Origin of the sequence: Acidovorax sp. (genome assembly GCF_046314175.1) — a bacterium.
In the GTDB taxonomy this organism is placed as follows: Bacteria; Pseudomonadota; Gammaproteobacteria; order Burkholderiales; family Burkholderiaceae_C; genus Acidovorax.
Genome location: NZ_JBKBXG010000035.1, coordinates 1 through 50212 on the forward strand (window position 1 = coordinate 1; position 50212 = coordinate 50212).

Sequence of the window (50212 nt, forward strand, 5' to 3'; positions counted from 1 at the left end):
GGTACCACTCCTTCCCATCCCGAACAGGACAGTGAAACGACTTTGCGCCGATGATAGTGCGGGTTCCCGTGTGAAAGTAGGTCATCGTCAGGCTCTTATAGCCCCAAACCCCCTCAGTCTCTAAAGGACTGGGGGGTTTTGCGTTGGGGAGCCGAAAAGTCAATGCGATGCTTCGTATCGCGCCTCGTGACAATGGCGGCGTTGCCTGAGCAGGTTCTTACATCTGCGGTTTCTCTCGAATTTGCGCTGGACCTGGGTCGATGCCGGTCCTAAAGCTGAAGTCTTCTGCCCTGCGAGAACACCAGCAGTTCTCCGCGTCCAAAGGCTGTCCACTGCTCGTTGTTCGTCAGTGGACTCGTCACAATCACCGCCACCTGGTCTTTCTCGCCCGCCTCCCGCGAGAAATCCAGCGCCAGGTCTTCGTCACTCAGCTGCGCCGAGCCAAACGGGTGCCGACGCTCTATGTAGTACAGACTCGTCGACGCGTGCGACCACAGCGCCTCTCCGTTTGATAACAAAAAATTAAACGCGCCGAGAGGTGCTACCCAAAGTCGACAACTCAAACCTGTGAATGTGCGAGGCATCAAGCACCCTGTGTAGGCGCCCCTCAAACCACAAAAGATGCAAATGCGCCAGCGCCTCACCCATGGCAAAAGTCATCTGGTGTGCATCCAGCGTGCGCTTGAACATGATCGGTAAGACGTCCGCAGCGGATAGGGGCCTTTGCTCCGCAGCGCTGAGTATTTCCGCAAGCCGGTCGCGGTGATGGTCCTGTAGCTGGTCGATGCGTGCGTGCAGGCCGGTGAACGGTTTGCCGTGGGACGGTAGCACCAGTGTTACCGAGGGCAATTCCCGATATCGAAGCAGCGATTTCAGGAATAGCCACAGCGGATTGGCTTCTGGTTCCGTCGCATGGACACTTACGTTGGTTGAAATACTTGGCAACGCCATGTCGCCACTGATCAAAATGGACAATTCCGGGCAATACAGAGCAATGTGCTCCGGAGCATGTCCATAACCGCTGACTCCCTGCCAGCTCCGTCCACCAATCTCAATCACATCGCCATCCATGAGCCTGCGATAGCTAGTGGGCAGTGCCGGAACCAACGTCGGGAAGTACGAGCTCCTCCCGCGAACATGCTGCAGAAACGCCTCGTCTTGCATGCCGTGCAGGGCGTAGAAACCCGAATTGGCTTCCCCTGAAAAACTGCTGCGATCGTAGACTGCAGTTTTCGCCACGTTGTAGTCGGTAGCGCTGACCCACAGACGAACATTCCACCTGTCGCACAGCCAATGTGCCAGTCCGATGTGGTCCGGATGCATATGGGTCACGATGACACGGAGAACCGGCAGCCCGTCGAGACTGGTGGCGAAAATTTGTTCCCATTGGGCACGCGTAGCCTCACTGTCGATGCAGCAGTCCACCACCGTCCAACCATCGGTCATGGTGCCGGCAGCGTTTGGTTGCCGGTCTCGCAAGAGCCAAAGATTGATGTGGTCCAGTGCAAACGGCAGGCCCATGCGAATCCACCTCACCCCCGCTGCGACCTCAATGGCCTCTCCCATTGGAGGCAAGCGGTCCCCAAGCGGGTAGTGCATCTGATGTTCAAGGTGGTTCATGAAGGTCGTGTGATGGGGTAGCATTGACGTTTACGTTAACGTCATGCAATTCACGCATTGTAGGGAGGCTTCGCCCGCGCGCTGTCTCCTGTGCGAATCTGCTCTTGCTCCGCTCAGCAAACACCATGGCCAATACTTACACCATCAGCGACCTTGCAAAAGAGTTTGATCTGACGACCCGGGCGATCCGCTTTTATGAAGACATGGGTTTGCTAGAGCCAGAACGCACAGGCCCGGGGGGCCGGAACCGTGTTTACAGCGCACGCGACCGAACGCGGCTCCGATTGACGCTGAGGGCCAAGCGCCTGGGCCTTTCGCTGACGGAGGCGAAAGAGATCATTGATCTGTACGACAGTCCGCGGGATACGGGCGTGCAACTGCGCAAATTCCTCGATGTACTCGTGGTTCATCGCAAGCAATTGGAAGAGCAGATGGCGGACCTTGAGGCGAACCTGGAGGAGGTTCGGGAGCACGAAAAAGAGGCGAGGGCACTGCTGCTCAAAGTCGAGAAGCAAAAATGATTAATAATTGACGTTTACGTAAACGTAAGCCAGGAGACGGAGTGAGCACTGCCCCTTTTGAGCCCCGCTGCGCCAAGTTCGCCGCCCGTGTGCGTGACAGCTTTTCGCGCCAGGGCGCGATGCAGACCCTTGGCGCTCGGCTTGGGTTTGTGAGTGCGGGCGCTGTCGACATTGAACTTGACTGGGCGCAAGGCCTGACCCAGCAGCACGGCTTTCTGCATGCAGGCATGGTGGCCACGGCGCTGGATTCCGCGTGTGGATATGCCGGTTTCACGCTGATGGGCAACGATGCCGCTGTGTTGACCATCGAGTTCAAGATCAACCTCCTGGCCCCTGCGCGCGGTCAGCGGTTCCGCATGGAGGGGCGTGTTCTTAAACCCGGCCGAACCATCACTGTGTGCGAAGGCCGTGCATTTGCGATCACCGACAACGAAGAAAAACTGGTCGCCACCATGGGCTGCACTCTCATGGCAGTGACTGGACGAGACCACATCCAGGGCTGAACCAGCCGATCCACATTTCACCTTGAGGAGACATCCATGAGCAATCCCAACAATCTTCCCGGCCTGAACTTTCAACTGGGCGAAGACATTGACGCCCTGCGTGACGCAGTGCGCGACTTTGCGCAGGCCGAGATCGCTCCCCGCGCTGCCGAGATCGACCGCAACGACCAGTTTCCCATGGACCTGTGGCGCAAGATGGGCGACCTGGGTGTGCTGGGCATCACGGTGCCCGAGCAGCACGGCGGCGCTGGCATGGGTTACCTGGCGCACATGGTGGCGATGGAAGAAATCTCGCGCGCCAGCGCATCCGTGGGCCTCTCCTACGGCGCCCACAGCAACCTGTGCGTGAACCAGATCAACCGCAACGGCAGCGACGAACAAAAGGCCAAGTACCTGTCCAAGCTGATCAGCGGCGAGCATGTGGGCGCGCTGGCCATGAGCGAGCCCGGTGCAGGCTCTGACGTGATCAGCATGAAACTCAAGGCCGAGGACAAAGGCGGTTACTACCTGCTCAACGGCAGCAAGATGTGGATCACCAACGGCCCCGACGCGGACACGCTGGTGGTGTATGCCAAAACAGAACCCGAAATGGGTGCGCGCGGAGTCACGGCATTCCTGATTGAAAAGGGCATGCCAGGTTTCAGCGTGGCGCAAAAGCTCGACAAGCTCGGCATGCGCGGCAGCCACACCGGGGAACTCGTTTTCAACAACGTAGAGGTGCCCGCATCGCATATCCTGGGCGGCCTGAACCAGGGCGCCAAGGTGCTGATGAGCGGCCTGGACTATGAGCGCGCGGTGCTCACCGGCGGGCCGCTGGGCATCATGCAGTCCGTCATGGACAACGTGATCCCCTACATTCACGACCGCAAGCAGTTTGGCCAGAGCATCGGCGAATTCCAGCTCATCCAGGGCAAAGTGGCCGACATGTACACCGTGCTGCAGGCCGGGCGCTCGTTTGCCTACACCGTGGCCAAGAATCTCGACATGCTCGGCACCGACCACGTGCGCCAGGTGCGCAAGGACTGCGCGTCAGTGATCCTGTGGACCGCTGAGAAAGCCACCTGGATGGCCGGCGAGGGTGTGCAGATTTTCGGTGGCAATGGCTACATCAACGAATACCCGCTGGGCCGCCTGTGGCGCGACGCCAAGCTCTACGAGATCGGTGCGGGCACCAGCGAAATCCGCCGGATGCTGATTGGCCGCGAGCTGTTTGCTGAAACCTGCTGAGCTTCTTTCTAGTCATTGAGACCCAAGGACAACATGCCCTCCTCCATCGAAGACCTGTTTGTTCACAACCGCGCCTGGGCGGCCCAGATGGAGCAGGAGCGGCCCGGCTTCTTCACTGGCCTGCTCGCGCAGCAAAAGCCCAAGTACATGTGGATCGGATGTTCCGATAGCCGCGTGCCCGCCAATCAGATCACGGGCCTGGAGCCGGGCGAAGTCTTTGTGCACCGCAATGTGGCCAACGTGGTGGTGCCCACCGATCTGAACTGCCTGTCCACCATCCAGTACGCGGTGGACCAGTTGCACGTCGAGCACTTGATGGTCGTGGGCCACTACGGCTGCGGCGGTGTGCTGGCCGCGCTCGAGGGGATCCGTGTTGGCCTGGCCGATAACTGGATTCGCCACGTCAAGGATGTGCGCGACCGCCACCGCGACCTGATTGCGTCGATAGCGCCTGAGTGGCGGCACGATGCTCTTTGCGAACTCAATGCCATCGAACAGGTGGTCAACATTGCGCAGACCACCGTCATGCTGGACGCATGGGGCCGGGGCGAGAAGGTCACGCTGCATGGCTGGTGCTATGGGCTCAAGGACGGGCTGATCAATAACCTGCACATGACCGTGGACAGCACCGAAGGCCTGGACGCCATCTACAAGGCGGCCATTGCTGGCGTGGCGTCCGCCAAGCGGCAGTAAACGCCAACACGCGCTCATTGCAGCGGTTGAAAGCCCGGCATGTTCCCGCAACGGCTAGACGCTCCCCAGGCCTACGGCATTGCCAAGGCCATGATGGACGGCTTCAACCGCCACTACCGGCTGTTCCGTACCGAATCGGCACGCGCCAAGCACCGTTTTGAAACCGCCGACTGGCACGGGCAGCAGCGGGCGCAGCGAGAGCGCATCGAGTTTTATGACCTGCGCGTGAAAGAGTGTGTGCGCAGGTTAGAGAAGGAATTCGCGGCAGGCGCGCAGCCCATGGACGTGTGGCACCAGGTCAAGCTGCACTACATCGGCCTGCTGGTCAACCACCACCAGCCCGAGCTGGCCGAGACCTTCTTCAACTCGGTCACCACCAAGATCCTGCACCGCACGCACTTCCACAACGACTTCATCTTTGTGCGCCCGGCGGTCAGCACTGAGTACATCGAAAACGACGAGCCCGCAGCGCGCCCCACATACCGGGCCTACTACCCGTCCCGCGACACGCTGGGCGAGACTTTTCAGAACATCATCGAGAACTTCCAGCTGCAGCGCGAGTTTGCCGACCTGGCGGGGGACACCGCGTGCGTGGTGGCCGCCATGCGGGGCCGACTCGACAAGGTGCGGCTGCGCGCCAACTTTCAGATTCAGGTGCTCACCAGCCTGTTCTTTCGCAACAAGGGCGCCTATGTGGTGGGCAAGATCATCAACGGCTTCAACGAAGTGCCGTTTGCTCTGCCCCTCCTGCACGACGACAGCGGCAAACTGGTCATCGATGCCGCATTGTTTGGCGAAGACGACATGCAGATGCTGTTCAGCTTTGCACGCGCCTACTTCATGGTGGACATGGAGGTGCCCAGCGCCTACGTGCAGTTTTTGCGCAGCCTCATGCCGAAGAAGCCGCGCGCCGAGATCTACAACGCGCTGGGCCTGGCCAAGCAGGGCAAGACGCTGTTCTACCGAGACTTCCTGTACCACCTCAAACACTCCAGCGACAAGTTTCGCATCGCACCCGGCATCAAGGGCATGGTCATGCTGGTGTTCGACCTGCCGAGCTTTCCGTTCGTGTTCAAGCTCATCAAGGACTACTTCCCGCACCAGAAGGAAACCACACGCGAGCAGGTCAAGGCCAAGTACCTGCTGGTCAAGCACCACGACCGCGTGGGCCGTATGGCCGACACGCTCGAATACAGCGAAGTCGCCTTCCCGCGCGACCGCTTCGACGATGCCCTGATTGCAGAGATCGAGAAGTTCGCGCCCAGCCAGCTCGAAATCAGCGACCGCGATGGTGATGGCCAGACCGAAGTCATCATCAAGCACCTGTACATTGAGCGACGCATGATTCCGCTCAACATCTACCTGCAGGAAGCTTTTGATACGGGCCTGTCGGACCCGCGTGCGCACCAGCAGATGGAGCGCAGCGTGATCGAATACGGCAACGCCATCAAGGACCTGGTGGCCGCCAACATCTTCCCGGGCGACATGCTCTGGAAGAACTTCGGAATCACGCGCAACGGCAAGGTCGTGTTTTACGACTACGACGAGATCGAATACCTCACCGACTGCAACTTCCGCCGAGTGCCCACGCCACGCAATGAGGAAGAAGAGATGAGTGGTGAGGTCTGGTACAGCGTGGGCCCGCGCGACGTGTTCCCCGAAACCTTCGGCCCCTTTCTGCTCGGCAACGATGCCGTGCGCGCGGTGTTCATGCAGCACCACGCGGACTTGCTGGATGCCGCCTTCTGGCAGTCGCACAAAGAACGCATCCAGGCCGGCCACATGTTTGACGTGTTTCCCTACGACACGGATCGGCGCTTTGCGCATGGCACTGCGGCCTGCTGACCATCGTTTTCACCCCCACCTTTTGTCTGAACCACTTTGAGGAGACCTTCACCATGTCCGCATCCACCCAAGACCCCATCGTCATCGTCGGTGCTGCACGCACCCCCATGGGCTCGCTGCAAGGCGACTTCTCCAGTTTGGCTGCCCACGACTTGGGCGGCGCAGCCATCAAGGCTGCCATGGAGCGTGCGGGCGTGTCGCCCGACGCTGTGGGCGAAGTGCTGTTCGGTAACTGCCTGATGGCCGGCCAGGGCCAGGCGCCCGCGCGCCAGGCGGCGTTCAAGGGCGGCTTGCCCAAGGGCGCGGGCGCTGTCACGCTCAGCAAAATGTGTGGCTCGGGCATGAAGGCCGCGATGATGGCGCACGACATGCTGCTGGCTGGTACGCACGACGTGATGGTGGCCGGTGGCATGGAGAGCATGACCAACGCCCCCTACCTGTTGCAAAAGGGCCGAGGCGGCTACCGCCTGGGCCACGACCGCATCTTCGACCACATGATGCTCGACGGCCTGGAAGACGCCTACGAAGCGGGTCGCAGCATGGGCACGTTTGGTGAAGACTGCGCCGCCAAGTACAGCTTCACGCGCGAGCAGCAGGATGCCTTTGCCACCGCCAGCGTGCAGCGCGCCAAGGCCGCCACCGAGTCCGGCGCCTTCGCTGCCGAGATCGTGCCCGTCACCGTCAAGACCCGTGCGGGCGAGACCGTGGTGTCAGTGGACGAAGGCCCCGGCAAGGTCAAGCTCGAAAAAATCGCTGGTCTGAAGCCCGCATTCAAGAAGGACGGCACCATCACCGCCGCCTCCAGCTCCAGCATCAACGACGGCGCCGCCGCGCTGGTCATGATGCGCGAATCCACCGCCATGAAGCTTGGCTGCAAGCCCCTGGCCCGCATCGTGAGCCACGCCACGCATGCGCAAGAGCCCGAGTGGTTTGCCACCGCCCCGCTGGGCGCCACGCAAAAAGCGCTGGCCAAGGCGGGCTGGCAGGTGGGCGATGTGCAGCTGTGGGAGATCAACGAAGCCTTCGCCGTCGTGCCCATGGCGCTGATGAAAGAACTCGACCTGCCCCACGACAAGGTCAACGTGAACGGCGGCGCCTGCGCCCTAGGCCACCCCATCGGTGCCAGCGGCGCGCGCATCATGGTCACGCTGATGTATGCACTCAAAGCGCGGGGTCTGACCAAGGGCCTGGCCACGCTGTGCATCGGCGGCGGCGAGGCCACAGCCGTGGCGCTGGAACTGGTCTGACGATAGAGCGAGATGGGATGATTCCCGTCTCTTCACAAGGACCGCGATGACTTCACCCGCTCCCGAGATCACCGCCTTTTGGCGCGAATTTGTCGATGCCCAGGCGTCGCTCCAGGCCCAGCCCCTGCGCGAACGGGTCGAGTCGGCCAATGCGCTCATCGAGCGCCACCTCAGCGGCCTGGCGCTGGAGATGTCTGGCGGCGACAGCGATGCAGTGGTGGACCTCATCGTTACCGCCCATGGCAGCACCGACAACTTTCCACTGTTGATGCAGACCGCCGCCGCGGCACCTGCACTGCCGCACTACCGCGTCCGCGCTTTTCGCGAGCGCACCACGCAGCCAGACTTTCCCATCGGCATGGATGGCTTTGAGTTGGCGACGTCTGATGTGCTGGTCGCCTGCGGGCAGGACGACGGGCAGGCCGCGCTGGAGATCCGCTTTGGCCGCGAGATTCCCGAAGACTATTGGGACCACGCACGCAACATGGCGTTCATCATGCTCGACCACGTGCTGGGCGAGTACGACTTTGCGGTCAAGGTGGGTGCGGTGGACTTTGTCGAAGAGGCCTCCGACCCGCTGGCCCCTTGGACACCCCTGAGCCAGTTTGCCCCCGTGTTTGACCGCTATTGGGTGGATACGCTGGGCCGCACCAGCGACTTCCCCAATGGCGAACACGACTGGTCGGGCATGACCGTGGCGTTTGGCGCGCCAGGCCATGGGGGCAGCAATGGTGATGAGACCGAGGACACCGCCATCGTCATGGTCAACCGCAGCGCCAACCCGGTGGCCATGCGCGCGGACCTGGCCTATGCGCTGACCCTGGACCTGGCGGTGGGCAACCGCGATCAGCTGGCTGCCGTACAAGACCTGCAGGACCAGGCGGCCACGCTGCTCGCGCTGCCGCAGCTGGGCATCATGGCCTACACACTGACCCGCGCCGGTCGCCGCAAGGCGGTGTATTACGTGGGTGACAAGCAACTGGCCATGCAGACACTCGCGCCTTTGCTGCTGCGCGACGAGGCTGAGTCGCTGGAGCTGACCTTTGTGTTTGACCCCGCGTGGTCAGGCTATTTCGAATTTGCGGTGCATTGCCCATGAATGCGTTCAACCCTTCGCTCAACCGCTGACAGGCCCCACCATGATCGAAACCGCCGAACAACTGCGCACCCTGTACGCCGCGCCTGGCGAGCGGGCCCTGCGCAAGCAGCAAGCGCAACTGGATGCGCACTGCCAACGCTTCATTGCCCTGTCCCCTTTCTGCGTGGTGGCCAGTGGTGGAGGCGATGGTGCACTGCTCGACGCCTCGCCGCGCGGTGGCGCCCCGGGTTTTGTGAAGTCGCCCGACCCGCACACCCTGCTGCTGCCCGATGGCAGCGGCAACAACCGGCTCGACACCTTGAGCAACCTGCTCGAAGACCCGCGCATCGGCCTGCTGTTCATGATCCCGGGAGTGGATGAAACCCTGCGGGTGAATGGCACCGCACGCCTGCGCGACGAAGCGCTGTACACCGACTTCTTCACGGCCGAGCGCCAGCGCCCAAAGATCGTGATCGAAGTGCTGGTCGCCGAGGCGTATCTGCACTGCTCCAAGGCCTTCATGCGCTCGCGCCTGTGGTCTGCCGATGCGCAGGTGGACCGCGCTGCACTGCCCACCATGGGACAGATGATCCACGACCAGATGGGCCTGGCCACCGAGCCCGAGTCCCAAGTCGCGATGCTGCAGCGCTACCGCGCTCAGCTGGCGCAGGAGCAGCAGCTCGGTGATGCATGAAATGAAGCTCCCCCTGAGTCGCCTTCGGCGCCTTCCCCCTCTCCTGCGGGAGGGGGACGACGCCCTCGCTGCGGGGCGGCCCTTGCTCGGCGTCCCGCGCCTGGGCCGCGCCAGTGGCTGCGGCCGTGGGCAGCATTCACTCCTGCCAGGAGGGAGATTCTTGGTAACTCCTAAATTTATAGCTGCTAGCGCTTGATGGATAAGCGCTAGAGGCCAATTTCATTCAAATTTTCACCCATGAAATCCATACTCGTCATCGGCGCATCGCGCGGAATTGGGCTGGAGCTGGTGCGCCAGTACACCGACGCGGGCCGCCGCGTGATTGCCACCGTGCGCGACGACGAAGGCCGCGAGCGGGTGCAAGCCTTGGGCGCCGACGTGCTGACCGTGGACGTGGCCAACCCTGCCAGCGTCAGCGGCCTGGCCTGGCAACTGGACGGCGAAAAGATCGAAACCGCTTGGTATGTGGCGGGTGTCATTCGCCGCCCCAACGCGCTCACGCCACCCACGCAGCAGGACTTTGATGCGGTGATGCACACCAACGTGCTAGGCGCCATGCAGACACTGCCGCAGGTCGCGCCCATGGTGTCCGACGCGCAGGGCGTCTTCGCCTTTCTGTCCTCGTCCATGTCGCAGATCGGCAGCGTGCCCAACAGCGGCTCGTGGCTGTACCGCACCAGCAAGGCGGCACTGAACATGGCCGTGGCGGCCGCCCAGCACGACTACCCGAACGCCACGCTCATCACCATCGACCCCGGCTGGGTGCAGACCGACATGGGCGGCGAGGGCGCTGCACTGACCGTGCAGGACAGCGTGCGCGGCCTGCGCGCCACCGTGGCGAGTGTCACCGCCGCCGACAAGGGTCGCCTGCTCCACTACGACGGCCGCCGTGCTGCCCATTGGTAGCCCCCCGAATTTCTGAACAACAAACGACTCTGGAGACACTCCCCATGCTGCTGACCCAAGACCAGGAAATGATCCGCGACGCGGTGCGCGACTTTGCGCAACAAGAGCTGTGGCCGCACGCCGCACGCTGGGACAAGGAACACCACTTCCCTAAAGAGGCGCACCAGGGCCTGGCTGCACTGGGCGCGTATGGCATTTGCGTGCCCGAGGAGTTTGGCGGTGCCAACCTGGACTACGTGACGTTGGCGCTGGTGCTCGAAGAAATCGCCGCCGGTGATGGTGGCACCAGCACCGCCATCAGCGTGACCAACTGCCCCGTCAACGCCATCCTCATGCGCTATGGCAACGCGCAGCAAAAGCGCGATTGGCTTACACCGCTGGCCCAGGGCCAGATGCTGGGCGCGTTCTGCCTGACCGAGCCGCATGTGGGTTCGGACGCCTCCGCCCTGCGCACCACGGCCGTCAAGCAGGGTAATGAATACGTCATCAACGGCGTCAAACAGTTCATCACCAGCGGCAAGAACGGACAGGTGGCCATTGTCATTGCCGTCACCGACAAGGGCGCGGGCAAGAAGGGCATGAGCGCCTTCCTCGTACCCACCGACAACCCCGGCTACGTGGTCGCGCGATTGGAAGACAAACTCGGCCAGCACAGCAGCGACACGGCGCAGATCAACTTCGACAACTGCCGCATCCCTGCCGAGAATCTGATCGGCGCGGAAGGCGAGGGCTACAAGATTGCGCTCGGCGCGCTCGAAGGCGGGCGCATCGGCATCGCAGCGCAAAGCGTGGGCATGGCGCGCAGCGCGTTTGATGCGGCGCTGGCTTATTCGAAAGAGCGCGAGAGTTTTGGCACCGCCATCTTCAACCACCAAGCCGTGGGCTTTCGCCTGGCCGACTGCGCCACGCAGATCGAAGCCGCGCGCCAGCTCATCTGGCACGCCGCCGCGCTGCGCGACGCGGGCCGCCCGTGCCTCAAGGAGGCAGCCATGGCCAAACTGTTTGCCAGCGAGATGGCCGAGCAGGTGTGCAGCGCCGCCATCCAGACGCTGGGCGGCTATGGCGTGGTGAGTGACTTCCCGGTGGAGCGCATCTACCGCGACGTGCGCGTGTGTCAGATTTACGAAGGCACGAGCGACGTGCAGAAGATCATCATCCAGCGCGCGCTGGCGTAGTTGACCTGGTCAAGGCACGGCGTCTGCGGGCCGCAGTGGTGCGAACATCGGGCGCATGAACACGAACCCGGGCATGACCCCGGAGCGCCCTCTCTCTTGGTCGGCATTGCCGCAGGCCGCGCGGCTGCAGTTGCTGGGCAACAGCTTTCTGCGGGTGCGCGACGGGTGCACCGTCATGCCCCTTTTGGGCCTGACCGGCTCGGCGTGGCTGCATGCGCTGGGCCAGTGGCCGCTGGCGGTCTCGCTGTGGTGGGTGGCGTCCCTGTCGCTGGTCGGCATTGCCTGGGGCGCCTGGGCGCTGTGGCGGCGCGACCTGCGGCAGATGGCCGCCGGCAGCGTCGACCCGGCCACGTTGCTATCGATCTGGCTGCGCCGTGTGCAGCCCCTGGCGGCCCTGTATGGCGCGCTGCTGATGAGCCTGGCCGCCTGCGCCGGACCCGAGGCGCCGTTCGAGCTGCGGGTGGTGCTGGTCTGCGGCGGCACGCTGGTGATGGCCGCGCGTGCGGACCACCAGTCTGCGGCGCTGGTCGTGTATCTGCATTTCTTCTTTGCCAGCCTGGCGGTCGGCCTGCTGTCGCTGCCCTACGTGTTCCCGCAGCACTGGCCCTACCTGCTGCCCCTGTACCTGCTGTTTGGCGTGTTTTTGCGCAACGCGCGCATCAGCCACCAGTTCTTCCTCAGCAACATTGACCTGAGCGAACGCTTTCGCGCCGCCAAGAGCGAGGCCGAGCAGGCGCTCGCCGTCAAGAACCAGTTCCTGGCCACCGCCAGCCACGACCTGCGCCAGCCGGTGCATGCGGTGGGGCTGCTGGCCGAATCGGTTGCGCTGCGTAACCGCGACCCGGCGCTGGCCGGCACGCTGCAGGACCTGCGCCAGGGTGTGCAGTCGCTGCAGTGGATGTGCAATGCGCTGCTGGACCTGTCGCGCATCGAGGCGGGGGCCGTGCAGGCGCGGACGCAGGCCGTGGCGCTGGCGCCGCTGCTGCACGAGGTGGTCACGCTGCTGGGCGAATCCGCGCGTGCGCGCGGCCTGGTGCTGCGCCTGCGCCCGCCGCCGCCCGGCACGCGGGTGCAGGCCGACCCCATGCTGCTGCGCCAGTGTGTGGTCAACCTGGTGCACAACGCGCTGCGCTATACGCCGCATGGCGGCGTGCTGCTGGCCGTGCGCCGTCGCGGCGGGCACTGGCAGGTGGAGGTCTGGGACACGGGCCCGGGCGTGGCCGCCGAGGAGCGCGAGCGCATCTTCTCGCCGTTTACCCAAAGCGCAGCCACGCGCGCGGCGGACGACGCGGGCTACGGCCTGGGCCTGGCCGTGGTGGCGCGCTGCGCCGAGTTGATGGATGCGCCCCTGGGCCTGGTGTCGCGCCTGGGGAGGGGTTCGCGCTTTTGGCTGCGGCTGCGGGGCGCTGCGACGGTCGAAGCGCCTGGCGCCGTCGCCCCTGCCCTGGCGCCGCAGGGCAGCCTGCAGGGCCGCTGCCTTGTGGTGGAGGACGACCCCCAGGCCGCCGCGGGCTGGATGCAACTGCTGCACGACTGGGGTGTGCAGGCGCGCTGCGCGGCCGACGGTGCCGAGGCGCTGGACCTGCTGGCGCAGGGCTTTGCACCCCAGGCCATTCTGTGCGACCAGCGGCTGCGCTCGGGCGAAAGCGGGTTCGCGCTGCTCCGGCGCCTGCAGGCGCTGTGCCCCGACGCCGCGCTGGCCATGGTCAGCGGCGAATGGGATTCGCCCGCGCTGCGCCAGGCGGAGGATGAGGGCTACCTGGTGCTGCGCAAGCCGGTGGCGCCGGAGCTGCTCCACACCCTGCTACGGCAGTGGATGACTCAGGCATCCAGGTAGCTATTAAAAATATAGCTGTTAGCGCTCACTGGTAAAGCGCTAGATGCTGTTTTCATTGTTTATTCCCGGCCCGAGCCACTGTGAAAGCACCGCGTGAAGTTCGTCCACATCCACCGGCTTGCGCAGCACCAGGTAGCCCTCGTCCTGAGCGGTCTGCAGTTCGGGCGAGGCGTACTCGCCGCTCACCATCGCGCCACGCGCGTCGGGGCAGCGTTCCAGCAGCGCACGCAGCACGTCAAACCCGCTCTCGCCCGAGCGCAGCCGCTGGTCGCACAGGATGGCCTCTGGCGCAAAGCCGGTGTCCAGGTGCGCAAAGGCCTCTGCCGCGTTGGAGGCCGGGCGGGCGTCTATGCCCCAGGTGCCCAGCAGCGTAGACCAGGCGCTGAGCACATGCGGGTCGTCGTCCAGCACCAGGCAGGTCCCTTGCAAACGGGGGCTGGTGCCGGGGGCAGCGGCGGGCGCGCTGTGCAGCAGCGGGGCCGCCAGCTGCGTGGCGGGCAGCTCCAGCCAGAAACACGACCCCTTGCCCAGGCGGGACACCAGCCCCTGTCGCGCCTGCATCAACGCCACGCAGCGCGCCACCACGGCAAGCCCCAAACCATGCCCGCTGCGGTTGACGTGCCAGGCGTGTTCGGGGCGGTAAAACGCTTCGTAGATCTGCGCCTGCTCATGCAGGGCAACGCCCACCCCGGTGTCCCACACCTCGATGCGCCATTGCGCGCCCCGGCGCCTTGCGCCCACCAGCACACCGCCCTGCGGCGTGTAGCGCAGCGCGTTGTGCACCAGGTTGGCCAGCGACTGTCGCGCAAGCGCCGGGTCGGCCAGCACGGCGGCGCCGGGCGGTGGTGCGTGAAAACGCAGCGCCAGGCCGCTTGCGCTGGCATCGGTGGCGAACTGCAGGCGCACGTCGTCGAACAGCGCTGCCAGCAACACCGGGGCGGGGCGCAGCTCCACCTTGCCGGACTCGATGCGCGACAGGTCAAGCAGCGCATCAAACATGTGGTTCACCGACCGCATGCTCAGGCGCCACTGGGCCAGCAGGTCTTCGATGTGGGTTTGGCCGCGCGTTTGCACGGCAATCGCCTCGGCCAGCAGCGCCATGGCGTGCACAGGCTGGCGCAGGTCGTGCGCGGCGGTGGTCAGAAAGTGGTTTTTTTCGGCCAGCGCCGCTTCGGCTGTGTTGCTGGCCTCGCGGTAGCGCTCGGCCAGGTCGCGGCTGCGCTCCTCCAGCACCACCTGGCGCACAAAGAACCCGTGCGAGTTCATAGCACTGCGGTAGATCACGGTGGCCATGACGATCGTCATGGGCAGCACCATCGGCCATTGACCGGGGAACGTCCACGGGATCAACACCAGCCCACTGACAGAACCCATGAAATACATGCGGTACACAGCGAGCGTGGCGCTCATCTGCGCCGCGTTGGCGGCCAGAATGCCCGCCAGCGTGATGTGCAGCAACAGCATGAACTCATAGTTGCCGTGGCCCAATGACAGTGGTACCGACAGTGCCACGCCCATCCCATGCGTCAGGGCCAGCCAGCGCACGCGGCGGGTCCAGATGGGCAGCAGCACTTGCGGTGACTGCAGGGCACGTTCGCGAAGGTACCGCCGATGGCCCCACCAAACGAACAGCAGCACGGGCAGATACATGCAGCCCCACACCAGCAGTGGCGCTACCGGCCCACCCTCCCAGGCCAGTAGCAGGCCAAACAGCAGCCCCATGCTGGGCATCACCGTCATGCCCAGCCGCAGTCGCGCAAACGAGGCTTCGAGCAGCAGCAGCCAGCCTTGTGTGCTGGGCGTTTCCTGCACGCTGGAAGTGGCGGCGTTGCGCGCAGTCATGCGGGTGCGGGCGGTGCGGACACGCGATCCATGGAGTGGAGGACGGAGGCTCGGATCACGGCGGCGGCTGCAGCGGCTGCGGCAGCACCAGCAGTCGCCCCCGCAGCCGCGTGATGGCCTCCACCCGGGTGCGGGCGCCCAGGCGCTGCAGGATGGCCGTCATGTGCTCCTTGACCGTGCTTTCGGACAGCGCATATTGCTGGGCAATGCGCTTGTTGGGTAGCCCCTGCAGCACGAGGGCCAAGATCTCGCCCTGGCGTGCCGACAGGCCCAGCTCGGCCGGGGTGACGGGCAGTTCGCGGCTGCGCGCGGGGCGCTGCGCATGGGTGCCGGGCGTGAACCAGGCCAGCCCCCCCATCAGGGCCTCGATGGCCTGGGCGAAGGTCTCGGGGGGCTCTTGTTTGTGGATGAAGCCATGGGCGCCTGCTGCACGCACCTGGTCGATCACGGCGGGGTCGTCGTCGCCGCTCATCACGGCCACGGCGGTGGCGGGGCACCGGGTGCGAAGGTTGGCTATAAGCTGCAGCGTCGCACCATCGGCCAGCCAGAAGTCGACGAGCGCAATCGCCGGAGCGCCGCGCGCTTCGATCAGCGGCGCAAGCTCGTCCGCATGCGCTGCCACGGCCACCTCCATGTGTGGCCGCCGTGAGCGCAGGAACTCGGCAACGCCGCGCGCCACCAGCGGGTGGTCGTCCAGGATGAGTGCGTAGGCAGGCATGGCCAAGTAGGCGGGGGCGCCGGTGTTTGTGAAGAAGCGGGAGGCCAGCGCTGGGCGAAATTCTGCCAAGTGTTCCGCAACCGTGGTGGCGCGGAAACCCTACCAGCGTAGGGTTCCGCACGGCGCCGAGCGGCGCACAGAATCCGCGCTCCATTCACGACACGGAGTTTCTGCTCATGACCACAGCAAGCGCGCAGCGCACCTGGCAACACGCACGGCCCGCAGTCCGTTGGGCTCCCCTTGGATTGGCCGCCGTTCTGCTGGTGGGCTGCGGCGGTGGTGACGACGGCAACTCGCTGCCACCAACATTCGGTGTAGGCATCGGCGGTACGCTGAGCGGCCTCACAGAAGGCCGGACGCTGACGCTGCAGAACAATGGAGGTGATGACATGCCCCTAAGTAGGAACGGGGAATTCGTCTTCATCACTAGGCTGAACGCGGGAGATGCCTATGGGGTGACTGTCAAAACGCAGCCTGTTGGACAGCTGTGCGTAGTAACGAATGGGTCCGGTACCGTGCCGAGCAACTACGTTGGCTCAGTGGCAGTGCGCTGCGAGAACCTGGCGGCCGCCACGTTCACGGTGGGGGGCTCGGTGTCGGGGCTGGCAGGCGCGGTGGTGCTGCAGAACAATGGGGGCGACGATTTGTCGGTGGCCAGCAACGGCGGGTTTACCTTTGGGTCGGCACTGGCAGGCGGCGCAGCGTATGCGGTCACGGTGCGATCACAGCCTGCGGGGCAGAGCTGCACGGTACGCAATGGCACGGGCACCGTGGCGTCTGCCAATGTGGGCTCGGTCGAAGTGAGCTGCGGCACTGTGGTGGCCCTGCCCGAGGGCGACTGGAAGCAGGAGCTGTGCGTGACGGTGCGACCCGGTCAGTGGGGCCGATCCCTCTGGCGCATCACGCGACAGGGAGACAACCGCGTGACCGCCCAGATCGGGGTGGCGACGTATGGAGATGCCAACTGCACCGGCGCGGGCTCGGTGGCGGGGCCGCTGTCGGATGTGGGCAACGTTGTGTTCGATCGCACTGCGAGCACGGCCACGCTGACGGCGTTCTGGGGCTTGTGGAACCAGCCGTCGGGCTTGAACTCCCGCGCCGTCTGGGCCCGAAAGGACGCCCGCCTGTGCATCTTTAGCGACCAGACGCCCACCGTGTTCCCCACCGCTGCCAGCGTGGAGAGCTACGTCAATACCATCGCTCCCAACAAGTTCTGCTACACGCAGAACTGAGGCCCGGGCGTAGTAGGAGCCGCCTCGAATAAAAGGCCCCCGCAGCGATGACGCTGCGGGGGCCTTTTATTGTGTCGAAGCACTCTGCGGTCGCGTTTAGCGCGCCAGTTCCGCAGCAGTGGCCGCGTCAAGGCGACCTGAAACGGGCAGGCCCTTGTCCTTTTGAAAAGCGCGCAGCGCCGCTGTAGTTTTGCCGCCGATGGCGCCATCGGGCGTGCCCGCGTTGTAGCCCAGTTCATTGAGCTTGGCCTGCGCATCGCGCACCGAGATGCCGACGCTGGAGGGTGCGGCACCGCGCAGTGCCGAGGTCTGTGATGGAGGTGCAGCGCCGTCAACCGACAGGCGCCCACCGCCACCCAGGCCCTGGCCACGCACGGTTTGGGCCTTGTAGTTGCGCAGAGACTGCACCATCTGGTTGAACGCATCCATGAAGGCGGCGGCAATCACCTTGCCTTCTGCCGTGTTGGAGTAGCCCCCCATGCGGGCGCCGCCCGATCCGCCCAGCAGTTGCCCCATGGCGCCGAAGTCCGTCTTGGCGGCGCTGCCTTCCGATGCCGCCACCTGCACGCCGGAGCGGTTGTCGATGAGCGTGAGCAGTGCGCTGGCTTCCTTGGTGTTCATGCTGCCGCCGATGGCCGCGAGCAAGCCGCCAGCGCGCCCGCCCACCAGGCCGCCCAATGATGCAGATGCACCGCCCGCGTTGTTGTTCTGGAACACGATTTCGGGCGACAGGCCGTAGTCCGACGCCACCATCTGACCCTGGCCGAACTGGCTGCCCTGCCGCATTTCGCCGGACTGCATCAGCGAGCGCTCGCGCGTCATCGCGTTCATGCCGGCCGCGCCGCGTTCCACCACCACAAAGCAGTTGGACTGCTGCACCAGCAGGCGCAACAGGTTGGCCGTCGGCGGCAGGCGGTACTGGTCGCGCAGGATGGTGTACCAGCCGGCCTGCTGGTTTTCGATCAGCGATACCGTGCCCAGCGGGCTCTCGCAGCGCTCCAGCGAATCGCTCGCGCCCGTGGAGGCACCGCCCGCAGCGCTGCCAGTGGCCACCGTCTTGGCCTCGGCGCTGCCCATGCGCATGTTGGTGGTTTCGCACCCTGCCAGCAGCAAGGTGGCCGCGGCGGCAGCGCTGACGGCGGACAGGCGCAGGAGCGAGAGGGAAGGCAATGACAGGCCCGATGGGCCGCGAGGTAGGAATGTCTTCATGAGGAGGGGGCTGTGACAGCAAAAGAGACAGGAACAAAGTCCTGATCTTTTGCCGTACACCCCCCGCGCAGCAACCCGACTGAAGTCGGGTAGCGTGCGCGAAACCGGTGTGCTGGCGAGGGCGTGCGGCGGGGGCCGGCTTCTAGTCAGCCGTGTGGCATGGCCGCGCCCTGCAACTGCTCCAGCGTCACAAAGTCCAGCGCCCGGGCGTGGGTGCATTCCAGGATGACCGGAGGCGCCACGCCTGCCTCCCACGCCTCCTTCCAGCGCAGCGCGCACAGGCACCAGCGGTTGTTGGCGCGCAGGCCCGCAAAGCGGTGTTCGGGCCGGGGCGTGACCAGGTCGTTGCCACGGGCCAGCGAGAAATCAAGAAACGCCTGCGTGACCCGCGTGCACACCACGTGCGTGCCGTGGTCGTGTTCGTCGGTGTTGCAGCAGCCGTCGCGCAGGTAGCCGGTCAGCGGGTCGTAGGAGCAGGGCATCAGCAGCGTGCCCAGAACATTCAATGCAGCCATAGTGTGGTGAACAGGTTCTCTGAAGTGGTGGGGTGAATCGGGGGGGGCACGGTGCCCGTTTAAGTTGCAGGGGTATTTTCTTGCCCGGCGCTTGACCGGCGGCGCAGCACCACGGTGATCTGCCCGTTGGTCTCGATGGTGGCACGCTCGACCTCATGCACGTCTAGGCAGCCGCCCGCGCGCAGCGCAGCCTCCAGGTCTTCGGTGGACAGCAGCTCCTTGCGCATGAGCGAAGAGTTGATCTGCCCATCGCGCACCAGCACCTGAGGAGTGCCGTCAATCAACCGCTCGATCCGTTCAAACCGGAAGGTGATCTGTGCCAGCGCCACGTGGCAACCAATCAGCGTCAGTGCAGAGATGAGCCCCCCCACCAGCGAGTTGTCGCCCGCGTTCATGGAGTTCTGCACCGCGTTGGACAGGATCAGCAGCAGCACCAGGTCAAACGGCGCAAATTGTCCTGTCTGGCGCTTGCCCGTCAGGCGCAGAAAGATGAGCAGAAACACATACACCACCAAGCCACGCAGGATGAACTCCCACCACGGCACGCTTGTTGTCCACATCGCTTGACTCCTTAGGCAGTGATTGCGGGCACGATGGTACCCAGCGCGCTGGCGACGCGGCCCAGGCAATGACACTACCGTGCCGCGGTCACTGCATGGGTGAACCAGGGTTCGCAACCTGCGCACACGCCTGACTTGACGCCAAGGTGACTGTGCGGCGCCCGGCTGCGGGTCGCGCCGGTTGCGCGCGGCGGCGTGTGGAATGCAAGATGACCGCTTTCATGAAAGACAAGGAGCCTCCCATGCCTTTTGCGCACGTCAACGGACAGAAGCTGTACTACGAAGACACGGGCGGCAACGGCCCGGCCATCGTCTTTTCGCACGGGCTGCTCATGGACAGCGCCATGTTCGCGCCCCAGGTTGAGGCCCTGCGCGGCACGTGGCGCTGCATCACCTGGGACGAGCGCGGCCACGGGCAGACGGCAGACCCGGCGCAGTGCGAACCCTTCAGCTACTACGACTCGGCCAACGACCTGGCCGCGCTGCTGGCGCACCTGGGCGTGCAGCAGGCAGTGCTGGCAGGCATGTCGCAGGGCGGCTACCTGTCGCTGCGCTGCGCGCTGACGCACCCCGAGATCGTGCGTGCGCTGGTGCTCATCGACACGCAGGCACTGCAGGAAGACCCCGCCAAGATGGCCGGCCATGAGGTGCTGATGAAAGCTTGGCTGGAGGGCGGCCTCTCGGACGAGATCGCGGCCGTGGTCGCCCACGTCATCCTGGGCGACGACTGGCCCGGCACGCCGCAGTGGCAGGCCAAGTGGCGCACGTTCACCGTGCCCAACCTGATGCAGTGCTTCACCACCCTGGGCAGCCGCGACGACATCAGCGACCGCCTGGGCTCCATCACCGTGCCGGCGCTGGTGGTGCACGGTACGCTGGACCACGCCATCGACCTGTCGCGGGCCCAGGCCATGGCCGACGCCTTGCCCCATGCCCGCATGGTGGAGATTCCTGGCGGCGGGCATGCCAGCAATCTCACGCACCCCGAGCCCGTTAACGCCGCGTTGTTGGAGTTTGTGCGCGCGTTGCCGTAGAGCCAGTTCCAGTGCCAGGTCCTTGGTGGGGCTGGTGTGGGCGAAAATCAGCGCTTTCGACGTGGGCGCCCCGGCTCCAGCAAGGCGCCGCCCCTCGGTTGCAGCGCGCCGCGCTTGCCCGCCTATCACCACCGCCACAAGGACCCCCTTCATATGCTGCGTCGCCAGTTTCACCACGCCAGCGCCAGCGCCTTGGGCGCACTGCTGCTGATGGCCCACCAGCGCGCGCACGCGCTGTCGCTGGGCGATCTGTCCAACGCCGATGCGTCCGGAGGCGTCAAGGCCGCCCTGCAGCAGGGCGCGCAAGCGGCGGTGGCGCTGCTGGGCCGGCCGGACGGGTTTCTGGGCAATCCGCAAGTGCGCATTGGCCTGCCCGGCTATCTGGAAGACGCCGCCAAGGTCATGAAGTCGCTGGGCCAGGGGCGGCGCATTGATGAACTGGTCACCTCCATCAACCGCGCCGCCGAAGCGGCCGTGCCCATGGGCAAGGACCTGCTGGTCAAAGCTGTGCAGACCATGACGGTGACCGACGCCAAGAACATCCTGACCGGCGGCAACACCTCGGTCACCGCGTTCTTTGCCGAAAGAACCCGGCTGCCACTGGGCGAGCGCTTTTTGCCCGTGGTGAACCAGGCGACCGAGAAGGTCGGCCTTACGCAGAAATACAACGCCTTTGCGGGCAAGGCCGCGAGCTTTGGCCTGCTCAAACCCGAAGAGGCCAACCTGGCGCAGTACGTGACCGGAAAAACGCTGGACGGCCTGTACTTCATGATTGGCGAGGATGAACGCCGCATCCGTCAGAACCCGGCGGGCGCGGGCAGTGCCATCCTCAAGAAGGTGTTCGGAACCCTCCGTTGAGGGGCGGTGGCACCCGTTGATACGTTGACCATGGAACTGAAAGACAAGCAACCCTGCCCCTGTGGCCGCGCAGCCAGTGCGGGCCGCCCCGGCAAGCCGCCCGTGGCGCGCGTTTATGGTGACTGCTGCAGCCGCTATGTGGAGCACTGGGACACCACCCCCGCCCCGGATGCGCAAAGCCTGATGCGGTCACGCTACACCGCGTTTGTGGCTGAACGGGCGGACTATCTGCAGGCCACCTGGCACCCCACCACGCGGCCTGCATCGCTGGAGTTTGATACGGACACGAAGTGGCTGGGGCTGGAAGTACGTGCCTGTCGCACCACAGGCGACGACCGGGCCGAGGTGGAGTTTGTGGCCCGCTACCGTGTGGGCGGGCGGGCCGTGCGGCTGCACGAGACAAGCCGCTTTGTGTGTGAAGGCGGCCGGTGGTTTTATGTCGACGGCGACATGGCAACCTGAATTTTTAATGAAAATGACCCCTAGCGCTTATCCAGTAAACGCTAATAGCTATGAAATTTGAAGCAATTTTGTTTGACTGTGATGGCGTTCTGGTGGACAGCGAACCCATCACCAACGGCGTTTTGCGCGACATGCTGGTCGAAGCGGGCTGGGCGCTCAGCACCGAGGAGTGCATGGCCCACTTCATCGGCAAAACCGTGCGCAGCGAGGCAGCGCTGATCGAGAGGCACACCGGCCGCCCGCTGACCGACGAGTGGATGAGCCTGTTCTACGCGCGCCGCAACGCCCGGCTGGACGCCGAGTTGCTGGCGGTGCCCGGTGCCAACGACATGGTGCACGCGCTGCACACCGCGCTGGATGGGCGCATTGCCTGCGCTTCGGGCGCAGACCGGTTCAAGGTCGAGATGCAGTTGACCAAGGTCGGCATGGCGTCGTACTTTGCGGGCCGCATTTTCAGCGGCCATGAAATGCCCCGCACCAAGCCCGCGCCGGACGTGTACCTGGCCGCTGCTGCCGCCCTGCAGACCCCGCCCAGCCGCTGCGCGGTGGTGGAAGACACGGTCACCGGCATCACCGCCGGTGTGGCCGCAGGCGCCACGGTGTTTGCCTACGCACCGCTGGGCGACGGCGCCGCACTGCGCGCGGCCGGGGCTGCGTGGGTGTTTGCTGACATGGCCGAGCTGCCGGGTTTGCTGGCCGGATGGCCGCAGCAGCCTGTGGCCGTTTTACGTTGACCTTTGCCTTCTGACAGTGACCGGGCGGCGCAGCGACATGAAAGGGGTTTTGCCTATGCCAGCGATGTGGAAACCAACCCAGGCGCACGCCGCGCTCATCATCACGGCGGCGGTCGGCGCCACCAACCGCGTGGCACCCCGCTTGGTTCGTCGTGTGGCCCAGGGTGTGGCGTTGTCTGCGGCGGTGTTGCTGTCAGCATGCTCGTCGGTGCGCCCGTGGATCAACGAGCCCATGCCCGTCACCGAGCAGGTGGTCTACCAGCACATCTCGTCGCGCGACCCCAGCATTCTGGTGGCGGTCACTCTGTCGGGCGGTGGAGCGCGCGCTGCGGCGTTCGGGTTTGGGGTGCTGACCGAAATGCAGGAAACGCGGTTTGTCTGGAACGGCCGCAACACCACGCTGCTGGACGCCACCGACGTGGTCAGCGGTGTGTCGGGCGGCAGCATTGTGGCGGCCTACTTTGCGGCGCATGGCATTGAGGGGCTGCCCCGCTTCGAACAAGACTTTTTGCGCCAAAATTTTCAGAACAGCCTGATCACGCAGGCCCTGCGGCCAGGCAACCTGGTGGACCTGACATCGCCGTGGCTGGGTCGCTCTCACCTGCTGGCGCGGCGACTGGACGAGCTGTATGGCGGCCTGACCTTTGGCGACGTGGAGCGGCGCCCGTTCCACCCGCAGCTGTTCATCACCGCCACCGACATGTCGCTGGGCACGGGCTTTGAGTTCACCTGGGACCAGTTCGCGCTGATCTGCTCGGACCTGCGCACCGTGCCGCTGTCTTTTGCCGTGGCTGCCTCATCGGCGGTGCCGCTGTTGCTCAGCCCGATGACGCTGAAGAACCATGCCCACCATTGCCCTGAGCGCAAGGCAGCGTCCGCCACCAGCTCGCAGGCCGCCGTGGGTGACTACCGGGCCCGGCTGTATCGCGCCCACGAGCTGAGCTATCTGGATTCGCGACGCAAGCCCTACATCCACCTGGTGGACGGTGGCCTGGCCGACAACCTGGGCGTGCAGCGCCTGCTAGACCGCGCGCTGGCGGGCGGCGGCCTGCGCCAGACCTTCAGCGAAGTGGGCATTCCGGCCGGCACCATCCGCAAGCTGGTGCTGATCACCGTGAACGCAGAGCGCGACCCCTCGGTCAACATCGACATGAACGATACCGTGCCCAACATGGCCCAGGTGGTGGACTCGCTGCTGTTTGGCACGGGCGCACGCGCCACGCGCGAGACGCAGGAGTTTCTGCGCGACATCACCCGCCAGTGGCGGCAGGCACTGGCAGAGGGTTCCACCGGCAGCACGGACGCATTTGCGCCGGATGCCGAGATCCACGTCATCCCCGTCAACCTGCGCGACGCGCCGGACGATGTTGCGCGCCGCCGCCTGTTGCAGGTGCCCACGGCGTTGTCCATCGCGCCCGAAGAGGTGACCGACCTCATCGAAGCCGGTGGCAGCGTGCTGCGCCATTCGCCTGAATTCAGGGCGCTGGTGCAGTCGCTGCTGCGGCATTCGCAGCCCCTGCAGGCCAAAGAGTAGGCCTTGGGTTATTTGAGATATGAGGCTGCTCAGGGGCGGGTGTCGGGCGCAGGGGTGGTGGGCACGTCCTGCTCTTTGGCCGCTGCGATCTGTGCCGCCATCGCGCGCTGGTAGCCCGGGCGCTGTTGCAGCCGGTGCCAGTACATCAGCGTGGCCCCGCCAAACTGCGGCGACAGGCCCAGGTGCTCCGCCAGCAGCAGCGCATAGCCGACCGACACATCAGCGGCGGTGAACCGGCCTGCGCACAAATAGTCGCTGCGGCTTTGGGTCATGGCCGTTTCCACCGCCCGTAACCGCGCCAGAAACCAGCGGCTGTAGTCCTCCACCACCTGGGGCTGCTTGCGTTCGGCGGGCTCAAAGCGGCCATAGCGCAGAACCAGCGTTTGCGGAAACGTCAGCGTGGCCTCGCCCATGTGCAGCCAGTTCAGGTAAGCGCCAAACGCCGGGTCGGGTGGGCGCACGTCCAGCCCGGCGTCGGGGTGCGCTGCGGCGAGGTACTGGCACATGGCCGCCGATTCGGTCATGCGCGTGTCGCCCTGCACCAGCAGGGGCACCGTGCCCAGCGGGTTCTCGTCCAGAAACCACCGGGCCTTGGCGCGCGGGGGGAAGGGCAGCATGTGGAGCTGGTAGGGCAGTTGCAGCTCTTCGAGCATCCACAGGGGGCGGAAGGAACGGGCGCTGACGCAGTGGTGGAGGTGGAGCATGAGGGGCGCCGCTATCTAAGGGCTGACTGGCCGCACGGGAAGGTGTGTGAGGATGGCTTGATTGCGTTAGCTTCAGCTTTGCCCGCGTAGCTTTTGTTCGATTGCCCGTAGTGTGTTCTGTAGCTCCCGCTCCTTGATCTCAGGGTCAACATCTTGGATGTATTCCATAACCGAAAAATCATCACCTCTTTTTCGATTTTGTGGTGGTTCAAGCGCCTCGATTAGCAATGCTTCAAGCGTCGCGATTAACGAGGGAAGTGTTACCTTGATCGGAATCTCTTCCAGCTTTCCGTCATCCGTTACATCCAGTAGGCCGAACCAAGAGAAGCGATTCCAGCGACTACCCAGTCTGTCGATGGTGTGCTCAAAAAGCCGTTTACCCATTGGACGGTCCACAGAACGCCCAACATACACAACGGTATGGTGGTCATAGAGGATGTATATGCCTCGCTGTGCGCCGAAGTCCACGGGCTTGGACGATGCCTGCTGTTTTCCAAATACTTTTGGGTCGTTCTTCCATACGACCAGATCTCGTTGCCAGTACATCCCGAGGCAGCGGATGACTGACTCGTCTGAATCTTCTTGAACTGTTGCGGTCTGGGCCTCTTTTAGAACTGACGGCGTCGGCGGAGGGAGGGTAACTGTCGGCTTGCCAATTGTTTGGAGCTGCGGTGTCGTACCTCTTAGCGCGAACGTGCCTCGACTCACCTTTAAGAAAGGTGACTTTTCGCCGTCATGTTTTATGGAGCTAGTGATCTGAGCATTGACGGTTGCGTCTGGTGTAGCGCCTTCGGTTTTGTAGTACCCCTTTGAAAGAATCAGCTCAGAAATCTCTGAGTAGTGAAGCGCACGCGCCTCTTCCGCAAGGACTCGTTCAATTGCTTCACGCCATGACATGGCCATAGATAGTGCTCCTGAGATCGACTTTAATTTAGTCAGTGCGTTGGTGTTGCGGCTGCCGCGTCCGGAGTATGACAGTGGACTTTGCTTGGTGCGGATCAGTATCGTTACTCGAGCTGAACTTGAAACGTCTACGGACTCGGTGCTCCGCTCCATCGCGCTATTTACACCCTCACCACCCTCCGAAACTCCGCCGGCGATTGCCCCGTCCACCCCCGAAACGCCCGGATAAAACTCTTCTCATTCACAAATCCCGCTGCCTCGGCTACCTGTTTGATGGGGCGGTCGGTGCGGTGCAGCAGGTCCACCGCGCGGGTACGGCGCACTTCGTCTTTCAGGCCCTGAAGGGTGGCGCCTTCTTCCTTGAGTTGGCGGTGCAGCGTGCGGGGCGACACATGCAGCAGGTGGGCCAGGGTGTCAGCGCTGTGCTGGGGCAGGGCGGTGGTGGCATGCGAGCCGTGCACTCCCTGCGGCGCGCCCAGCAGTTGCCGTACGCGCTGCACCAGCAGGCGGTCGCGCCGGTACTGCAGCACGGTCAACGGCAAGGCGTGCTGCAGCATCTGGCGCAGGGCTGCTTCGTCGCGGCGCAGGGGCAGGGCGAGGTAGCGCGCGTCGAAGGAGATGGCGGTTTGCTCCGTGCTGAAGGTTATCGGCGCGCGGAACAGCACGCCATAGGCCTCGGCATGCTCAGGCGCTGCAAAGGCAAACTGCGCCGACACCAGCGGAATGCGCGAATCCACCAGCCAGCACGACAAGCCCAGCGCGTTGCGCAGCATGGACACCAGGCAGAACTCGCGCAGCGGCCCCAGGTCGCGTGCTTCGGTGATGGACAGCGTGGCGGTGTCGCCTTCGGTGCTCAGCCGCAGCGCAATGTCGTCGGTCAGCAGCCCATGGTGGCGGCACCAGCGTGCCAGCGCCACCTGCAGCGTGGGCGAGCTGATGGAGGCGCGCGCCAGCATGCCGTAACTGCCCCAAGGCAGGCGGCGGGTGAACCAGCCCAGCGCCTCGTCGTCCAGCTCTTGCATGGCGGCGTCAGAAACCTGCTCCATTTGCCAGGCGGTGATGCGGGCCTGCGCGTCTTGCAGCAGCTCAGGCGCAATCTGTGCCTGAGCCAAGGCGCGGTCGGGGCGCATGGCGCGGTGTTCGTAAGCCAATGCAATGGCCCGCACAAACGCCATGGGTGTGGCTGCAGCGGCTTGTGTCGCAGAGAGCGCGTGCTGGAGCGGCTCGGCAGTGGGTTCTAGGGATTTCACCCTGCGGAGTGTGCCGCAGTCGTGGCACGATTTGCAACCTTTGTGGCAACCCGACGGGGGTGCAGGCTTTTATGCTTGCGGATCGCCCCCGGCCCTGCGCAGGGCGGGCGGGGCACAGTGACCCAGGAGACAAAACCAATGACGGTTGCAGCCGCTGCCAATCCCGCCCCCTTGGTGAACAGCTACGCGCGCGGCGCCACCGATGTGCCGCTGATCGAGCAGACCATCGGCGCCTTCTTTGCCGACATGGTGGCCCGCCAGCCTGAGCGTGAGGCGCTGGTCAGCGTGCACCAGGGCCGCCGCTACACCTACGCCCAGCTGCAGACCGAGGCGCACCGCCTGGCCAGCGCGCTGCTGGGCCTGGGGCTGAACCCGGGCGACCGCGTCGGCATCTGGTCGCACAACAACGCCGAGTGGGTGCTCATGCAGCTGGCCACCGCGCAGGTGGGCCTGGTGCTGGTCAACATCAACCCGGCCTACCGCACGTCAGAGGTCGAATACGCTCTGAGCAAGGTGGGCTGCAAGCTGCTGGTGACCATGCCGCGCTTCAAGACCAGCGATTACCTGGGCATGCTGCGCGAACTGGCACCCGAGTGGCAGCACCAGCAGCCGGGGCAACTGGGCGCGGTCAAGCTGCCGCACCTGAACACGGTGGTGTGGATCGACGAAGCGGGCCAAGGTGCGGACGAGCCGGGCCTGCTGCGCTTTTCCGACCTGATCGCACGCGGCAACGCCGCTGACCCGCGCCTGGCGAAGGTGGCCGCCACACTCCAGGCCACCGACCCCATCAACATCCAGTTCACCAGCGGCACCACGGGCTTCCCCAAAGGCGCCACGCTCACACACCGCAACATCCTGAACAACGGCTTCTTCATCGGCGAATGCATGAAGCTCACGCCCGCAGACCGCCTGTGCATCCCCGTGCCGCTGTACCACTGCTTTGGCATGGTGCTGGGCAACCTGGCGTGCCTGACGCACGGCGCCACCATCGTGTACCCCAACGACGGCTTTGACCCGCTCACGGTGCTGCAGACGGTGCAGGACGAACGCTGCACCGGACTGCACGGCGTGCCCACCATGTTCATCGCCGAGCTGGACCACCCACGGTTTGCCGAGTTCGATTTGTCCACGCTGCGCACCGGCATCATGGCCGGATCGCCGTGCCCCACCGAGGTCATGAAGCGCGTGGTGGAGCAAATGAACCTGCGCGAGATCACCATCGCCTACGGCATGACCGAGACCAGCCCCGTGAGCTGCCAGAGCAGCACCGACACGCCGCTTACCAAGCGCGTCTCCACCGTGGGCCAAGTGCAGCCGCACCTCGAAATCAAGATCGTGGACCCCGACACCGGCGCGGTGGTGCCCATCGGCCAGCGCGGCGAGTTCTGCACCAAGGGTTATTCGGTGATGCACGGCTATTGGGGTGACGACGCCAAGACCCGCGAAGCTATTGATGCCGATGGCTGGATGCACACCGGCGACCTGGCCACCATGGACGCCGAGGGCTACGTGAACATCGTCGGCCGCATCAAGGACATGGTGATCCGCGGCGGCGAGAACATCTACCCGCGCGAGATTGAAGAATTCTTGTACCGCCACCCGCAGGTGCAGGACGTGCAGGTGGTGGGTGTGCCCGATGCAAAGTACGGCGAAGAACTCTGCGCCTGGATCATCGCCAAGCCCGGCACCCAGCCCACGGAAGACGACATCCGCGCCTTCTGCAAGGGCCAGATCGCGCACTACAAGGTGCCGCGCTACATCCGCTTTGTCACCAGCTTTCCCATGACGGTGACGGGCAAGATCCAGAAGTTCAAGATCCGCGACGAGATGAAGGACCAGCTCGGCTTGGTCGAATCCCAAACGGCGTGAAACAAAGAAGCAATACAGCATGACCATTCTCGACACCCAACTCAACGCCCGCTCGGCGGATTTTCTGGCCAATGCAGCCGCCATGCGCACGCTGGTGGACGACCTGCGCGCCCAGCTCGACAAGGTCGCCCAGGGCGGCGGCGAGGCGGCCCGCGCCAAGCACGTGGCCCGTGGCAAGCTGCTGCCGCGCGAACGTGTGCAGATGCTGCTCGACCCGGGCACGCCGTTCCTGGAATTGGCGCCCCTGGCCGCGCTCAACATGTACAACAACGATGCGCCGAGCTCAGGGCTGATTGCTGGCATCGGTCGCGTGAGCGGCGTGGACTGCATGATCGTGTGCAATGACGCCACGGTGAAGGGCGGCACCTACTACCCCCTCACCGTCAAAAAGCACCTGCGCGCGCAGGAAGTGGCGCAGCAGAACCACCTGACCTGCATCTACCTGGTGGACTCGGGTGGCGCCAACCTGCCAAATCAAGACGAAGTCTTTCCTGACCGCGACCACTTCGGCCGTATCTTCTTCAACCAGGCCAACATGAGCGCGATGGGCATCTCGCAGATCGCCGTGGTCATGGGCAGTTGCACGGCGGGCGGTGCCTACGTGCCGGCGATGAGCGATGAATCGATCATCGTCAAGAACCAGGGCACCATCTTTCTGGGCGGCCCGCCGCTGGTCAAAGCCGCCACGGGCGAGGTCGTCACGGCCGAGGACCTGGGCGGTGGCGACGTGCACACGCGCCTGTCAGGCGTGGCCGACCACCTGGCGCAAAACGACATGCATGCGCTGCAGTTGGCGCGCAACGCCGTGCGCAATTTGAATAAAAACAAGGCTCTAGCGCTTGCTGATCAAGCGCCAGTAGCTCCTAAATTCGTAGCGGAAGAGCTTTATGGCGTGATACCCGTGGACACGCGCAAGCCCTTTGACGTGCGCGAGATCATTGCCCGCATCGTCGATGGCAGCGAGTTCGACGAGTTCAAGGCCCGCTACGGCACCACACTGGTCACAGGCTTTGCACGCATCGAAGGGATGATGGTCGGCATCATCGCCAACAACGGTATTTTGTTCAGCGAGTCGGCCTTGAAGGGCGCGCACTTCATCGAGCTGTGCTGCCAGCGCAAGATCCCGCTGGTGTTTCTGCAGAACATCACCGGCTTCATGGTTGGCCGCAAGTACGAGAACGAGGGCATCGCGCGCAACGGCGCCAAGATGGTCACGGCCGTGGCCACCGCCAGCGTGCCCAAGTTCACCATCATCATCGGCGGCAGCTTTGGCGCGGGAAACTACGGCATGTGTGGCCGCGCGTACAGCCCCCGCTTTTTGTGGATGTGGCCCAACGCGCGCATCAGCGTGATGGGTGGCGACCAGGCTGCGGGCGTGCTGGCCACCGTCAAGCGCGACGGTATTGAAGCCAAGGGTGGCCAGTGGAGCATGGAAGAAGAAGAAGCCTTCAAGGCCCCCATCCGCCGCCAGTACGAAGACCAGGGCCACCCCTACTACGCCACTGCGCGCCTGTGGGACGACGGCGTGATCGACCCCGCCGACACCCGCCGCGTGCTGGCGCTGGGCCTGGCTGCCACGCGCAATGCGCCGATTGAAGACACCAAGTTCGGCCTGTTCCGCATGTGACCTGAGCAGAAGCTGCCATGGACGCCGTTGCCCACTTCACCCAGCTTGCGCTCTACAATGTGTGGGCCACGGCGCGCCTGCTCGATGCCCTGCGGGCGCTGCCGGAAGAGGCCTATCGGCGCGATGTGGGTTTGTTCTTCCACAGTATCCACGGCACGCTCAACCACCTGCTGGTGGGCGAACACCATCTGTGGTTTGTGCGGTTTGCTGAAGGCATCTCCCCCAAGGTGGCGCTGGACGCCGAACTAGAGCCCGACCGCGCGCGGCTGGATGCCCGGCTGCGCGAGGGCGCGGTCCGCTGGGCACCGCTGATCGCTTCGTTCGCTCCTGGCCGCTGGAACGGAACGCTCGACTACACCACCATGCGCGGCACGGCGGCATCACTGCCTTTTGCCGCCACGCTGGCCCATGTGTTCAACCACGGCACGCACCACCGGGGTCAGATCACGGCTGCGCTGACTGCGCTGGGCCAGCCCTGCCCCGAGCTGGATCTTGTTTACTTCTTGCAAAACCCGTCCAAGCCATGAGCCAGAACCTGTCCATCACCCAATCCGGCGCCGTGGCGCGCATCACGCTCACGCAGCCCGAGATCCGCAACGCCTTCAGCGATGAGGTCATTGCCGAGATCACCGCCGCCTTTATTGATGTGGGCGGGCGCCCCGATGTGCGCGCCGTGGTGCTGGCCGCGGAAGGCCCGGCCTTCTGCGCCGGTGCCAACCTGAACTGGATGCGCCGTATGGCCGACTACACGCGGGACGAGAACCTGCTGGACGCCGCCAAACTGGCCGAGATGCTGCGCGTGATCTACGAATGCCCCAAACCAACAATAGCCCGCGTGCAGGGCGATGTGTACGCTGGCGGCATGGGCCTGGTGGCCGCGTGCGATATGGCGGTGGCGGTGGACACGGCGGGCTTTTGCCTCAGCGAGGTGAAGCTCGGCCTCATCCCCGCCACCATCAGCCCCTATGTGATCCGCGCCATGGGCGCGCGGGCCGCGCACCGCTATTTCCTCACGGCCGAGCGCTTTGGTGCCGCCGAGGCGCTGCGCATCGGCTTTGTGCATGAGGTGGTGGCGGTCGATCAGCTCGACGCCAAGGTTGATGAACTTCTCAAGGCCCTGACCAGTGCCAGCCCGAACGCCGTGCGCGCCTGCAAGAAGCTGGTCATCGATGTGGCCGAACGAGAGATCAACACTGGCCTGATTGCAGCCACCGTCGAGGGCATTGCCGACATTCGCGCGAGCGACGAAGGCAAAGAGGGCGTGCAGTCCTTCCTCAACAAGCGCAAACCCAACTGGCTATGAAACACCCCCTGAGTCGCTGCGCGCCTTCCCCCTCTCTCGCTGCGCGGGAGGGGGACGATGCCCTCACTGCGGGGCGGCCCTTGCTCGGCATCCCTGGCATGGAGCCGTGGCGGTCTCTCTGGCACGACGTAGTGCCAAGCGCGGCGGAGAACTGACATGGACACCCTCTGGTTCAACATCGTGCAGTGGCTCCACACGCTGGGGCTGCATGTGGATGGCGGCACGGCGCGCGCTGTGGGCGACGCGGCGGCCGCCGCCACCGCGCAGCTCGACATGCCCAGCCTGCTGGCGCTGGCCGCAGCACTGGGCTGGGCCAGCGGCTTTCGGCTGTATGCCGTGGTGTTCCTCGTCGGCATGATGGGGGTGCTGGGCTGGATGCCCCTGCCACCCGGCCTGGCCATGCTGCAGCACCCGGTGGTGCTGATGGTCAGCGGCTTCATGCTGCTGGTGGAGTTTTTTGCCGACAAGGTGCCCTGGGTGGACAGCGCCTGGGACGCCGTGCACGCCTTCATCCGCGTGCCTGCAGGCGCCGCGTTGGCGTATGGCGTTTTTGGGGCCGACAACGCCACGATGGCTGTGGTGGCGGGGCTGCTGGGCGGCTCGCTCTCTGCTACGTCGATGGCGACCAAGATGACCACCCGCGCTGCGGTCAACACCTCGCCCGAGCCTTTTTCCAACTGGGGCCTCTCGTTCTTTGAGGATGGCCTGGTGGTGGCTGTGGTCTGGCTGGCCACGCAGCACCCGGTGGCGTTCGGCATTGCGCTGGTCGTGATGGTGATCGTGTCGGTGCTGCTGCTGGTGGTGTTGTTCAAGTTTCTGCGCGCCGTGGTGCGGCGCCTTTCTCGTTTCTTTTCTGGCTCCCCTGGAGTGGCTTAAATGTTTACAAAAATTCTGATTGCAAACCGGGGTGAGATTGCGTGCCGAGTCGCCGCAACTGCCAAGCGCCTGGGCGTCAAAACCGTCGCTGTTTACTCGGATGCCGACGCCAGCGCCAAACATGTTGCGGTGTGCGACGAGGCTGTGCACATCGGCGGCAGTGCGCCCAAGGAGAGCTACCTGCGCTGGGAGCGCATCATCGACGCCGCCAAGGCCACGGGCGCGCAGGCCATCCACCCTGGCTACGGTTTCTTGAGCGAGAACGAAGAATTCGCGCAGGCCTGTGCCGACGCCGGGCTCGTTTTCATCGGCCCGCCGCCTTCGGCCATCAAGGACATGGGGCTCAAGGCCGAGTCCAAGCAGCTCATGGAAAAAGCCGGTGTGCCGCTGGTGCCCGGCTACCACGGCAGCGACCAGGACCCGGCCCTGCTGCAGCGCGAGGCCGACCGCATTGGCTACCCCGTGCTCATCAAGGCCAGCGCGGGTGGCGGCGGCAAGGGCATGCGCGCGGTGGACAAGGCCGAGGACTTTGCCGCCGCGCTCGACTCCTGCAAGCGCGAGGCCATCAACAGCTTTGGCGACGATGCGGTGCTTATCGAAAAATATGTCCAGCGCCCGCGCCACATCGAGATCCAGGTGTTTGGCGACACGCTGGGCAACTATGTGTACCTGTTCGAGCGCGACTGCTCGGTGCAGCGCCGCCACCAGAAGGTGCTAGAAGAAGCGCCCGCCCCGGGCATGACGCCGGAGATGCGTGCCCAGATGGGAAATGCCGCCGTAGCAGCCGCGCGTGCAGTGAACTACGTAGGCGCGGGTACGGTGGAATTCATCGTTGAGCAGCGTGCCGATGGCTCCATGAACTTCTTCTTCATGGAGATGAACACCCGCCTGCAGGTGGAGCACCCTGTGACCGAAGCCATCACCGGGCAGGACCTGGTGGAGTGGCAACTGCGCGTTGCATCTGGCGAGCCGCTGCCGCTGCAGCAGGACGAGCTGCGAATCACAGGCCACGCCATCGAGGCGCGCATCTGTGCCGAGAACCCCGACAACAACTTCCTGCCCGCCACGGGCTCGCTCAACGTCTACGCGTTACCCGAATGCGTGACGTTCGAACGGGGCGCAGTGCGTGTTGATTCCGGCGTGCGCCAGGGCGATGCGATCAGCCCGTTTTACGACTCCATGGTGGCCAAGCTCATCGTGCACGGCGATACGCGCGAGCAGGCGCTGGCACGTTTGGACGAGGCGCTGGCGCAGACCCACATCGTGGGCCTGGCGACCAATGTGCAGTTTCTGCGCCGCGTGGCGCGCTCCGAGTCGTGTGCCAAGGCCACCCTCGACACGGCCCTCATCCCGCGCGAGCAGGCCGTGTTGTTCCACCAGGAAAGTGTGGGCCTGCCTCTGGCTGCCGCAGCTGCCGTGGCGCAGACCCTGCTGAACGAACGCGCCAGCGAAGGCGTGGACCCGTTCAGCCGCCGCGATGGCTTCCACACCCATGGTGTGGTGCAGCGCCGTTTTGAGTTTGAGTTTGGTGGCGAACATGCCAAGGCCTGGCTGACCTACGAGCGTGGCGGCAGCCTGCGCCTGGCGGTGGGCGAGGGTGATGCGCAGGTGACGGGGCCCCTGGTGTTCAACGCTGTGGCGCAGGGCATCGAGTTGCAGTTTGCAGGCCAGCGCACGCGCGCTGCCGTGTACGCCCAGGGCGAGGTGGACCACATATTCACCCCGCTGGGCGCTACACAGATCACCGCCATCGACCTGCTGGCCCATGCGGGTGAGGCAGTGGCCGAAGGCGGGCGCCTGACAGCCCCCATGCCCGGCAAGGTGGTGTCGTTTGCCGTGAAGGCGGGCGACGCAGTGACCAAGGGTCAGCCGCTGGCGGTGATGGAAGCCATGAAGATGGAGCACACCATTGCCGCTCCGGTCGATGGCGTGGTGGCCGAGCTGCTGTACGCGCCTGGCGATCAGGTGACCGAGGGGGCGGAGCTTCTCAAGCTGGCGGCGGTCGAAAAGGCCTGATGGGCTCCGGGGCGCCTTGCAGGTGACAGCGCGAGGTGTCCAATGCGGCTACCCTTGGGCGCCATGAAAATCACCTTTTGCTGTACCGACACCAAGGCCGAGCCTTGGCTCCAAGGGTTCTCCGCCGCTTTTCCTGGCGCTGATATTTCCGTGTGGCAGCCCGGCGCGCCGCAGGCCGACTACGCCGTGGTCTGGGCGCCGCCCCAGCAGTTCATGGACGAACAACAGGGCCTCAAGGCACTGTTCAACATTGGCGCGGGGGTGGACGCACTGCTCAAGCTGCGCCTGCCGCCGAACACGCTGGTGGTGCGTCTGGATGATGCGGGCATGGCGGTGCAGATGGCCGAGTACGTGAGCCATGCGGTCATCCGACACTTTCGCGAGTTCGACGGCTATGAGGCCGATACGGCCGCTGGTCGCTGGGGCTACCGCAAGCCGCGTATGCGCAGCGATTACCCCATCGGCGTGATGGGTCTGGGCGTTCTAGGCGAGCGGGTGGCCAAGGCACTGGCGCAGTTTGACTTTCCCATCAACGGCTGGAGCCGCAGCCCCAAGGCCATCGATGGCGTGCGCGCCTTCACGGGCGCAGAGCAGTTCAACGACTTTCTGGCCGCCAGCCGTGTGCTGGTCAACCTGCTGCCACTCACGCCCGATACGACCAACGTGATCAACAAAGACACGCTGGGCCGTCTGCAGCCCGGTGCCTATGTGATCAACGTCGCGCGGGGCGCGCACCTGGTGGACGAGGACCTGCTGGTAGCCCTCGACAGCGGCCATGTGGCCGGAGCCACACTGGATGTGTTTCGCACCGAGCCCTTGCCCGCAGGCCATGCGTTCTGGAACTACCCGCGCATCACCATCACACCCCACACCTCGGCGCGCACTTTGCGCGAAGAGAGCATTGCCCAGATCGCGCGCAAGATGGCGGCGCTGCAGCGGGGCGAGGCCGTGGCGGGCGTGGTGAACCCCACGCGCGGCTACTGAGCCGAAGCAGCCTCGCCGTGGCGGTGTGCCGTCAATCCACCGTCACGCCGGCATCGCGCACCAGCTTGCCCAGGCGCTGCGCGTCGGCCTTGATCAGAGCGCCAAAGTCTGCCGCCGTGCCACCTACCACGGGCGTGCCAATGGCTTCCCATTTGGCGCGGAACGCGGGCTCCTTGAAGATGGCGTTGACCGTGGCGTTGAGCTTGTCGATGGTGGCTTGCGGTGTTCCTGCGCGCACTGCAATGCCGTGCCAGCCCGTGATCTGGTATCCCGCAATACCGGCCTCGGCCATGGTGGGTACGTTGGGCAGCACCTTGGCGCGCTCGCTCGATGTGACGGCCAGCGGGATGAGTTTGCCCGCCTGGATGTGGGGCAAGGAGCTGCCGACGATGTCGAACATCACGTTCACTTGCCCGCCTATCAGGTCGTTGAGCGCGGGGCCTGCGCCCCGATAGGGAATGTGCCCCATCTTCACGCCTGCCGTGGTGTTGAACAGTTCGCCCGCCAGGTGCTGCGGCGTGCCGTTACCGGCAGACGCGTAGCTCAGCACCGGCTTGCCGGCCTTGGCCATGGCCAGAAACTCGGCCAGTGTCTTGACGCCCAGCGAGGGATGGATTTCAAGCACCAGCGGGAACGCCGACAGCTGGATCACCGGTGCCAGATCGGACTGCGGGTTGAACGGCATGCTGGCGTACAGCGAGGGGTTGACCGCCATCGGGCCGCTGGCGGCCAGCAGCAGGGTGTGGCCATCGGCCGGTGCCTGCTTGGCCACCTCGGCGCTGCCGGTGTTGCCACCCGCGCCACCCTTGTTGTCCACCACCACGGTCACACCCAGGCGGCTTTGCAGCTCGGGCTGCAGCATGCGGGCCATCAGGTCGGTAGGGCCACCGGGTGGGTAGGGCACCACAAAGCGGATGGTCTTGCTGGGGAAGGCGGTGGCGGCCGACTGTGCGGCGGCCTGGCCCGCCAGGCCTAGGGTCAGGGCGACGGCAAGGGCTGCATGCAGCACGGTGCGACGGGTGGCGCGCGGCATGCGCGAGGAAATTGGGCGGTGTTGCATGTCTGTCTCCTGTGGGGATGGATAAGGCCCGTCTGCTGCGGGTTGATGTCAATGGATGGGGCGCGCTGTCGGGCGGGGCAGCTCAGCCTGCGCCAAAACGCTGCCGGATATCGGCTGCGGTGGCGAGCGGGCGGCCCAGCGCGGCGGCGGCTTCGACGGCCTGGCGCACCAGCGCGGCGTTGTCGGGGGCCACGCTGCCGTCCTTGCACAGCAGGTTGTTTTCAAAGCCGACGCGTGCATGGCCGCCAAACAGCGTAGCGGCAGTGATACAGGTGTTTTCTGCAGCACCAAAGGCGCACACGGCCCAGGGCTCCGGGCCTTCGTGGGCAGCCAGGAAGGGCAGCAAATCGCGCGGGCTGGAGGTCTGCCCCGCGCTGTAGCGGCCCAGCACAAACAGCAGGAACCACGGTGCATCGGGCACCACGCCACTGGCTCGCAGCGCCTGCCAGCGGCGCAGGTCGGGCACGTCGTACAAGATGACCTGCACCATGGTGCGGCGCTGCGCCAGGTCGGTGAAGAAGCGCTGCAGACCCGCTTCGCCGATCTCGGGCTTGTCGATTTCGCGCATGCCGATGGACACGGCCTCGGGCTGCAGCGCCTCCACCATGGCGATCTGCGCCGGGGCCTGGTAGACGCCTGCGGCCTCGCTGGTAATCTGGATGACCATGGCATCGCCGACAGCCTGGCGCACCACGCGCTGGGCCTCGCGGTAGCCCTCCACATCCAGGCTGTGGCGGCCCTGCGCATCGCGGATGTGCATGTGCAGCATCGCGGCTCCCGCGTCCAGGCAGGCCTTGGCCGTTGTGGCCAGCGTGGCGGGCGTGATGGGCACGGCCGGGTGGTCGGCGGGCTGTTTGTAGGCGCCGTTGGGTGCCACGGTAACGATCAGCGGGTCGGCCCACTGGCTGGCAATGGTGGGTGATGCGGGCGATGCACTCATGCGCGGGCTCCGGTGGTCGATGGGGTGTCCGTCGGTGACGTGTCGGTGGGGGGCTCGATGATGGGTAACTCGCTGGCAAGCAAAGCCAGGCCCTGGCGCAGCAGCGTGTCATAGCGCGCGCGTTCGGCCTGCTTGCGGTCTTCGGGCCAGTCGAAAAAGCCCTTGCCGGTCTTCATGCCGAGTTGGCCCTGGGCCACCTTGTCGCGAAGGGCTTGGGCGGGGATGTCGGTGTTCGAGAGCGTGGGGTACATGGTGGCGGCGGCGGCGGTGTGCACCTCGATGCCCGCATGGTCTCGCTGCAGCACCGGCCCGGCCGCCAGAAAGCGGAAGCCGAAGCCAAAACGCACGGCGGCGTCCACGTCTTCGGGCGAGGCAATGCCTTCGTCGATGAGCGCAAACGCCTCGCGCGAGAGCGCATGCTGCATGCGGTTGGCCAGAAAGCCCGGCTTGTCCTTCTTGACCAGCACCGGCACGCTGCCGCAGCCGCGCATGAAGGCGTGCAGCCAGGCGCCCAGCGCCGGGTCGCTGCGCTCGCCCAGCACGACCTCGACCAGCGGCACCAGGTGCGCGGGCATGAAGAAGTGCAGGCCCAGCATGCGCTGCGCCGTAGCAAGCCCCTGGGCGATGGCGCTGATAGGAAAGCCTGAGCTGTTGCTGGCCAGCACGGCATGGGGGGGCGCCACGGCCTCCAGCTCGGCAAACAGCTTTTGCTTGGCGGCCAGTTGCTCGGTGATGCATTCGACCACCAGCACCACGCCGCGCCAGTCCACGTCTTGCAGGTTGGCGCAGACCTGCACCGCGCCGGCGTGGGTGGCCTGACCAGCGGCGGCCAGCTCTTGCGCAATGTGGGGCAACAGGTGGTCGCGTCGTGCGGCGTGGGGGTCCACTACCGTGACCTGCGCGCCGCCCCGGGCCAGCACCACAGCCACATCGGCCCCCATGGTGCCTCCGCCCACCACCACGGTGCGTGCGTTGCGCGGCGAACTGTTCTCCATCGTGTCTCCTTGTTGCTCTCAATCTGCTCAAGCGGTGTGCTTGCGTTGAATTCAGTCTAGGTGGCCCGCATTGCGCGGTCCAGACGTCTTTTTCGATAGACTGATCGGTTATGAAGATCAATTGGTCTGCCCGCGAGGTAGACGTATTCCTTTCGCTGGCCGAGACGCTGAGTTTTCGGCGCACGGCCCTGCAGATGCACCTGTCGCAGTCGGCGGTATCGGGCACGGTGGCGCGGCTGGAAGAGATGCTGGACGTGCGCCTGTTTGAGCGCACCACGCGCACCGTGCAGCTCACGCTGGCGGGTGAGGTGTTTGCCGAGCAAGCCCGCTTTTTGCGCCACCAGATGGAGGAGACCGTGCGCCGCGTGCAGGAGGTGGCGCAGCTGCAGGTGGGCCGCGTTGCGCTGGCGGCGCTGCCGTCGCTGGCGGCCGGGGCCGTGCCGCGCGCGTTTTCTCGGTTTGCGGCAAAGCACCCGGGCGTGCAGCTGGAGCTGTTTGACAGCCTGGCTGGCCCGGCATTTGACATGGTGCGGGCCGGGCGTGTGGACTTTGCCCTCACGGCCGCCAACCCCGCCTATGCCGACCTGGACTACACCCCGCTGGTGTCCGACCGGTTTGTGCTGTTGATGGGGCGCACGCACCTGTTGGCCCGGGCGCGCAGTGCAATCGCCTGGGCGGATGTGGCCGAGCTGCCGCACATCTCCATGCCTGCAGGCACCAGCGTGCGGCAGTATGCGGAAGAGGCCTTGCTGACCCACCGCATCCGTTTTGCACCGCGCTACGAGGTGGAACACCTGGCCACCATCGCAGCCATGGTGGCGGCGGGGCTGGGCGTGAGTGCGTTGCCCGAGCTGGCCGCACAGGTCGTGCGCAGGCACGAGGTGGTCACGCGCCCTCTCAAGGCGCCTGTGCTGCACCGGCCCATCGGGCTCATCACACTGCGCGGGCGACCCCTGTCGCTGGCGGCACAGGAGATGGTGGCCCTGCTGCGGCAGGAAGTACAAAGCTCGGGCACTGTGGGCAGCTGATGGCGCGTCCGGAGAGTGGTCTGGCACGATATGAGGTGGCCCTGGCTCAGTACTCGCAGGACAATGGAAAACTTCCCTGACCTCTTCATCTGGTAGCCCCCATGAGCATTCCCTCCCGCGTTCACCTCATCGACGTTGGCCCCCGCGATGGCCTGCAAAACGAAAAGACCCCGGTGCCTGCTGCCGTCAAGATCGAGCTGGTGCACCGCTTGCAGCAGGCGGGCCTGAAAGAGATCGAGGTCACCAGCTACGTGTCTCCAAAGTGGGTGCCACAGATGGCCGACAACCACGAGGTCATGGAAGGCGTGGCGCGCCAGGCGGGCGTGGCGTATTCGGTGTTGACTCCCAACCTCAAAGGTTTTGAGGCGGCGGTGCTCGACAAGCCCGATGAGATCGTGGTGTTTGGCTCCGCCAGCGAGGCCTTTAGCCAGAAGAACATCAACTGCAGCATTGCCGAAAGCATCGAGCGGTTTGCGCCGGTGGTCGACGCCGCTTTGGCCGCAGGCATCCGCGTGCGCGGTGCCATGAGCTGCACCGTGGGCTGTCCGTACGAGGGTGAGATTGCGCCTGAGCGCGTGGCGTACCTCGCAGGTCTGCTCAAAGGCATTGGCGTGCAGCGCGTGGACGTGGCCGACACTATTGGCGTGGGCACGCCACGCAAGGTGCAGAAGGCGCTGGAGGCGACGTTGCAGCACTTTGGCATCGACGATGTATCGGGCCACTTTCACGACACGTACGGGCAGGCGCTGTCCAACACGCTGGCAGCGCTGGAGCTGGGCGTATGGAACTATCAGTCGTCCGTGGCCGGGCTGGGCGGCTGCCCCTATGCCAAGGGTGCGACGGGCAATGTGGCGACGGAAGATGTGGTCTACATGCTGCAGGGCATGGGCATCGACACGGGCATCGACCTTGATAAGCTCATCGATGCGGGCGCGTACATCAGTGATTTTCTCGGCCGCAAACCCAATTCCCGGGCAGCGAATGCGCTGCTCACCAAACGCGCGGGCTGACCCCCCGGCGCAGGAGAAAGAAACCGTGTGTGGAGCTGAACTGAAAAACCTGCCCGAAGGCGTGCAGCGCGTGGCTGCGGCGCTCGAATCTCTGGGCCACCCCCACCGCCCGCAGATGCTGGACGACGCCGCGCGCACCGCGCAGCAGGCGGCCGATGCGCTGGGCATTGCCGTGGGACAGATCGCCAAGAGCATCATCTTTCGCCGCAAGAGCGACGACGTGGCCGTGCTGGTGGTCACCTCGGGTGACCGGCGGGTGGACGAGAAAAAGGTCGAGGCCCATGTGGGCGGCAAGATCGGCCGGGCCGATGCCGATTTTGTGAAAAGCCGCACCGGCTTTTCCATCGGCGGCGTATCGCCCGTGGCGCATGCCACGCCGCCTGTCACGCTCATCGATCAGGACCTGCTGCGCTTTGACGTGGTGTGGGCGGCGGCGGGGCATCCGCACGGCGTGTTTGCGCTGCACCCCAGCGACCTTCAGCGGCTGACGGGTGCCCCCGTGGTGGACGTGGTGCAGGTGGTCACACCCGAGTCTGCAACATGAATGCTGCTGATTTGCTAGCTGCTCGCGCTTTACAGATAAGCGCTAGCGGTCATTTTGATGCTGAAAACACCGAGGCCGTGCCTTCGCCCTGCATCTCGGTGTGCCGCATGTCGGCCGACCGCAGCCATTGCGAGGGCTGTTTTCGCACCCTCGACGAGATCCGCATCTGGTCGCGCGCCGACGCACACCTGCGGCGCGGCATCTGGCTGCAGTTGCTGGACCGGGCGGGCATCGTGTTGCCAGCGGACACAGTCGAAAGGGCAGGGCCATGAAACGCATCACGTTTTATCTGGACTTCATCTCGCCCTACGCCTGGCTGGCGTTTGAACGCCTGCCCGAGGCGCTGGAGGGCCTGAGCTACAGCGTGACCTACCAGCCCGTGCTGCTGGGAGCGCTGCTGCAGCAGCATGGCAACCCCGGCCCGGCGGGCATCGCGCCCAAGCGCGACTGGACCTATCGCCACGTCACCTGGCTGGGCCACGCGCAGGGCACGCCGCTGCAGATGCCCGCGCGCCACCCGTTCAACCCGCTGCCCCTGCTGCGCCAGGCGCTGGCCTGCAGTGACGATGGCCACATCAACCGCTTTGTGGCGGGCACGGTGCTGCGCCATGTGTGGCAAGGCGGGCACGATGCGTTGGACCCCGAACGGCTGAACGCGCTGGCGGCCGAATTGAGCGAGCAGGTGCGCAGCGCCGGGCAAGACCCCACCGGTGAAGCGCCCAAGGCGCTGCTGCGCGCCAACACCCAGGCGGCGCAGGCGGCCGGCGTGTTTGGCGTGCCAGCGTTTGCGGTCGACGACAAGCTGTTTTGGGGGCTGGATGGCCTGCCAATGCTGCGGGCGTATCTGGAGGGCGACGCCTGGTTTGCCAGTGGTGACTGGGACAGCGCGCCCCGGGTGCCCTCGGGTCTGGCGCCCAAGGCGGGCTGACGACGCCCAGGCCGCGCGGCTGGACGCTAAGGCCCAGCGGTTTGACCTGTAGCGCGCCATAGCCTGTGGCGCCAGTGCCCCCGTGCAGGGCGGCTGTCAGAACGGGGTCAGTCAGAGCTTCAAGAATGGGCGGGCGTTGAGTTTGCACGCGGGCCAATCCCGCGGCCTTGCGCAAAACAACAACAAGTCAAGCAGCCCCTTTTGGAGACAAACCGCCATGGCCGACGCCGCCGCCGCCCGCGCCATGACGCGGGAGGAAAGAAAAGTCGTGTTCGCGTCGTCGCTTGGCACGGTGTTCGAGTGGTACGACTTCTATCTGTATGGCTCGCTGGCGGCCATCATTGCGCGCCAGTTTTTCAGTCCGCTGGACGCCAGTGCTGCGTTCATCTTTGCCTTGCTGGCGTTTGCTGCGGGTTTCGTCGTGCGGCCGTTCGGTGCCCTGGTGTTTGGGCGGCTGGGCGACATGATCGGGCGCAAATACACCTTTCTGGTCACCATCCTCATCATGGGCCTGTCCACGTTCATCGTGGGCATTCTTCCCGCTTACGGCAGCATTGGCGTGGCGGCCCCGGTCATCCTCATCGGCCTGCGGCTGCTGCAGGGCCTGGCCATGGGGGGCGAATACGGGGGCGCCGCCATCTACGTGGCCGAGCATGCGCCGCACGGTCAAAGGGGCGCCTACACGGCGTGGATCCAGACAACGGCAACGCTGGGGCTCCTCATGTCGCTGGTGGTCATCCTGGGCACGCGCACGGTGCTGGGCGAAGACGAGTTTGCCGACTGGGGCTGGCGCGTTCCGTTTCTGGTGTCCATCGTGCTGCTGGTGGTGTCGGTGTGGATACGGCTGTCGCTGAACGAATCGCCCGCGTTTGCACGCATGAAGGCGCAGGGGCGCACATCGCTGGCGCCGGTGTCCGAGTCATTCGGGCGCTGGAAGAACCTGCGCGTGGTGCTGCTGGCCCTGGTGGGGCTGACGGCGGGGCAGGCCGTGGTTTGGTACACGGGGCAGTTCTACGCGCTGTTTTTTCTCACGCAGCAGCTCAAGGTAGACGCCACCACGGCGCAGCTGATGGTGGCCGCTGCGCTGCTCATCGGTACGCCGCTGTTCATTGTGTTTGGGACGCTGTCAGACAGGGTGGGGCGCAAGCCCATCATCATGCTGGGATGCGTGCTGGCAGCGGCCACGTACTTTCCGGTGTTTCAAGCCCTGGCGTGGGCGGCTAACCCCGCACTGGCTGACGCGCAGGCGCGCAACCTTGTGGTGCTGGTGGTCAACCCCACAGACTGCTCGTTCCAGTTCAACCCCACGGGCACGGCACGGGTCGCCAGTGCTTGCGACATGGCCAGGCAGATGCTGGCGGCCCAGTCGGTGAGCTACGACACCGACCCTGCCGGTACACCCGGCCAGGCGCTGGTGCGCATTGGCGCCACCGAAATCGCCAGTCCCATCGCTCACGATGTCCCAGTCGATGAGGTCCGCCGCAACGCCACCGCATTTCGCCAGGCAGTGGGCCACGCCCTGGCGGACGCAGGCTACCCCACGCAGGCAGACCCTGCGCGCATCAACACCCTGCTGGTGGTTGCCCTGCTGAGCTACCTGATGGTGCTGGTGGCCATGGTGTACGGCCCCCTTGCCGCGATGCTGGTGGAGATGTTTCCCACGCGCATCCGCTACACCTCGCTCAGCCTGCCGTACCACATCGGCAATGGCTGGTTTGGCGGCCTGCTGCCCATCCTGTCCTTTGCCATCGTCACGCAGACGGGCAACATGTACAGCGGCCTGTGGTACCCAGTGCTCGTCGCGGGCGCCACGGCGGTGGTGGGCGGGCTGCTGCTGCGCGAGACGAAGGACGTGGATATCTACGCCAATGATTGACGGGTGGGCATTGTGTGAGAGCCACGCGAGGCTTCGAGACACTCAGCCTGAAACCTGTACTTCAGATTCAACGTGCCAACTTGACAAAGGGGTTGTCGCTTTGTCTGCCCCTGCACTGACATGCCCGCAAATGACCGATACCGGCGCGCCCAATACCAGCGCCACCGCGGAACCGGCTTTGCCGGGCCGCTGGAGGCGTCCCCCTGAGGGGGAAGCGGCGAAGCCGCTCAGGGGGGTTACCTCCTAAACCGCCCGTCACTGCCAATGATCGACAGGTCCGAAAAGTCCAGCCCCGTGTGGTCCGTGGGGCTGTACGACACCTCCAGTCCGCCCAGGTCGAACTTCTTGATGCCCTCCAGCGCGGCATGCAGGCGCGCGCGGTCAGGTTTGGGGCCGGCGCGTTTGATGCCTTCCACCAGTACCTTGGCGCTGACAAAACCTTCCACCATCGCTGGGGTCAAGTCGCCCACGCCCTTGGCTTTGGCCAGGTCCATGGCTTCCTTGATGACCGCGTAGTTCAGCGAACGCTCTGACGGAAACACCTGCGTCACCACCACGCCGCGTGCGCTGTCGCCCAGCGCCTTCACAAACCCGCCCGATGCGTTGTTGGACAGCGTCACGATTTGTCCGGTGACGCCTGCAGCGCGCAATGCCTTGACGCCGTCCACCACTGCCGCGCCGGTGCCAATGAAGATCACGGCCTGCGGCTGCTTTTGCGACACCCGCGGCGCAATGGCCGAGTAGTCGGGTTTGGTGCGGTCAAACTTCTCGATGAACAACGCCTCGATGTTGTTGGACTTGAAGCCGATCTGCGCACCGGCCAGGCCGTCGGCGCCAAAGGTGTCGTCCACATGCACCACACCAATGCGCTTAATGCCCAGGGTGTTGAGGTGGGTGATCGCCTTTTCCACCTCGCGCTGGTAGGTGGCGCGCACGTTGAAGATGTATTTGCTGACCGGCTCATGCAGCACCACCGCGCCGGTGGAGGGCCCGACCAGGGCCACACCATGCTGCTCCAGCACCGGCACAATGCCCTGGGTGTGGGGCGTGCCGCGCGTCATGAACATGCCGATCACGCCTTTTTGCTCGATCAGCGTACGTGTGTTTTCCAGGGTCAGCTTGGGGTCGAACTTGTCGTCCAGCGAAATCACTTCCACCTTTTGCCCGCCCACGCCGCCCTTGGCATTGACGCTGTCGATGTATAGCGCCGCCCCCCGCATGGACTCTGCCACCGTAGCAGCCGCCGACCCGGTGATGCCCACGGTCTGCCCGATCAGCACCTGGGCCTGCGCAAGCCCGGTACTAAAAATAGCCAGAGCGACGCCCGCGCTCAACCAATGCGTGAATTTCATGCGTGTGCCTTGTCCGTAGATTTGCATCAATGTAGAAACAAATTGTGACGAACAACCCGTAGAAACACGTAGGACCGGACAAACCCAGACCTGTGAGCGGGAGATAAAGCTTCGTGTCAGCTTTAGGTGCTATGCGCTCTCAATAGTGACCGGACTGCCGCGCTGCAGTGCATCCGGCCTTCAACGGCGGAACCGGCCGTCGGTGCCAATGATGGACAGGTCGGCAAAGTCCAGTCCAGTATGGTCGTCCGGGCCGTAGGTCACTTCCAGCCCGCCCAGGTCAAACTTTTTGATGCTTTCCAGCGCCGCATGGATCTTTTCGCGGCTGGGCTTGGGGCCTGCACGCTTGAGGCCTTCCACCAGCACCTTGGCGGCGGCATAACCTTCCAGCATGGCAGGGGTGATTTCGGTCAGGCCCTTGGCCTTGGCCAGCTCTTGCGCTTCTTTCACCAGGGCGTAGGTCACCGCCCGCTCATTGGGGTACACCTGCGTCACGATCACGCCGCGTGCGTTGGCGCCCAGGCTTTTGATGAACCCGCCCGACGCGTTGTTGGACAGCGTCACGATCTGCGCCGCCGAGCCCGCTGCGCGCAGTGCGGTGCCTGCGTCCACCACGGCCGACCCTGACGCCACCATCAGCACCGCCTGGGTGTCTGCCTTGGCAATTTTGGCGACGATGGGGGCAAAGTCGGGCTTTGCGCGGTCAAACTTTTCCAGAACCACCGGGGTGAGCTTGGCCGCAGCCAGACCCTTTTGCGCGCCCGCCACGCCATCGGCGCCAAAGCTGTCATCTGCATACACCAATGCAATCCGGGTGATGCCCATGGAGGCCAGGTGGGTCATGGCCTTCTCGGCTTCGCGCTGGTAGGTGGCGCGCACGTTGAAGATGTATTTGCGCACCGGCTGGTGCAGCACCATGGCCCCGGTGGAGGGGCCCACCAGCGCCACGCCGTGTTTTTCCAGCAAGGGGATGATGGCTTCCGTGTGGGGCGTGCCACGCGTGAGGAACATCGCGGACACGTTGTTTTCCTCGATCAGCTTTTTCGCGTTCTCGGCGGCGAGCTTGGGGTCGAATTTGTCATCGAGCGAGGTCAGCTCGATCTTCTGGCCGTTGACGCCGCCCTTGGCATTGATGGATTCGATGTACAGCAGTGCGCCATCGGTCGTCTCCTTCACGCCTGCCGCCACCTGGCCGGAGAAGCCCGCTGTCTGGCCAATCTGGATCTGCGCATGGCCGGTGCCGCACACCGACAGTGCCAGGGCAGCGCTGGCCCACAGTGCTTGCCATTGCTTCATGGCTGTCTCCTCTTATAAAGAGGGCAGTCTAAATCGATGTGTCGCCAGCGTTCAAAGGGTTTCTTCCGAGGTTGGACCTATTGGTGACAAATTTGTGTTGCATCAAAAGCACCGCAGCGCGGTTCAAGGGTACTCGCCAGCCCCGGGGCAGAGGGGCCAGTGCATCCCTAGAATGTTCCGCCTCACCCCCAAAAGACTGCTTCCATGACCCAGGGACTGATCCGTATCCGCGGCGCACGCCAGCACAACCTCAAGAACCTGGATCTGGACATCCGCACCGGCGAGCTGACGGTCGTTACCGGCCCCAGCGGCTCGGGCAAATCCAGCCTGGTGTTCGACACGCTGTATGCAGAGGGCCAGCGCCGTTACGTTGAAACCTTCAGCGCCTACGCGCGCCAATTCCTCGACCGCATGGACAAGCCCGCCGTGGACAAGGTCGAAGGCGTGCCCCCGGCCATTGCCATCGACCAGACCAACCCCGTGCGCTCCAGCCGCTCCACCGTGGGCACGATGACGGAGCTGAACGACCACCTGAAGCTGCTGTTTGCACGCGCGGGTCAGTTGTTTGACAAGCAAACCGCGCAGTCCGTACGACACGACACGCCCGAAACCATCTATGCCGAGCTGGCCGCACGTTGCGCTGCAGCCAGTGATCCGCGCATCGTGTTGACCTTCCCGGTCGAACTCCCCGCCAATACGTCGGCAGAACAGGTCGAGCAATGGCTGTCCGCCAGCGGTTTCACCAAGGTGCAAGCCGAGCGCGAAGTGAGCACGCCCACCGGCCCGCGCAAGGTGCTCGACGTGGTGGCCGACCGTTTCCGCCTGGGCAATGCAGAAAAAGTGCGCGTCATCGAGGCGATTGAAGTTGCGCTGAAACGTGGCACGGGTCGTTTGAACGTTTATCGGCTCGTGGAGGAGGGCGAACCAGAACTCTGGCGCTTCTCCACCGGCCTGCACTGCCCCGACAGCGACCTGCGCTACAGCGACCCCATTCCTTCGGCCTTCTCGTTCAACTCCGCCGTAGGCGCGTGCGACAGCTGCCGGGGTTTTGGCCGCGTGATCGGCGTGGATTACGGCCTCGTCATCCCCAACGACAAGCTCACGCTGCGCGCAGGCGCCATCAAGACCATCCAGACCCCCGCGTGGAAAGAGGCTCAGGACGACCTCATGCGCCACGCCGAGACGGCCGGCATCCCGCGCGACACGCCCTGGTACAAGCTGACTGACGACCAGAAGAAGTGGGTCATCGGCGGCGCGCCCGGCTACAAGGACGGCCAGTGGAGCAAGCAGTGGTACGGCATCAAGCGCTTTTTTGAATACCTGGAAAGCAAGGCCTACAAGATGCACATCCGCGTGCTCTTGTCCAAGTACCGCAGCTACACGCCGTGCCCCACCTGTGCCGGTGCGCGCCTCAAGACCGAAAGCCTGCTCTGGCGCATTGGCCGCAAGGAAGATGCCGACGCGGTGCTGGAGCCCGGCAAACGCTTCATGCCTGAGGGGGTGCAGTGGTCGCGCGAGCAACTCGAAGCGCTACCTGGCCTGTGCCTACACGACCTGATGCTGCTGCCCATCGACCGTTTGCGCCAGTTCTTCGCGCGCATGCAGTTGCCGGTGGGTGACGACGCCAAGGGCGGCGATGCCCAAGCGTTGAAACTGTTGCACGAAGAAATCACCACGCGTCTCAAGTACCTGTGCGACGTGGGCATTGGCTACCTCACGCTCGACCGGCAAAGCCGCACGCTCAGCGGCGGCGAGGTGCAGCGCATCAACCTCACTACCGCACTGGGCACCAGCTTGGTCAACACGCTGTTTGTGCTGGACGAGCCCAGCATCGGCCTGCACCCGCGCGACATGCACCGCATCACCGAGGCCATGCTGCGCCTGCGCGATGCGGGCAACACTCTGGTGGTGGTGGAGCACGACCCCGCCGTGATGCTGGCGGCCGACCGCATGATCGACATGGGCCCCGGCCCAGGCCGCCTGGGCGGGCAGATCGTGTTCGACGGCACCACGGCCGATTTGCGCAACGCCGACACGCTCACCGGCGCCTACCTGGGCGGGCGCAAGCAGGTGGGTTTTGGCTTCAAGCGCATGGTGACCGAATCTACGCCGCGCCTCATCCTGGAAGGCGCGCGCGAGCACAATCTGCAGAACGTGTCGGTCGAGTTCCCACTGCAGCGCCTCGTCACCGTCACGGGTGTGAGCGGCTCGGGCAAGTCCAGCCTGATCCAGGACGTGTTGGCCCCCGCGCTGCTGCGCCACTTTGGCAAGGCCACGGATACCCCCGGCGCGCACGACCGCATGCTGGGTGCGGACCATCTGTCGGATGTGGTGTTTGTGGACCAGTCGCCCATTGGCAAGACCGCCCGCTCCAACCCCGTGAGCTACGTGGGTGCGTGGGATAGCATCCGCGAGCTGTTTGCGGTGGCGCCGCTGTCCAAACAGCGCAGCTACACCGCCGCCAAGTTCAGCTTCAACAGCGGCGATGGGCGCTGCCCCACCTGCGGGGGCTCGGGCTTTGAGCATGTGGAGATGCAGTTCTTGAGCGACGTGTACCTGCGCTGCCCGGACTGCGACGGTAAGCGTTACCGGCCCGAGATACTGGAGATCACCATCGAGCGGGGAGGGCGTGCGCTGAACGTGGCTGATGTGCTGGCCCTCACCGTGGCCGAAGCAGCCGACCTGTTTGCGAACGACCGCGACGTGATCCGCGCGCTGCAGCCCATCGTGGACGTGGGGCTCGAATACGTGGCACTGGGCCAGCCCGTGCCCACGCTCAGCGGTGGCGAGGCACAGCGTTTGAAACTCGCAGGCTTCCTGGCCGAGGCGGCGCGCAGCGCATCCAAATCGCGCCAATCCGTCGCCCGCAAAGGCACGCTGTTTTTGTTTGACGAGCCCACCACCGGCCTGCACTTTGACGACATTGCCAAGCTCATGCGCGCGCTGCGCAAGCTCATCGATGCGGGGCATTCACTCATCGTCATCGAGCACAACCTCGATGTGATCCGCGCCAGCGACTGGCTCATCGACCTGGGCCCCGAAGGCGGCGATGCAGGCGGCCTCATCGTGGCCGAGGGCACGCCTGAAGACGTGCGGGCGCATGCCACCTCGCACACCGGGCAGGCACTGCGCGACTACGAACTGGCGCTGGGCGTGGGCGGCCACTCGGTGCACGAAAAAGCTGCGGTGCTACGAAAATCAGAGCGCCTCGCGCTGATGGATAAAGCGCCAGCGGCCAAAAATGCCATTGAAATTGTCAACGCCAAGGAGCACAACCTCAAGAACCTGAGCGTGGACATTCCGCGTGGCAAGTTCAACGTGGTGACGGGCGTGAGCGGCTCGGGCAAGTCCACGCTGGCGTTCGACATCCTGTTCAACGAGGGCCAGCGGCGTTACCTCGAATCGCTGAACGCCTATGCGCGTTCCATCGTGCAGCCCGCCGGGCGGCCCGAGGTGGACGCGGTCTACGGCATCCCGCCCACCGTGGCCATCGAGCAGCGCCTGTCGCGCGGCGGGCGCAAGTCCACCGTGGGCACCACCACCGAGGTGTGGCACTTTCTGCGCCTGCTGTACGTCAAGCTGGGCACCCAGCACTGCACCAAAGACG

45 protein-coding genes, 1 rRNA gene and 1 pseudogene are annotated in these 50212 nt (G+C 64.9%); 32 read left to right on the forward strand and 15 right to left on the reverse strand.

All coding sequences use genetic code 11. The features are described from left to right. Positions 1-93, forward strand: a 5S ribosomal RNA gene (gene rrf, locus ACK4OE_RS11840); the annotation flags it as partial. A 176-nt stretch (positions 94-269) separates the two neighbouring features. Here the strand turns inward: rrf and ACK4OE_RS11845 are convergent. Both ACK4OE_RS11845 and ACK4OE_RS11850 read right to left on the reverse strand, forming a co-directional pair. Beyond that, positions 270-545: pseudogene (locus ACK4OE_RS11845) on the reverse strand (class II glutamine amidotransferase); the annotation flags it as partial. Then, complete coding sequence (locus ACK4OE_RS11850) at positions 523-1620, reverse strand: MBL fold metallo-hydrolase (protein WP_409885009.1); 1098 nt, start codon at positions 1618-1620, stop codon at positions 523-525. The gene ACK4OE_RS11850 and the pseudogene ACK4OE_RS11845, both read right to left, overlap by 23 nt. 125 nt (positions 1621-1745) lie before the next feature. Here ACK4OE_RS11850 and ACK4OE_RS11855 point away from each other — a divergent pair, with 125 nt between their 5' ends. The 11 genes from ACK4OE_RS11855 (at position 1746) to ACK4OE_RS11905 (ending at position 13346) form a co-directional block, all read left to right on the forward strand. After that, on the forward strand, positions 1746-2141 hold the full coding sequence (locus ACK4OE_RS11855) for a MerR family transcriptional regulator (protein WP_409885010.1): 396 nt from the start codon (positions 1746-1748) through the stop codon (positions 2139-2141). A gap of 41 nt (positions 2142-2182) precedes the next feature. Further along, positions 2183-2644: a PaaI family thioesterase gene (locus tag ACK4OE_RS11860; RefSeq protein WP_409885011.1), complete on the forward strand. Its 462-nt coding sequence runs from the start codon at positions 2183-2185 to the stop codon at positions 2642-2644. A gap of 36 nt (positions 2645-2680) precedes the next feature. Continuing rightward, positions 2681-3871, forward strand: a complete 1191-nt coding sequence (locus tag ACK4OE_RS11865) for an isovaleryl-CoA dehydrogenase (protein WP_409885012.1) — start codon at positions 2681-2683, stop codon at positions 3869-3871. Positions 3872-3904: 33 nt separating this feature from the next. Continuing rightward, a complete protein-coding gene (can, locus tag ACK4OE_RS11870) occupies positions 3905-4564 on the forward strand; it encodes a carbonate dehydratase (RefSeq protein WP_409885013.1) in 660 nt (219 codons plus the stop codon). A 39-nt stretch (positions 4565-4603) separates the two neighbouring features. Beyond that, complete coding sequence (gene aceK, locus ACK4OE_RS11875; protein WP_409885014.1) at positions 4604-6409, forward strand: bifunctional isocitrate dehydrogenase kinase/phosphatase; 1806 nt, start codon at positions 4604-4606, stop codon at positions 6407-6409. Between the two features lie 53 nt (positions 6410-6462). Further along, the gene (locus ACK4OE_RS11880; RefSeq protein WP_409885015.1) at positions 6463-7656 is read left to right on the forward strand and encodes an acetyl-CoA C-acyltransferase; all 1194 of its coding nucleotides are present in this window, start codon (positions 6463-6465) and stop codon (positions 7654-7656) included. A gap of 46 nt (positions 7657-7702) precedes the next feature. Continuing rightward, positions 7703-8755 carry a DUF695 domain-containing protein gene (locus ACK4OE_RS11885; RefSeq protein WP_409885016.1) on the forward strand — a complete coding sequence of 351 codons (1053 nt, stop codon included), beginning with the start codon at positions 7703-7705 and terminating at the stop codon, positions 8753-8755. Positions 8756-8795: 40 nt separating this feature from the next. Further along, positions 8796-9428, forward strand: coding sequence for a pyridoxamine 5'-phosphate oxidase family protein (locus tag ACK4OE_RS11890; protein WP_409885017.1), 633 nt, complete (start codon positions 8796-8798; stop codon positions 9426-9428). Between the two features lie 237 nt (positions 9429-9665). Next, positions 9666-10334: an SDR family oxidoreductase gene (locus ACK4OE_RS11895; RefSeq protein WP_409885018.1), complete on the forward strand. Its 669-nt coding sequence runs from the start codon at positions 9666-9668 to the stop codon at positions 10332-10334. 44 nt (positions 10335-10378) lie between these two features. After that, positions 10379-11509, forward strand: coding sequence for an acyl-CoA dehydrogenase family protein (locus ACK4OE_RS11900; protein ID WP_409885019.1), 1131 nt, complete (start codon positions 10379-10381; stop codon positions 11507-11509). Between the two features lie 55 nt (positions 11510-11564). Beyond that, entirely contained in the window at positions 11565-13346 is a 1782-nt protein-coding gene (locus ACK4OE_RS11905; protein WP_409885020.1) for a hybrid sensor histidine kinase/response regulator, read from the forward strand. Positions 13347-13385: 39 nt separating this feature from the next. Here ACK4OE_RS11905 and ACK4OE_RS11910 read toward each other — a convergent pair whose 3' ends face one another. Both ACK4OE_RS11910 and ACK4OE_RS11915 read right to left on the reverse strand, forming a co-directional pair. Then, positions 13386-15188: an ATP-binding protein gene (locus ACK4OE_RS11910; protein ID WP_409885021.1), complete on the reverse strand. Its 1803-nt coding sequence runs from the start codon at positions 15186-15188 to the stop codon at positions 13386-13388. A 55-nt stretch (positions 15189-15243) separates the two neighbouring features. Beyond that, positions 15244-15906 (reverse strand): LuxR C-terminal-related transcriptional regulator, encoded by a 663-nt coding sequence (locus tag ACK4OE_RS11915; protein WP_409885022.1) that lies wholly within the window; start codon positions 15904-15906, stop codon positions 15244-15246. A gap of 176 nt (positions 15907-16082) precedes the next feature. Here ACK4OE_RS11915 and ACK4OE_RS11920 point away from each other — a divergent pair, with 176 nt between their 5' ends. Beyond that, positions 16083-17138: a hypothetical protein gene (locus tag ACK4OE_RS11920; RefSeq protein ID WP_409885023.1), complete on the forward strand. Its 1056-nt coding sequence runs from the start codon at positions 16083-16085 to the stop codon at positions 17136-17138. 96 nt (positions 17139-17234) lie between these two features. On the opposite strand, the gene ACK4OE_RS11925 is transcribed toward ACK4OE_RS11920, so the two are convergent. The 3 genes from ACK4OE_RS11925 to ACK4OE_RS11935 form a co-directional block, all read right to left on the reverse strand. After that, complete coding sequence (locus tag ACK4OE_RS11925; protein ID WP_409885024.1) at positions 17235-18347, reverse strand: peptidoglycan-binding protein; 1113 nt, start codon at positions 18345-18347, stop codon at positions 17235-17237. Positions 18348-18493: 146 nt separating this feature from the next. Next, positions 18494-18862, reverse strand: a complete 369-nt coding sequence (locus ACK4OE_RS11930; RefSeq protein WP_409885025.1) for a DUF2237 family protein — start codon at positions 18860-18862, stop codon at positions 18494-18496. Between the two features lie 59 nt (positions 18863-18921). Beyond that, positions 18922-19422, reverse strand: a complete 501-nt coding sequence (locus tag ACK4OE_RS11935; RefSeq protein WP_409885026.1) for a DUF421 domain-containing protein — start codon at positions 19420-19422, stop codon at positions 18922-18924. A gap of 242 nt (positions 19423-19664) precedes the next feature. Here ACK4OE_RS11935 and ACK4OE_RS11940 point away from each other — a divergent pair, with 242 nt between their 5' ends. The 5 genes from ACK4OE_RS11940 (at position 19665) to ACK4OE_RS11960 (ending at position 24044) form a co-directional block, all read left to right on the forward strand. Next, entirely contained in the window at positions 19665-20456 is a 792-nt protein-coding gene (locus ACK4OE_RS11940) for an alpha/beta fold hydrolase (RefSeq protein ID WP_409885027.1), read from the forward strand. A 153-nt stretch (positions 20457-20609) separates the two neighbouring features. Then, positions 20610-21314: a DUF4197 domain-containing protein gene (locus ACK4OE_RS11945; protein WP_409885028.1), complete on the forward strand. Its 705-nt coding sequence runs from the start codon at positions 20610-20612 to the stop codon at positions 21312-21314. Between the two features lie 30 nt (positions 21315-21344). Then, entirely contained in the window at positions 21345-21776 is a 432-nt protein-coding gene (locus ACK4OE_RS11950; RefSeq protein WP_409885029.1) for a YchJ family protein, read from the forward strand. A 50-nt stretch (positions 21777-21826) separates the two neighbouring features. Then, the gene (locus tag ACK4OE_RS11955) at positions 21827-22510 is read left to right on the forward strand and encodes an HAD family hydrolase (RefSeq protein ID WP_409885030.1); all 684 of its coding nucleotides are present in this window, start codon (positions 21827-21829) and stop codon (positions 22508-22510) included. 64 nt (positions 22511-22574) lie between these two features. Beyond that, the gene (locus ACK4OE_RS11960; RefSeq protein ID WP_409885031.1) at positions 22575-24044 is read left to right on the forward strand and encodes a patatin-like phospholipase family protein; all 1470 of its coding nucleotides are present in this window, start codon (positions 22575-22577) and stop codon (positions 24042-24044) included. Positions 24045-24073: 29 nt separating this feature from the next. On the opposite strand, the gene ACK4OE_RS11965 is transcribed toward ACK4OE_RS11960, so the two are convergent. The 3 genes from ACK4OE_RS11965 to ACK4OE_RS11975 form a co-directional block, all read right to left on the reverse strand. After that, complete coding sequence (locus ACK4OE_RS11965) at positions 24074-24748, reverse strand: glutathione S-transferase family protein (protein WP_409885032.1); 675 nt, start codon at positions 24746-24748, stop codon at positions 24074-24076. Between the two features lie 72 nt (positions 24749-24820). Further along, the gene (locus ACK4OE_RS11970; protein WP_409885033.1) at positions 24821-25651 is read right to left on the reverse strand and encodes an HTH domain-containing protein; all 831 of its coding nucleotides are present in this window, start codon (positions 25649-25651) and stop codon (positions 24821-24823) included. Positions 25652-25812: 161 nt separating this feature from the next. Further along, positions 25813-26826, reverse strand: coding sequence for an AraC family transcriptional regulator (locus ACK4OE_RS11975; RefSeq protein ID WP_409885053.1), 1014 nt, complete (start codon positions 26824-26826; stop codon positions 25813-25815). Positions 26827-27039: 213 nt separating this feature from the next. Between ACK4OE_RS11975 and ACK4OE_RS11980 the strand changes: the two genes are divergently transcribed. The 7 genes from ACK4OE_RS11980 (at position 27040) to ACK4OE_RS12010 (ending at position 35576) form a co-directional block, all read left to right on the forward strand. Beyond that, positions 27040-28770, forward strand: a complete 1731-nt coding sequence (locus tag ACK4OE_RS11980; protein ID WP_409885034.1) for an AMP-binding protein — start codon at positions 27040-27042, stop codon at positions 28768-28770. A 19-nt stretch (positions 28771-28789) separates the two neighbouring features. Continuing rightward, on the forward strand, positions 28790-30397 hold the full coding sequence (locus tag ACK4OE_RS11985; RefSeq protein ID WP_409885035.1) for a carboxyl transferase domain-containing protein: 1608 nt from the start codon (positions 28790-28792) through the stop codon (positions 30395-30397). Between the two features lie 17 nt (positions 30398-30414). Next, positions 30415-30924, forward strand: a complete 510-nt coding sequence (locus tag ACK4OE_RS11990; RefSeq protein WP_409885036.1) for a DinB family protein — start codon at positions 30415-30417, stop codon at positions 30922-30924. After that, positions 30921-31700, forward strand: a complete 780-nt coding sequence (locus ACK4OE_RS11995; protein ID WP_409885037.1) for an enoyl-CoA hydratase/isomerase family protein — start codon at positions 30921-30923, stop codon at positions 31698-31700. The genes ACK4OE_RS11990 and ACK4OE_RS11995 overlap by 4 nt, the downstream gene beginning before the upstream one ends. 156 nt (positions 31701-31856) lie before the next feature. Further along, positions 31857-32576 carry a DUF4126 domain-containing protein gene (locus ACK4OE_RS12000; RefSeq protein WP_409885038.1) on the forward strand — a complete coding sequence of 240 codons (720 nt, stop codon included), beginning with the start codon at positions 31857-31859 and terminating at the stop codon, positions 32574-32576. Further along, the gene (locus ACK4OE_RS12005) at positions 32577-34592 is read left to right on the forward strand and encodes an acetyl/propionyl/methylcrotonyl-CoA carboxylase subunit alpha (protein ID WP_409885039.1); all 2016 of its coding nucleotides are present in this window, start codon (positions 32577-32579) and stop codon (positions 34590-34592) included. It begins immediately after the preceding gene. 63 nt (positions 34593-34655) lie between these two features. Beyond that, entirely contained in the window at positions 34656-35576 is a 921-nt protein-coding gene (locus ACK4OE_RS12010; RefSeq protein ID WP_409885040.1) for a 2-hydroxyacid dehydrogenase, read from the forward strand. Between the two features lie 31 nt (positions 35577-35607). Here ACK4OE_RS12010 and ACK4OE_RS12015 read toward each other — a convergent pair whose 3' ends face one another. From ACK4OE_RS12015 to ACK4OE_RS12025, 3 genes are all read right to left on the reverse strand, one after another. Continuing rightward, entirely contained in the window at positions 35608-36636 is a 1029-nt protein-coding gene (locus ACK4OE_RS12015) for a Bug family tripartite tricarboxylate transporter substrate binding protein (protein ID WP_409885041.1), read from the reverse strand. An 82-nt stretch (positions 36637-36718) separates the two neighbouring features. Further along, a complete protein-coding gene (locus tag ACK4OE_RS12020) occupies positions 36719-37576 on the reverse strand; it encodes a 3-keto-5-aminohexanoate cleavage protein (RefSeq protein ID WP_409885042.1) in 858 nt (285 codons plus the stop codon). Then, complete coding sequence (locus ACK4OE_RS12025; protein WP_409885043.1) at positions 37573-38571, reverse strand: 3-hydroxyacyl-CoA dehydrogenase family protein; 999 nt, start codon at positions 38569-38571, stop codon at positions 37573-37575. The genes ACK4OE_RS12020 and ACK4OE_RS12025 overlap by 4 nt, the downstream gene beginning before the upstream one ends. A 110-nt stretch (positions 38572-38681) precedes the next feature. On the opposite strand from ACK4OE_RS12025, the gene ACK4OE_RS12030 reads away from it, so the two are divergent. The 6 genes from ACK4OE_RS12030 to ACK4OE_RS12055 all read left to right on the forward strand — a co-directional run bounded on the left by ACK4OE_RS12030 (position 38682) and on the right by ACK4OE_RS12055 (position 43957). Further along, on the forward strand, positions 38682-39599 hold the full coding sequence (locus ACK4OE_RS12030) for a LysR substrate-binding domain-containing protein (RefSeq protein ID WP_409885044.1): 918 nt from the start codon (positions 38682-38684) through the stop codon (positions 39597-39599). Positions 39600-39700: 101 nt separating this feature from the next. Further along, complete coding sequence (locus ACK4OE_RS12035; protein ID WP_409885045.1) at positions 39701-40609, forward strand: hydroxymethylglutaryl-CoA lyase; 909 nt, start codon at positions 39701-39703, stop codon at positions 40607-40609. A gap of 25 nt (positions 40610-40634) precedes the next feature. Continuing rightward, positions 40635-41153, forward strand: a complete 519-nt coding sequence (locus tag ACK4OE_RS12040; protein ID WP_409885046.1) for a YbaK/EbsC family protein — start codon at positions 40635-40637, stop codon at positions 41151-41153. Then, a complete protein-coding gene (locus ACK4OE_RS12045) occupies positions 41150-41425 on the forward strand; it encodes a DUF1289 domain-containing protein (RefSeq protein WP_409885047.1) in 276 nt (91 codons plus the stop codon). Before ACK4OE_RS12040 ends, ACK4OE_RS12045 begins: the two co-directional genes overlap by 4 nt. Next, entirely contained in the window at positions 41422-42081 is a 660-nt protein-coding gene (locus ACK4OE_RS12050) for a 2-hydroxychromene-2-carboxylate isomerase (RefSeq protein ID WP_409885048.1), read from the forward strand. The genes ACK4OE_RS12045 and ACK4OE_RS12050 overlap by 4 nt, the downstream gene beginning before the upstream one ends. Before the next feature lie 217 nt (positions 42082-42298). Then, the gene (locus ACK4OE_RS12055; RefSeq protein ID WP_409885049.1) at positions 42299-43957 is read left to right on the forward strand and encodes an MFS transporter; all 1659 of its coding nucleotides are present in this window, start codon (positions 42299-42301) and stop codon (positions 43955-43957) included. A gap of 236 nt (positions 43958-44193) precedes the next feature. Here ACK4OE_RS12055 and ACK4OE_RS12060 read toward each other — a convergent pair whose 3' ends face one another. Both ACK4OE_RS12060 and ACK4OE_RS12065 read right to left on the reverse strand, forming a co-directional pair. Then, a complete protein-coding gene (locus ACK4OE_RS12060) occupies positions 44194-45309 on the reverse strand; it encodes an ABC transporter substrate-binding protein (protein WP_409885050.1) in 1116 nt (371 codons plus the stop codon). Positions 45310-45489: 180 nt separating this feature from the next. Beyond that, positions 45490-46605: an ABC transporter substrate-binding protein gene (locus ACK4OE_RS12065; protein ID WP_409885051.1), complete on the reverse strand. Its 1116-nt coding sequence runs from the start codon at positions 46603-46605 to the stop codon at positions 45490-45492. A 204-nt stretch (positions 46606-46809) separates the two neighbouring features. On the opposite strand from ACK4OE_RS12065, the gene uvrA reads away from it, so the two are divergent. After that, positions 46810-50212: excinuclease ABC subunit UvrA (uvrA, locus tag ACK4OE_RS12070; RefSeq protein ID WP_409885052.1), on the forward strand; the 3403-nt coding region annotated here is incomplete at its 3' end.

What these genes read in the sequence shown, in the direction of transcription:
- ACK4OE_RS11850 (WP_409885009.1), bottom strand. Translation starts at nt 1,620, where the DNA reads ATGAACCACCTTGAACATCAGATGCACTACCCGCTTGGGGACCGCTTG.
- ACK4OE_RS11855 (WP_409885010.1), top strand. Translation starts at nt 1,746, where the DNA reads ATGGCCAATACTTACACCATCAGCGACCTTGCAAAAGAGTTTGATCTG.
- ACK4OE_RS11865 (WP_409885012.1), top strand. Translation starts at nt 2,681, where the DNA reads ATGAGCAATCCCAACAATCTTCCCGGCCTGAACTTTCAACTGGGCGAA.
- can (WP_409885013.1), top strand. Translation starts at nt 3,905, where the DNA reads ATGCCCTCCTCCATCGAAGACCTGTTTGTTCACAACCGCGCCTGGGCG.
- aceK (WP_409885014.1), top strand. Translation starts at nt 4,604, where the DNA reads ATGTTCCCGCAACGGCTAGACGCTCCCCAGGCCTACGGCATTGCCAAG.
- ACK4OE_RS11880 (WP_409885015.1), top strand. Translation starts at nt 6,463, where the DNA reads ATGTCCGCATCCACCCAAGACCCCATCGTCATCGTCGGTGCTGCACGC.
- ACK4OE_RS11885 (WP_409885016.1), top strand. Translation starts at nt 7,703, where the DNA reads ATGACTTCACCCGCTCCCGAGATCACCGCCTTTTGGCGCGAATTTGTC.
- ACK4OE_RS11890 (WP_409885017.1), top strand. Translation starts at nt 8,796, where the DNA reads ATGATCGAAACCGCCGAACAACTGCGCACCCTGTACGCCGCGCCTGGC.
- ACK4OE_RS11895 (WP_409885018.1), top strand. Translation starts at nt 9,666, where the DNA reads ATGAAATCCATACTCGTCATCGGCGCATCGCGCGGAATTGGGCTGGAG.
- ACK4OE_RS11900 (WP_409885019.1), top strand. Translation starts at nt 10,379, where the DNA reads ATGCTGCTGACCCAAGACCAGGAAATGATCCGCGACGCGGTGCGCGAC.
- ACK4OE_RS11905 (WP_409885020.1), top strand. Translation starts at nt 11,565, where the DNA reads ATGAACACGAACCCGGGCATGACCCCGGAGCGCCCTCTCTCTTGGTCG.
- ACK4OE_RS11910 (WP_409885021.1), bottom strand. Translation starts at nt 15,188, where the DNA reads ATGACTGCGCGCAACGCCGCCACTTCCAGCGTGCAGGAAACGCCCAGC.
- ACK4OE_RS11915 (WP_409885022.1), bottom strand. Translation starts at nt 15,906, where the DNA reads ATGCCTGCCTACGCACTCATCCTGGACGACCACCCGCTGGTGGCGCGC.
- ACK4OE_RS11920 (WP_409885023.1), top strand. Translation starts at nt 16,083, where the DNA reads ATGACCACAGCAAGCGCGCAGCGCACCTGGCAACACGCACGGCCCGCA.
- ACK4OE_RS11925 (WP_409885024.1), bottom strand. Translation starts at nt 18,347, where the DNA reads ATGAAGACATTCCTACCTCGCGGCCCATCGGGCCTGTCATTGCCTTCC.
- ACK4OE_RS11930 (WP_409885025.1), bottom strand. Translation starts at nt 18,862, where the DNA reads ATGGCTGCATTGAATGTTCTGGGCACGCTGCTGATGCCCTGCTCCTAC.
- ACK4OE_RS11935 (WP_409885026.1), bottom strand. Translation starts at nt 19,422, where the DNA reads ATGTGGACAACAAGCGTGCCGTGGTGGGAGTTCATCCTGCGTGGCTTG.
- ACK4OE_RS11940 (WP_409885027.1), top strand. Translation starts at nt 19,665, where the DNA reads ATGCCTTTTGCGCACGTCAACGGACAGAAGCTGTACTACGAAGACACG.
- ACK4OE_RS11945 (WP_409885028.1), top strand. Translation starts at nt 20,610, where the DNA reads ATGCTGCGTCGCCAGTTTCACCACGCCAGCGCCAGCGCCTTGGGCGCA.
- ACK4OE_RS11950 (WP_409885029.1), top strand. Translation starts at nt 21,345, where the DNA reads ATGGAACTGAAAGACAAGCAACCCTGCCCCTGTGGCCGCGCAGCCAGT.
- ACK4OE_RS11955 (WP_409885030.1), top strand. Translation starts at nt 21,827, where the DNA reads ATGAAATTTGAAGCAATTTTGTTTGACTGTGATGGCGTTCTGGTGGAC.
- ACK4OE_RS11960 (WP_409885031.1), top strand. Translation starts at nt 22,575, where the DNA reads ATGTGGAAACCAACCCAGGCGCACGCCGCGCTCATCATCACGGCGGCG.
- ACK4OE_RS11965 (WP_409885032.1), bottom strand. Translation starts at nt 24,748, where the DNA reads ATGCTCCACCTCCACCACTGCGTCAGCGCCCGTTCCTTCCGCCCCCTG.
- ACK4OE_RS11970 (WP_409885033.1), bottom strand. Translation starts at nt 25,651, where the DNA reads ATGGCCATGTCATGGCGTGAAGCAATTGAACGAGTCCTTGCGGAAGAG.
- ACK4OE_RS11975 (WP_409885053.1), bottom strand. Translation starts at nt 26,826, where the DNA reads ATGGCGTTTGTGCGGGCCATTGCATTGGCTTACGAACACCGCGCCATG.
- ACK4OE_RS11980 (WP_409885034.1), top strand. Translation starts at nt 27,040, where the DNA reads ATGACGGTTGCAGCCGCTGCCAATCCCGCCCCCTTGGTGAACAGCTAC.
- ACK4OE_RS11985 (WP_409885035.1), top strand. Translation starts at nt 28,790, where the DNA reads ATGACCATTCTCGACACCCAACTCAACGCCCGCTCGGCGGATTTTCTG.
- ACK4OE_RS11990 (WP_409885036.1), top strand. Translation starts at nt 30,415, where the DNA reads ATGGACGCCGTTGCCCACTTCACCCAGCTTGCGCTCTACAATGTGTGG.
- ACK4OE_RS11995 (WP_409885037.1), top strand. Translation starts at nt 30,921, where the DNA reads ATGAGCCAGAACCTGTCCATCACCCAATCCGGCGCCGTGGCGCGCATC.
- ACK4OE_RS12000 (WP_409885038.1), top strand. Translation starts at nt 31,857, where the DNA reads ATGGACACCCTCTGGTTCAACATCGTGCAGTGGCTCCACACGCTGGGG.
- ACK4OE_RS12005 (WP_409885039.1), top strand. Translation starts at nt 32,577, where the DNA reads ATGTTTACAAAAATTCTGATTGCAAACCGGGGTGAGATTGCGTGCCGA.
- ACK4OE_RS12010 (WP_409885040.1), top strand. Translation starts at nt 34,656, where the DNA reads ATGAAAATCACCTTTTGCTGTACCGACACCAAGGCCGAGCCTTGGCTC.
- ACK4OE_RS12015 (WP_409885041.1), bottom strand. Translation starts at nt 36,636, where the DNA reads ATGCAACACCGCCCAATTTCCTCGCGCATGCCGCGCGCCACCCGTCGC.
- ACK4OE_RS12020 (WP_409885042.1), bottom strand. Translation starts at nt 37,576, where the DNA reads ATGAGTGCATCGCCCGCATCACCCACCATTGCCAGCCAGTGGGCCGAC.
- ACK4OE_RS12025 (WP_409885043.1), bottom strand. Translation starts at nt 38,571, where the DNA reads ATGGAGAACAGTTCGCCGCGCAACGCACGCACCGTGGTGGTGGGCGGA.
- ACK4OE_RS12030 (WP_409885044.1), top strand. Translation starts at nt 38,682, where the DNA reads ATGAAGATCAATTGGTCTGCCCGCGAGGTAGACGTATTCCTTTCGCTG.
- ACK4OE_RS12035 (WP_409885045.1), top strand. Translation starts at nt 39,701, where the DNA reads ATGAGCATTCCCTCCCGCGTTCACCTCATCGACGTTGGCCCCCGCGAT.
- ACK4OE_RS12045 (WP_409885047.1), top strand. Translation starts at nt 41,150, where the DNA reads ATGAATGCTGCTGATTTGCTAGCTGCTCGCGCTTTACAGATAAGCGCT.
- ACK4OE_RS12050 (WP_409885048.1), top strand. Translation starts at nt 41,422, where the DNA reads ATGAAACGCATCACGTTTTATCTGGACTTCATCTCGCCCTACGCCTGG.
- ACK4OE_RS12055 (WP_409885049.1), top strand. Translation starts at nt 42,299, where the DNA reads ATGGCCGACGCCGCCGCCGCCCGCGCCATGACGCGGGAGGAAAGAAAA.
- ACK4OE_RS12060 (WP_409885050.1), bottom strand. Translation starts at nt 45,309, where the DNA reads ATGAAATTCACGCATTGGTTGAGCGCGGGCGTCGCTCTGGCTATTTTT.
- ACK4OE_RS12065 (WP_409885051.1), bottom strand. Translation starts at nt 46,605, where the DNA reads ATGAAGCAATGGCAAGCACTGTGGGCCAGCGCTGCCCTGGCACTGTCG.